At 69.6% G+C, this 54,863-nt stretch carries 66 protein-coding genes (2 of these 66 cut by a window edge); 50 read left to right on the forward strand and 16 right to left on the reverse strand.

From position 1 onward, the window contains the following. Nucleotides 1–836, reverse strand: the 5' end (the start) of a protein-coding gene (locus tag BIU95_RS01900) for a DEAD/DEAH box helicase (RefSeq protein WP_071250118.1). It extends 3,943 nt beyond the left edge of the window; the window shows 836 of its 4,779 coding nt (coding positions 1–836); its start codon is at nt 834–836; its stop codon lies beyond the left edge, outside the window. Between the two features lie 160 nt (nt 837–996). Here BIU95_RS01900 and BIU95_RS01905 point away from each other — a divergent pair, with 160 nt between their 5' ends. Further along, nucleotides 997–1,671 carry a PadR family transcriptional regulator gene (locus BIU95_RS01905; RefSeq protein WP_017885844.1) on the forward strand — a complete coding sequence of 225 codons (675 nt, stop codon included), beginning with the start codon at nt 997–999 and terminating at the stop codon, nt 1,669–1,671. 137 nt (nt 1,672–1,808) lie between these two features. Here the strand turns inward: BIU95_RS01905 and BIU95_RS01910 are convergent, their stop codons facing one another. Continuing rightward, nucleotides 1,809–2,429 carry an alpha/beta hydrolase gene (locus tag BIU95_RS01910; protein ID WP_083389177.1) on the reverse strand — a complete coding sequence of 207 codons (621 nt, stop codon included), beginning with the start codon at nt 2,427–2,429 and terminating at the stop codon, nt 1,809–1,811. A gap of 73 nt (nt 2,430–2,502) precedes the next feature. On the opposite strand from BIU95_RS01910, the gene BIU95_RS01915 reads away from it, so the two are divergent. After that, nucleotides 2,503–3,045, forward strand: a complete 543-nt coding sequence (locus BIU95_RS01915) for an NUDIX hydrolase family protein (protein ID WP_017885846.1) — start codon at nt 2,503–2,505, stop codon at nt 3,043–3,045. Nucleotides 3,046–3,152: 107 nt separating this feature from the next. Here BIU95_RS01915 and BIU95_RS01920 read toward each other — a convergent pair whose 3' ends face one another. Then, on the reverse strand, nt 3,153–3,356 hold the full coding sequence (locus tag BIU95_RS01920) for a CsbD family protein (RefSeq protein ID WP_017885847.1): 204 nt from the start codon (nt 3,354–3,356) through the stop codon (nt 3,153–3,155). Between the two features lie 251 nt (nt 3,357–3,607). Continuing rightward, entirely contained in the window at nt 3,608–5,218 is a 1,611-nt protein-coding gene (locus tag BIU95_RS01925) for a DEAD/DEAH box helicase (protein ID WP_017885848.1), read from the reverse strand. A 294-nt stretch (nt 5,219–5,512) separates the two neighbouring features. Between BIU95_RS01925 and BIU95_RS01930 the strand changes: the two genes are divergently transcribed. After that, nucleotides 5,513–6,340: an endo alpha-1,4 polygalactosaminidase gene (locus tag BIU95_RS01930; protein ID WP_240048657.1), complete on the forward strand. Its 828-nt coding sequence runs from the start codon at nt 5,513–5,515 to the stop codon at nt 6,338–6,340. Nucleotides 6,341–6,477: 137 nt separating this feature from the next. Here BIU95_RS01930 and BIU95_RS01935 read toward each other — a convergent pair whose 3' ends face one another. From BIU95_RS01935 to BIU95_RS01950, 4 genes are all read right to left on the reverse strand, one after another. Then, the gene (locus BIU95_RS01935) at nt 6,478–6,837 is read right to left on the reverse strand and encodes a GntR family transcriptional regulator (RefSeq protein WP_031259158.1); all 360 of its coding nucleotides are present in this window, start codon (nt 6,835–6,837) and stop codon (nt 6,478–6,480) included. A 10-nt stretch (nt 6,838–6,847) separates the two neighbouring features. Further along, nucleotides 6,848–7,420: a DUF1684 domain-containing protein gene (locus BIU95_RS01940; protein WP_051597091.1), complete on the reverse strand. Its 573-nt coding sequence runs from the start codon at nt 7,418–7,420 to the stop codon at nt 6,848–6,850. A 132-nt stretch (nt 7,421–7,552) separates the two neighbouring features. Beyond that, entirely contained in the window at nt 7,553–8,035 is a 483-nt protein-coding gene (locus BIU95_RS01945; RefSeq protein WP_071250127.1) for a hypothetical protein, read from the reverse strand. Between the two features lie 80 nt (nt 8,036–8,115). Beyond that, nucleotides 8,116–8,754, reverse strand: a complete 639-nt coding sequence (locus tag BIU95_RS01950) for a GNAT family N-acetyltransferase (RefSeq protein ID WP_071250129.1) — start codon at nt 8,752–8,754, stop codon at nt 8,116–8,118. A 91-nt stretch (nt 8,755–8,845) separates the two neighbouring features. Here BIU95_RS01950 and BIU95_RS01955 point away from each other — a divergent pair, with 91 nt between their 5' ends. Both BIU95_RS01955 and BIU95_RS01960 read left to right on the forward strand, forming a co-directional pair. Further along, on the forward strand, nt 8,846–9,451 hold the full coding sequence (locus tag BIU95_RS01955; protein WP_031259161.1) for a 2-phosphosulfolactate phosphatase: 606 nt from the start codon (nt 8,846–8,848) through the stop codon (nt 9,449–9,451). Between the two features lie 42 nt (nt 9,452–9,493). Further along, complete coding sequence (locus tag BIU95_RS01960) at nt 9,494–9,796, forward strand: DUF427 domain-containing protein (RefSeq protein WP_017885855.1); 303 nt, start codon at nt 9,494–9,496, stop codon at nt 9,794–9,796. A 27-nt stretch (nt 9,797–9,823) separates the two neighbouring features. Here BIU95_RS01960 and BIU95_RS01965 read toward each other — a convergent pair whose 3' ends face one another. The 6 genes from BIU95_RS01965 to BIU95_RS01990 form a co-directional block, all read right to left on the reverse strand. After that, nucleotides 9,824–11,083 (reverse strand): Nramp family divalent metal transporter, encoded by a 1,260-nt coding sequence (locus BIU95_RS01965; protein ID WP_017885856.1) that lies wholly within the window; start codon nt 11,081–11,083, stop codon nt 9,824–9,826. Nucleotides 11,084–11,798: 715 nt separating this feature from the next. Continuing rightward, entirely contained in the window at nt 11,799–12,494 is a 696-nt protein-coding gene (locus tag BIU95_RS01970; protein ID WP_056072072.1) for a CGNR zinc finger domain-containing protein, read from the reverse strand. A 47-nt stretch (nt 12,495–12,541) separates the two neighbouring features. Beyond that, nucleotides 12,542–13,033: a SprT-like domain-containing protein gene (locus BIU95_RS01975; RefSeq protein WP_071250131.1), complete on the reverse strand. Its 492-nt coding sequence runs from the start codon at nt 13,031–13,033 to the stop codon at nt 12,542–12,544. Continuing rightward, nucleotides 13,030–13,860 carry a hypothetical protein gene (locus BIU95_RS01980; protein WP_052481644.1) on the reverse strand — a complete coding sequence of 277 codons (831 nt, stop codon included), beginning with the start codon at nt 13,858–13,860 and terminating at the stop codon, nt 13,030–13,032. The genes BIU95_RS01975 and BIU95_RS01980 overlap by 4 nt, the downstream gene beginning before the upstream one ends. A 140-nt stretch (nt 13,861–14,000) precedes the next feature. Next, complete coding sequence (locus BIU95_RS01985; RefSeq protein WP_139179594.1) at nt 14,001–14,774, reverse strand: DUF308 domain-containing protein; 774 nt, start codon at nt 14,772–14,774, stop codon at nt 14,001–14,003. Nucleotides 14,775–14,882: 108 nt separating this feature from the next. Continuing rightward, on the reverse strand, nt 14,883–15,725 hold the full coding sequence (locus BIU95_RS01990; RefSeq protein WP_017885553.1) for a spermidine synthase: 843 nt from the start codon (nt 15,723–15,725) through the stop codon (nt 14,883–14,885). A 131-nt stretch (nt 15,726–15,856) separates the two neighbouring features. Between BIU95_RS01990 and BIU95_RS01995 the strand changes: the two genes are divergently transcribed. The 6 genes from BIU95_RS01995 (at nt 15,857) to rpoC (ending at nt 27,076) form a co-directional block, all read left to right on the forward strand. Further along, a complete protein-coding gene (locus BIU95_RS01995; RefSeq protein WP_071250133.1) occupies nt 15,857–16,378 on the forward strand; it encodes a hypothetical protein in 522 nt (173 codons plus the stop codon). After that, entirely contained in the window at nt 16,375–17,643 is a 1,269-nt protein-coding gene (locus BIU95_RS02000) for a sensor histidine kinase (RefSeq protein WP_017885551.1), read from the forward strand. Before BIU95_RS01995 ends, BIU95_RS02000 begins: the two co-directional genes overlap by 4 nt. After that, the gene (locus BIU95_RS02005) at nt 17,640–18,311 is read left to right on the forward strand and encodes a response regulator transcription factor (protein ID WP_071250135.1); all 672 of its coding nucleotides are present in this window, start codon (nt 17,640–17,642) and stop codon (nt 18,309–18,311) included. Before BIU95_RS02000 ends, BIU95_RS02005 begins: the two co-directional genes overlap by 4 nt. A 332-nt stretch (nt 18,312–18,643) precedes the next feature. Then, complete coding sequence (locus tag BIU95_RS02010) at nt 18,644–19,243, forward strand: hypothetical protein (RefSeq protein WP_071250138.1); 600 nt, start codon at nt 18,644–18,646, stop codon at nt 19,241–19,243. 418 nt (nt 19,244–19,661) lie between these two features. Next, on the forward strand, nt 19,662–23,150 hold the full coding sequence (rpoB, locus tag BIU95_RS02015) for a DNA-directed RNA polymerase subunit beta (RefSeq protein WP_071250140.1): 3,489 nt from the start codon (nt 19,662–19,664) through the stop codon (nt 23,148–23,150). Nucleotides 23,151–23,194: 44 nt separating this feature from the next. After that, nucleotides 23,195–27,076: a DNA-directed RNA polymerase subunit beta' gene (rpoC, locus tag BIU95_RS02020; RefSeq protein ID WP_017885547.1), complete on the forward strand. Its 3,882-nt coding sequence runs from the start codon at nt 23,195–23,197 to the stop codon at nt 27,074–27,076. 129 nt (nt 27,077–27,205) lie between these two features. On the opposite strand, the gene BIU95_RS02025 is transcribed toward rpoC, so the two are convergent. After that, nucleotides 27,206–27,601 carry a VOC family protein gene (locus BIU95_RS02025; RefSeq protein ID WP_017885546.1) on the reverse strand — a complete coding sequence of 132 codons (396 nt, stop codon included), beginning with the start codon at nt 27,599–27,601 and terminating at the stop codon, nt 27,206–27,208. Nucleotides 27,602–27,786: 185 nt separating this feature from the next. Here BIU95_RS02025 and BIU95_RS02030 point away from each other — a divergent pair, with 185 nt between their 5' ends. From BIU95_RS02030 to map, 34 genes are all read left to right on the forward strand, one after another. Further along, complete coding sequence (locus BIU95_RS02030; protein WP_240048643.1) at nt 27,787–28,704, forward strand: A24 family peptidase; 918 nt, start codon at nt 27,787–27,789, stop codon at nt 28,702–28,704. Nucleotides 28,705–28,765: 61 nt separating this feature from the next. Further along, nucleotides 28,766–29,014 carry a hypothetical protein gene (locus tag BIU95_RS02035; protein ID WP_017885544.1) on the forward strand — a complete coding sequence of 83 codons (249 nt, stop codon included), beginning with the start codon at nt 28,766–28,768 and terminating at the stop codon, nt 29,012–29,014. 161 nt (nt 29,015–29,175) lie between these two features. Beyond that, nucleotides 29,176–29,787, forward strand: a complete 612-nt coding sequence (locus BIU95_RS02040) for a hypothetical protein (protein WP_071250144.1) — start codon at nt 29,176–29,178, stop codon at nt 29,785–29,787. Nucleotides 29,788–29,814: 27 nt separating this feature from the next. Continuing rightward, on the forward strand, nt 29,815–30,342 hold the full coding sequence (locus BIU95_RS02045; protein WP_042537507.1) for a DUF6121 family protein: 528 nt from the start codon (nt 29,815–29,817) through the stop codon (nt 30,340–30,342). 37 nt (nt 30,343–30,379) lie between these two features. After that, nucleotides 30,380–31,588, forward strand: coding sequence for a hypothetical protein (locus BIU95_RS02050; RefSeq protein WP_071250146.1), 1,209 nt, complete (start codon nt 30,380–30,382; stop codon nt 31,586–31,588). 228 nt (nt 31,589–31,816) lie between these two features. Next, a complete protein-coding gene (gene rpsL, locus BIU95_RS02055) occupies nt 31,817–32,185 on the forward strand; it encodes a 30S ribosomal protein S12 (RefSeq protein WP_017885540.1) in 369 nt (122 codons plus the stop codon). A gap of 5 nt (nt 32,186–32,190) precedes the next feature. Then, complete coding sequence (gene rpsG / locus BIU95_RS02060) at nt 32,191–32,661, forward strand: 30S ribosomal protein S7 (RefSeq protein ID WP_017885539.1); 471 nt, start codon at nt 32,191–32,193, stop codon at nt 32,659–32,661. 87 nt (nt 32,662–32,748) lie between these two features. Further along, nucleotides 32,749–34,866 (forward strand): elongation factor G, encoded by a 2,118-nt coding sequence (gene fusA, locus BIU95_RS02065; protein WP_017885538.1) that lies wholly within the window; start codon nt 32,749–32,751, stop codon nt 34,864–34,866. A 147-nt stretch (nt 34,867–35,013) separates the two neighbouring features. After that, a complete protein-coding gene (gene tuf / locus BIU95_RS02070) occupies nt 35,014–36,201 on the forward strand; it encodes an elongation factor Tu (protein ID WP_017885537.1) in 1,188 nt (395 codons plus the stop codon). Nucleotides 36,202–36,386: 185 nt separating this feature from the next. Further along, nucleotides 36,387–37,364, forward strand: coding sequence for a DNA topoisomerase IB (locus BIU95_RS02075; protein WP_017885536.1), 978 nt, complete (start codon nt 36,387–36,389; stop codon nt 37,362–37,364). Nucleotides 37,365–37,443: 79 nt separating this feature from the next. Next, on the forward strand, nt 37,444–38,271 hold the full coding sequence (locus BIU95_RS02080; protein WP_052481641.1) for a DarT ssDNA thymidine ADP-ribosyltransferase family protein: 828 nt from the start codon (nt 37,444–37,446) through the stop codon (nt 38,269–38,271). 521 nt (nt 38,272–38,792) lie between these two features. Beyond that, entirely contained in the window at nt 38,793–39,101 is a 309-nt protein-coding gene (rpsJ, locus tag BIU95_RS02085; RefSeq protein ID WP_017885534.1) for a 30S ribosomal protein S10, read from the forward strand. Nucleotides 39,102–39,113: 12 nt separating this feature from the next. Continuing rightward, nucleotides 39,114–39,770, forward strand: coding sequence for a 50S ribosomal protein L3 (rplC, locus tag BIU95_RS02090; protein WP_017885533.1), 657 nt, complete (start codon nt 39,114–39,116; stop codon nt 39,768–39,770). Between the two features lie 2 nt (nt 39,771–39,772). Beyond that, a complete protein-coding gene (rplD, locus tag BIU95_RS02095; RefSeq protein WP_027466730.1) occupies nt 39,773–40,432 on the forward strand; it encodes a 50S ribosomal protein L4 in 660 nt (219 codons plus the stop codon). After that, nucleotides 40,429–40,728: a 50S ribosomal protein L23 gene (gene rplW, locus BIU95_RS02100; protein WP_017885531.1), complete on the forward strand. Its 300-nt coding sequence runs from the start codon at nt 40,429–40,431 to the stop codon at nt 40,726–40,728. The genes rplD and rplW overlap by 4 nt, the downstream gene beginning before the upstream one ends. An 18-nt stretch (nt 40,729–40,746) precedes the next feature. Continuing rightward, the gene (rplB, locus tag BIU95_RS02105) at nt 40,747–41,586 is read left to right on the forward strand and encodes a 50S ribosomal protein L2 (RefSeq protein WP_017885530.1); all 840 of its coding nucleotides are present in this window, start codon (nt 40,747–40,749) and stop codon (nt 41,584–41,586) included. Nucleotides 41,587–41,597: 11 nt separating this feature from the next. Beyond that, nucleotides 41,598–41,879, forward strand: coding sequence for a 30S ribosomal protein S19 (rpsS, locus tag BIU95_RS02110; RefSeq protein ID WP_017885529.1), 282 nt, complete (start codon nt 41,598–41,600; stop codon nt 41,877–41,879). A gap of 25 nt (nt 41,880–41,904) precedes the next feature. Then, the gene (gene rplV, locus BIU95_RS02115) at nt 41,905–42,297 is read left to right on the forward strand and encodes a 50S ribosomal protein L22 (RefSeq protein ID WP_017885528.1); all 393 of its coding nucleotides are present in this window, start codon (nt 41,905–41,907) and stop codon (nt 42,295–42,297) included. Continuing rightward, on the forward strand, nt 42,297–43,109 hold the full coding sequence (gene rpsC, locus BIU95_RS02120) for a 30S ribosomal protein S3 (RefSeq protein ID WP_017885527.1): 813 nt from the start codon (nt 42,297–42,299) through the stop codon (nt 43,107–43,109). The genes rplV and rpsC overlap by 1 nt, the downstream gene beginning before the upstream one ends. 2 nt (nt 43,110–43,111) lie before the next feature. Continuing rightward, the gene (gene rplP, locus BIU95_RS02125) at nt 43,112–43,531 is read left to right on the forward strand and encodes a 50S ribosomal protein L16 (protein ID WP_017885526.1); all 420 of its coding nucleotides are present in this window, start codon (nt 43,112–43,114) and stop codon (nt 43,529–43,531) included. Further along, nucleotides 43,531–43,851: a 50S ribosomal protein L29 gene (gene rpmC, locus BIU95_RS19150; RefSeq protein ID WP_017885525.1), complete on the forward strand. Its 321-nt coding sequence runs from the start codon at nt 43,531–43,533 to the stop codon at nt 43,849–43,851. Before rplP ends, rpmC begins: the two co-directional genes overlap by 1 nt. Beyond that, nucleotides 43,851–44,135 (forward strand): 30S ribosomal protein S17, encoded by a 285-nt coding sequence (rpsQ, locus tag BIU95_RS02135; protein WP_017885524.1) that lies wholly within the window; start codon nt 43,851–43,853, stop codon nt 44,133–44,135. Before rpmC ends, rpsQ begins: the two co-directional genes overlap by 1 nt. A gap of 31 nt (nt 44,136–44,166) precedes the next feature. Next, the gene (gene rplN / locus BIU95_RS02140) at nt 44,167–44,535 is read left to right on the forward strand and encodes a 50S ribosomal protein L14 (protein WP_017885523.1); all 369 of its coding nucleotides are present in this window, start codon (nt 44,167–44,169) and stop codon (nt 44,533–44,535) included. Between the two features lie 3 nt (nt 44,536–44,538). Beyond that, complete coding sequence (gene rplX / locus BIU95_RS02145) at nt 44,539–44,898, forward strand: 50S ribosomal protein L24 (RefSeq protein WP_017885522.1); 360 nt, start codon at nt 44,539–44,541, stop codon at nt 44,896–44,898. Further along, a complete protein-coding gene (gene rplE, locus BIU95_RS02150; RefSeq protein WP_042537502.1) occupies nt 44,898–45,488 on the forward strand; it encodes a 50S ribosomal protein L5 in 591 nt (196 codons plus the stop codon). Before rplX ends, rplE begins: the two co-directional genes overlap by 1 nt. Nucleotides 45,489–45,641: 153 nt before the next feature. After that, complete coding sequence (gene rpsH / locus BIU95_RS02155) at nt 45,642–46,040, forward strand: 30S ribosomal protein S8 (protein ID WP_017885519.1); 399 nt, start codon at nt 45,642–45,644, stop codon at nt 46,038–46,040. 6 nt (nt 46,041–46,046) lie between these two features. Next, complete coding sequence (gene rplF, locus BIU95_RS02160; RefSeq protein ID WP_017885518.1) at nt 46,047–46,583, forward strand: 50S ribosomal protein L6; 537 nt, start codon at nt 46,047–46,049, stop codon at nt 46,581–46,583. Nucleotides 46,584–46,585: 2 nt separating this feature from the next. Further along, complete coding sequence (rplR, locus tag BIU95_RS02165) at nt 46,586–46,960, forward strand: 50S ribosomal protein L18 (RefSeq protein WP_031259041.1); 375 nt, start codon at nt 46,586–46,588, stop codon at nt 46,958–46,960. Then, on the forward strand, nt 46,957–47,805 hold the full coding sequence (rpsE, locus tag BIU95_RS19020) for a 30S ribosomal protein S5 (protein ID WP_017885516.1): 849 nt from the start codon (nt 46,957–46,959) through the stop codon (nt 47,803–47,805). The genes rplR and rpsE overlap by 4 nt, the downstream gene beginning before the upstream one ends. Next, complete coding sequence (gene rpmD, locus BIU95_RS02175; RefSeq protein ID WP_017885515.1) at nt 47,805–47,990, forward strand: 50S ribosomal protein L30; 186 nt, start codon at nt 47,805–47,807, stop codon at nt 47,988–47,990. The genes rpsE and rpmD overlap by 1 nt, the downstream gene beginning before the upstream one ends. After that, entirely contained in the window at nt 47,987–48,451 is a 465-nt protein-coding gene (gene rplO / locus BIU95_RS02180) for a 50S ribosomal protein L15 (RefSeq protein WP_017885514.1), read from the forward strand. The genes rpmD and rplO overlap by 4 nt, the downstream gene beginning before the upstream one ends. A 147-nt stretch (nt 48,452–48,598) precedes the next feature. Then, complete coding sequence (gene secY / locus BIU95_RS02185) at nt 48,599–49,921, forward strand: preprotein translocase subunit SecY (protein ID WP_017885513.1); 1,323 nt, start codon at nt 48,599–48,601, stop codon at nt 49,919–49,921. After that, nucleotides 49,918–50,508 carry an adenylate kinase gene (locus BIU95_RS02190; protein WP_017885512.1) on the forward strand — a complete coding sequence of 197 codons (591 nt, stop codon included), beginning with the start codon at nt 49,918–49,920 and terminating at the stop codon, nt 50,506–50,508. The genes secY and BIU95_RS02190 overlap by 4 nt, the downstream gene beginning before the upstream one ends. Before the next feature lie 8 nt (nt 50,509–50,516). Continuing rightward, nucleotides 50,517–51,347, forward strand: a complete 831-nt coding sequence (map, locus tag BIU95_RS02195) for a type I methionyl aminopeptidase (protein WP_031259040.1) — start codon at nt 50,517–50,519, stop codon at nt 51,345–51,347. Nucleotides 51,348–51,489: 142 nt separating this feature from the next. On the opposite strand, the gene BIU95_RS02200 is transcribed toward map, so the two are convergent. Continuing rightward, entirely contained in the window at nt 51,490–52,788 is a 1,299-nt protein-coding gene (locus tag BIU95_RS02200) for an LCP family protein (protein WP_071250148.1), read from the reverse strand. Between the two features lie 296 nt (nt 52,789–53,084). Here BIU95_RS02200 and infA point away from each other — a divergent pair, with 296 nt between their 5' ends. From infA to BIU95_RS02220, 5 genes are all read left to right on the forward strand, one after another. Further along, nucleotides 53,085–53,306 (forward strand): translation initiation factor IF-1, encoded by a 222-nt coding sequence (gene infA / locus BIU95_RS02205; RefSeq protein ID WP_017885509.1) that lies wholly within the window; start codon nt 53,085–53,087, stop codon nt 53,304–53,306. Between the two features lie 70 nt (nt 53,307–53,376). After that, entirely contained in the window at nt 53,377–53,493 is a 117-nt protein-coding gene (rpmJ, locus tag BIU95_RS17665) for a 50S ribosomal protein L36 (protein ID WP_022903266.1), read from the forward strand. A gap of 186 nt (nt 53,494–53,679) precedes the next feature. Continuing rightward, a complete protein-coding gene (gene rpsM, locus BIU95_RS02210) occupies nt 53,680–54,054 on the forward strand; it encodes a 30S ribosomal protein S13 (protein WP_017885508.1) in 375 nt (124 codons plus the stop codon). Between the two features lie 9 nt (nt 54,055–54,063). Next, entirely contained in the window at nt 54,064–54,462 is a 399-nt protein-coding gene (gene rpsK, locus BIU95_RS02215; RefSeq protein ID WP_017885507.1) for a 30S ribosomal protein S11, read from the forward strand. A gap of 205 nt (nt 54,463–54,667) precedes the next feature. Continuing rightward, on the forward strand, nt 54,668–54,863 hold the 5' end (the start) of the coding sequence (locus tag BIU95_RS02220) for a DNA-directed RNA polymerase subunit alpha (protein WP_017885506.1). It continues 800 nt past the right edge of the window; only the first 196 of its 996 coding nucleotides appear in the window; it begins with the start codon at nt 54,668–54,670; the stop codon falls past the right edge of the window.

Below are 54,863 nucleotides of genomic sequence, written 5' to 3' on the forward strand. Positions count from 1 at the left end.
TCCTCGATCAGGTCGACGACGCGCTCTTCGACGTGCGGCCAGATCGACCCGTTCGTCGGCGACTCGGACGCGTCCGCACCGACCGGCGGCGCCCCGAGCTCGGTCATGTCGTCGACGGGCACGACGACCCGCAGGTCGAAGGTCTTCTGCGCCGGCGGCGCGATGATCGTCACCGGGGCGCGGCCGCCCAGGAACCGCGCGACCTCTTCCGGCGGACGGACGGTCGCGGACAACCCGATGCGCTGCACGGGCTTGTCGAGCAGGTCGTCGAGGCGTTCGAGCGACACGGCCAGGTGTGCGCCGCGCTTGCTCGAGGCAACCGCGTGGACCTCGTCCACGATGACGGTGTCGACGTTCACCAGGGTCTCGCGTGCCTGCGAGGTGAGCATCAGGTAGAGCGACTCGGGCGTGGTGATGAGGATGTCCGGCGGCTGGCGCAGGAGCTTCTGCCGGTCGGACGACGGGGTGTCACCGCTGCGCACACCCACCGTGACGTCCGGTGGTTCGGTACCGAGACGGCGTGCGGTCTGGGTGATGCCGACGAGCGGGCTCCGCAGGTTGCGCTCGACGTCGACGCCCAGGGCCTTGAGCGGCGAGACGTAGAGCACCCGCGTGCGCTGCTTCGCCGGCGGCCGGTCGGTCGCGCTGATGAGCCGGTCGATCGACCACAGGAACGAGGCCAGGGTCTTGCCGGAACCGGTCGGGGCGATCACGAGCGCGTGCTGCCCGGTCGAGATGGCGTCCCACGCCCCGGCCTGTGCGGGGGTCGGTGCGTCGAAGGCGCCGCGGAACCACTCGGTGGTGGCGGGGGAGAAGCGCTCGAAGACGTCCGTCATGGTCCGTCCCATCCTGCCCGTCGCCACCGACAGCAGGCCGAGCGGACGTCGCTCTTGACAGAGCGATAGTTAACGATCTATCGTAAACACATCGCGATACGACGAAGACGATCAGGTCAGACCGGTCGCGAGCCGACTCAGCACGACGAAAGGACTCCTCATGCGCCCCTCGTATGACGACAACAGCAACACGTCCCCCCGCGACCAGCGCGGGTTCGGCCCGCGCGGCCCCCGCTTCGGCGGCGCGCGGCAGCACCACGGCGCCGGCTTCCCCGGCCGCGACCGCGGTGACCACGACCACGGCGGCCGGGGCTTCGGTGGCCGCGGGTTCGGCCCCGGCTTCGGCCCGGGCATGGGCTTCGGTCCCGGATTCGGCGGCCCCGGCTTCGGCCGCGAACGCCGTCGCCGCGGCGACGTCCGACTCGCGATCCTCGGCCTGCTGGCCGAGGGCCCGCAGAACGGCTACGCCGTGATCAAGACCATCGCCGAGCGCACCGGCGGCGCCTGGAAGCCGAGCCCCGGCTCGGTCTACCCGACGCTCCAGCAGCTCGTCGACGAAGACCTCGTGGTCTCGTCCGGCGACGGTCGCAAGACGCTCTTCGAACTCACCGACGCCGGCAAGGCCGAGACCGAGGCCAAGGCCGACGAGATCGCCGCGGCACTCGACGGGGCCCCTGGCATCCCGGACGCCCAGCGCGAGTTCTTCGAGGCGCTCCGGAAGACCATGGGCGTCCTGCACATGTACCGCAGCACCGCGACCGAGGAACAGGCCAAGGCGGCCACGGCCAAGGTGGACCAGCTCCGCAAGGACCTGCTCCAGATCCTCGCCGACTGACGGACGTCACCCACGACGGACAGGAGGCCCGGTGCCAGCTGGCACCGGGCCTCCTGTCTGCCTGCACATCGTGAGCAGCTGTGGTCGGGTCCGCGCGTCGGACCCGACCATTCGTGCTCACGAAGCGCGCGCAGCGCCTACCCGGCGTCGACGAAGGCCGCCACGTCCGCGAGCTCCGCCGTCGACACCGCGTGCGGCAGGCCCGCGTAGGTCCGGTCGGTCACGTCGGTGTGCGCCGCGGCCCACGCCTGTGTCCGAACGGTGGCCTCGGGCGGGATCACCGGGTCGAGGTCGCCGTGCCCCAGGAAGACCCTCGGCCGCACAGCCGAGACGGCCTCGTCACGCGAATCCGTGACGCCCGGCACCACGAACCCCGACAGCGACACCGCGAACGCGAAGGCCGCGGGCCGTGCCCGCAGGAGCTGGAGCGCCATCGAGCCGCCCTGCGAGAACCCGAGCAGTCCGATCCGCGGGTGGTCTGCGGCGACGGAGTCGATCCAGTCGAGCACCTCGTCGACCGCGGCGTCGACCGCCTCGGGCGCGGGGGAGCCGGGGGTGCCGAGCGGGTACCAGCTGAAGCCGGGCCCCCACGGCATCGGTGCCCGGAGCGAGGCGACGGTCCACGCGGGCGGCAGCGCGGGGGCGAGTCCGAGCAGGTCGTGCTCGTTCGACCCCACCCCGTGCATCGCGACGAGCAGGGGTGTGCCCCGCCGGTCCGAGGCACTCCGTGTCCACTGCACCAGGTCCGCATCGATCATGTGGACAACGCTAACCATCCCCAACTCCCGCGCCTTCCGCCGAACTCGCTGCCGTCCCTGGTAGACACGGTGCATGTCCTCGCTGCGCACCCCCGACCCCGACTCCGGCTGGCTGTCCGACGAGGAGCTCGCGAACGTCCGCCGTCGTCTGCCGATCTGCTACGTCGAAGCGGTCCCCGTCCGCACCGACGGCCTCGGTGTCGTGACCGAGGTCGGGGTGCTGCTGCGGGTCTCCCCGAGCGGTTCGATCGCCCGCACCCTGGTGTCCGGTCGCGTGATGTTCGGCGAGTCGATCCGCACCGCACTGTTCCGCCACCTGGAGAAGGACCTCGGGCCGATGGCGTTCCCGCAGCTGCCCTCGAGCCCGGCGCCGTTCACCGTGGCCGAGTACTTCCCGCTGCCCGGCGCCTCGGTGTACACCGACGAGCGGCAGCACGCGATCTCGCTGGCCTACGTCGTCCCGGTCACGGGGACGTGCGAGCCCCGGCAGGACGCTCTCGAACTCACGTGGATGAGCCCGATGGAAGCCGCGTCCGACGCCGTCGCCGACGAGATGGAAGGCGGCCGCGGCGCCCTGCTCCGGGCCGGTCTCGCGTCGGTCGGCGCCCTGCACTAGCCCGACGGGGGCGGCCGTACCCAGCGCACGACGAAGCCCCGCGCGCACGACGAAGCCCCCGGATCCGATCGGATCCGGGGGCTTCGCAGCTCGGTCGCGAACCGGCTTCAGTGCTTGTCGTTCTTGAAGCTGTCGGCGACGCCGTGCGCGGCGTCCTTGACGTCGGTGACGCCCTGCTTCGCCGAGGCCTTGCCCTGGTCGGTCTGGCCTTCGGCCTTCAGGCGGTCGTTGTCGGTCGCGTTCCCGACGGCTTCCTTGACCTTGCCTGCCGCCTTCTCAGCGGCGTTCTTGATGTCATCGATGCCAGCCATAGGCACTCCTTCCAGAAGCGGACGTGTTCCCCGTCAGCCGCTTGCGCGGCATCCGGTGAAGCAGACCGTACGCCCGCCGGGGTACCCCACCCCCAGCCCCCGCCAAGGTTTCGCCCCCGCCTTCACGCAAAACACCGGTGTTCGCGGATCACACCCCGGGATGCGGGGGTGCGAAACGTGAACACCGGTGTCTTGCGGGCACCGACGGGCTCAGACCAACGGACTCAGACCGCGCGGGTCGAGCGGGTGGTTCAGTGGCGGTCCGCAGCGCCGGCCGGACGGGAGGCGCGGCGCGAGCCACCACGACGGTTGCCGCCCGACTCGTTGCCGGACCGACCCGCGGCGTAGCCGCCCTCGGACGACCAGACAGCCGACGAGCCGCCGCGCACGACGTCACCGCTGCCGGAGCGGCGGTTGCCGCCGCTGCGGCGACCACCGGTCGAACCGGCGGCCGCGGCGCCGGAGCGCCCGGCGCCCTCGGAACGCGCGCCACGGGCCGGACGGCCCTGACGGCCCCCGGCCGAACCGGCGGACTCGCCAGCGGAACCGGAGCGTGCGGGCTGCGCCGCGCCTCCCGACCGACCGCCGCGACCACGGCGACGACCGCCACCGTCACCGGCGGACTCGGCAGAGCGCTGCTTGGGCTGACGCTGCTGGGTGGGCTGCTCCTCGGCGACGTGGCGGATCGGGGCGACCTCGCCGACGAGCGCGGTGACCGCGGCGGAGGTCGAGGTGACGTGCTGCGGCGTGACCTTGATCGCGGCCGCACGCATCATCTGCGCGACGTCGCGACGCTCGGCGGGCATCGTCACCGTGACGACGTCACCGGACGAACCGGCGCGCGCCGTGCGACCCGAGCGGTGCAGGTACGCCTTGTGCTCGGTGGGCGGGTCGACGTGGACGACGAGCTCGACGTTGTCGACGTGCACGCCACGGGCGGCGACGTCGGTGGCGACGAGCACGAGGGCCTCACCGGAGGAGAACTTTGCGAGGTTGCGCTCACGGGCGCCCTGCGACAGGTTGCCCTGCAGGTCGACGGCCGGGATCCCCTGGCTGCTGAGCTGCTTGGCGAGGCGCTTGGCGTGGTGCTTCGTGCGCATGAAGAGGATGCGGCGACCGTTGCCCGAGGCGAGGGCGCTCACGAGGTGCTTCTTCGCGTCGGCGTCGGCGACCTCGAACAGGTGGTGGGTCATCGCCTCGACGGGGCTGTTCGCCTCGTCGACGGAGTGCATCACCGGGTTGTGCAGGAACTTCTTGACGAGCTTGTCCACACCGTTGTCGAGCGTGGCGGAGAACAGCAGACGCTGTCCCTTCTCGGGGGTCGCCTGCATGATCTTGGTGACACCGGGCAGGAAGCCCATGTCGGCCATGTGGTCGGCCTCGTCGAGCACGGTGACCTCGATGTCGCCCAGGTTCACGTGGCCCTGCTGCATGAGGTCGGCGAGGCGACCCGGGCAGGCGACCACGACGTCGACGCCGCCGCGCAGGGCGTCGACCTGACGACCCTGACCGACGCCACCGAAGATGGTCGTGGTGTTGAGGCCCATGGCCTTGGCGAGCGGGGCGAGCGCGACGTCGATCTGCGTCGCGAGCTCACGGGTCGGGGCGAGCACCAGCGCGCGGGGGCGACCGGCGCGGCGCTTGCGGCCACTGGCGGCGAGGCGGGCGACCAGCGGGATCGCGAACGCGATGGTCTTGCCGGAGCCGGTGCGGCCGCGGCCCAGGACGTCCTTGCCCTGCAGGGAGTCCGGGAGCGTGTCCGCCTGGATGGGGAACGCCATGTCCTTGCCCTGGTCGGCGAGGACGGAGACCATCGGCGCGGGGACGCCGAGGTCGGAGAAACGGATGTCTTCGGTGGTCATGGTGACCTTTCGAGCCGGAGCGAGCCGGCTGTGGGCGCACTTGCGAGGCAGCGCGCGGGCGGGATGCGCGCCAACGATGTGGCTGGCGCAGTCGCCGCAGCAGAGAAGCCTGGGCACCTTCGTGAGGTGCTCGATCATCGACCGGAGTCCGGAGACAGGTGGTCGGGAGTTCGGGGCGTCCGTACGACGCACGAGGCGATCGGCGCCTCGAGTACGACCAGCATAGCGTGCACATGCCCGGATCAGCGAGGGCCGGGTGGTTCTCCCCGCGCATGCGAGGATTCCGGGGTGCGCATGCGAACCGTCCTGTTGACCACCGCGATGGCCCTGGTGGCCGTCCTCGGCACCGCCGGCTGCGCCGAGGCCGCCACGACGAGCGCGGCCGCCAGCTACCGGAACCTGCCGACCTCGGGCCGTGTGGACTATCAGCTCGGCGGCGGCTACACCCCGCCGTCCGGCGTCACGATCGTCGAGCGGGACAGCACCGACCGCCCGGCGAAGGGCAAGTACAACATCTGCTACGTCAACGGGTTCCAGACGCAGCCCGAGGCCGCCCGCACCTGGAAGAAGTCCTACCCGTCGGCGATCCTCCGCGACCGCGCGGGCAAGCCGGTGGCGGACCCGGGGTGGCCCGACGAGATGCTCCTCGACACCCGGACGGCGGCCAAGCGTGCCCTGATCACGAAGGTGCTCGCGAAGACCGTTGCCCGCTGCGCTGACCGCGGGTTCGACGCGGTCGAGTTCGACAACCTCGACTCCTGGACCCGCAGTGGCAAGCGGCTCACCCGTTCCGGCAACCTGGCGCTCGCGAAGTCGCTCGTCGCCAAGGGACACCGGCACGGCCTGGCCGTCGGGCAGAAGAACACACCGCAGCTCGGGGCGTCCGGCCGGAAGCAGACCGGGTTCGACTTCGTCGTCGCCGAGGAGTGCGTGCAGTACCGGGAGTGCGCGGCGTACACGAAGGCCTACGGCGGGCGGGTCATCGACGTGGAGTACTCGGACACCCTCAAGCGCTCGTGGGGGTCGGTGTGCACGCTGAAGAGCCGTCCGGCCATGACCATCCTGCGCGACCGCGACCTGGTGACCCCGAAGGACGACGCGTACGTCTACAAGCGCTGCTGATCGCTCGGGCGTTCCTTCCCAGAACGCGTGATGCCTGGTCGAATCGGGCGGAGCGGGTCGGAACTCCCGACCGGGTACGCCCGGAACGACCGGGTACGCCCGGAAGCGCCAGCCAGCCGGGCCAGCCCCGCGCAGCCCTACGCTGGCCAGGCCTCGCGCAACGCGGTCGCGGCCTGGTCCGCCGACAGCCCCGCCGAGCGCGCCGCGCCGGCCAGGGCACGAGCGGCCTCGGCCACGGCGTCCGGGACCGCTGCCGGCCGCACCACCCGGGTGCCGGCGCCCCGTGCGGTGTGCACGAGCCCGGCTTCCTCGAGCAGCTGGTAGGCCTTCGCGACGGTGCCGGCGGCGAGGCCGAGCTCGTCCGCCAGCCCCCGCACGCTCGGCAGCCGTTCGCCGTCCACCAGGTACCCGGCGGCGATCTGCGCGGCGATCTGCGATCGGACCTGCTCGAACGGGGGCACGCGGCCGCCGACGTCGAGGGCGACGAGTCCTGTCATGCGTTCCACCCTAGAAGTCGTACTGCTCGCCGACGGGGATCGGGACCGGCACGGTGTTGCCCGGAGGGGCGAGCGGGCACGCCCACGCCGGGTCGTACGCGCACGACGGGTTGTAGGCGAAGTTGAAGTCGAGCACGAGCGACCCGAGGTCGTCGCCGCCCAGGTCCGAGCCCTTGATGGTGTCGAGCAGGTAGCGGCCGCCGCCGTAGGTGCCGCGGGCCTTGCCGGCGCTGGCGTCCTTGACGGGCACGAACACCCCGCCCGCGTAGCCGCCGTGCTTCCAGACGTCGAGGGTGCCGACACCGGGGACCCGCACCAGGCCGAGGCGGTCGAAGTGGACGACGCCGTCGGTGCCGGTCTCGAAGTCGAACTCGGCGGGCTCCGTGGCCTCGATGCGGACCTGGAAGCGCCAGGCGGGGTCGTAGTCCGGCACCGGCAGGGACTCGAAGTCGCGGGCGTCCTCGTCGAGCAGCGGCGACGCCGGGTGCTCCGCGAACATCGCGTCGCGGGTCTCCCGCCACAGCGCGTGCGCCGTCTGGGGGTCCGGCGTCGCGCGGACACGGCGGTACAGGTCGAACGTCATCCGCCGCCAATCCGTCGTCGCCAGCGTGCTGCGCACACGGTCGTCGGTCGTCGGCTCCTGGGGGCGCGTCTGGCTCACGTGGACGAGGCTACGCCCGCTGCGCGGTGGACGGGAGGCCCGACCCGCGTCGCGTCACGCGCCGTCGGTCCGCCAGGTGGGCGCGAGGGCACGCATCCGGAACGCCCGCCACTGCCAGATGACCCACATGCCGGGCCACAGGGCGAGGCCGAGGGCGGCCGGTCGCATGCGGTAGGTCAGGCGGTCGAGCAGCAGGGTCCGGCCGCCCGGCGCGGGGAGGACGGCCATCCGGTGCGACATCGTCATCCGGCCGAACAGCCCGGACGTGCCACCGCCGTTGTCGCGCTGCACGGGAACCCCCTGGATCTCGTACAGGTCGAGGTCGACGTGCGTGTCGCCGCTCGGCACCAGGCCGAAGGCGTCCGCGGTGATCGGGTGCGGGTGCCCCGGCTCCCAGCGCTCCGGGAACCCCTGCGGATCGCGGGAGCGGTACGCCAGGAAGGGCTTCGTCACCGCCACCATCACGGACGGGGACAGCAGGGCATCGCGCACGGCCTCGACCGGCGCGTCGAGGACGATCCGGAGGCCGACGTGCATGCCGGTGACGCTACGCCCGCGGGCTGGGCGCTGCTCCGTGCGTCGCCGATGCGGGCATCACGCCCGTCGCGGCGCGGGGATCAGGCGTGCCGGGCCGACCGGCGGCGGGACCCCTCGGCGCGGTCGTGCCGGCGGAGCCGCTCGGCCAGTCCGAGCCGGACGGCCGGCCACTCCGACGCGATGACCGAGAAGACCACGGTGTCCCGCAGGGTGCCGTCTCGGCCGATCGCGTGGTTCCGGAGCACGCCGTCCTGCTTGGCGCCGAGGCCCGCGATGGCCGCGCGCGACTGCAGGTTGTGCCAGTGGGTGCGGAACTCGACCGCGATGCACTGCCACGCCTCGAACGCGTGCGAGAGCATGAGCAGCTTCGACTCGGTGTTGATCCCCGAGCGCTGGGCGGACTTCGCCAGGAACGTGCTGCCGATCTCGACGTGACGGTTGCCCGTGTCGATGTTCATGAAGGTCGTCGCGCCCACCACCCGCCCGGTCGGGCGGTCCCGCACGGCGAAGGGCACCATGCGGCCGGCATGGTGCTCGGCGAGCCGCCGGTCGATCTCGGCCTCGACCTGTGCCGGAGCGGGCACCGAGGTGTACCAGGTGCGCCACAGATCGCCGTCCGCGACCGCCGCCCGCAGGTCTTCCGCGTGCTCCTGCCCGAGGGGCTCGAGGGTCACACGGTCGCCGGTCAGGGTGGGCACGGGGGCGATCTCCATGACCATGCATCCTACGGTCGCCGACCCTTGCGGAACCCGGCCGGACGGCGACCCTGTGGAGAGGGACAGCATCGCCCGGGCGGCTATCGTGACGGACGTGGCAGAACGCACCCAGGAGAAGTACCAGGTCCGGTTCGCGTGGGGTCCCGGAGGCGCGGCACGCATCGCCCACGGCACCCACCTGCTCGTCTGGGTCGACGCCCTGCCGCCGAGCCCCGACGCCGCCGCGCAGCGGCGCGCGCTCCGGAACGTGAGCGCCCAGCTGCCGGAGGGTCCGGAGGTCGTGCTCGGCCACCTCGGCAACGCGGCGGCGGTCGCGGAACGGGTGACGGGCCTCCAGGCCGCACGTGGTGACCGATGCGTCGTCGCGATCGTGGCCGCCGGGCTGCACCACACCGCGACCCTCGACGACGCGGCCGAGGCGGCGGGGGAGTCCGTCGACGTCGCCGACGCACCCGACTTCGCCGTCGAGGACCTGCTCGCCGCCGGAGCCGTCGTCGACGCACTCACCGAGGTCGGCATCGACCACACCTCGCCCGAGGCCGCTGCGGCCTGCGCGGCGTACACGGGGCTCCGCCGTGCCGTGCGGCACCTGGTCAGCGCGTCCGAGGGAGCCGCCGTCCTGAGCCGGGACGACGTGCACGCGGCGCTCGCCGCGGGCCCCGACCTGCCCGTCCTGCGGGAATCGGGGGAGCGCGCGTAGCGTTCGCCCCGTCACGGAACCAGCGAGCGAAGGAGCAACGCCATGAAGGCAGTCGTCGGCGACACGGTGATCGCGGAGGCCCCGGAAGAGGACCTCATCAAGATCGAGGGCAACTGGTACTTCCCGCCGTCGAGCGTGAAGACCGAGCTCTTCACCGAGAGCCCCACCCAGTACCACTGCCCGTGGAAGGGCGACACCCAGTACTTCACGGTGAACGTGGACGGCCAGGCGCTGCAGGACCGCGCGTGGTCGTACCCGACGCCGATCCCGTCGTCGTTCGAGCGTGTCGGCAAGGACTACTCGGGCTACGTCGCGTTCTGGAAGGACGTCCAGGTCGTCGCGTGACGACCGCCGCGCCCTGACCGGTGTGCCTCAGCCGGTCAGGGTGAGCACCACCAGCGCGATGTTGAGCGCCACGATGACCGCCGCGATCACCCACGCCACCACGCGGGTGATCGCGGCGTTCACGTCGGTGCCCATCACGCTCCGCCGTGACGTGTAGACCACGAGCGGCACGATCGCGAAGGCGATCCCGAAGCTCAGCACCACCTGGCTGACGACGAGCAGCATCGTCGCGTCGATGTGCAGCGCGAGCAGCACGATCGCGGGCACCAGGGTGATCGCCCGCCGGGCCACCAGCGGGATCCGCACGTGCAGCAGCCCCTGCATGATCTCCGCTCCGGCCATGCAGCCGACCGAGGTCGAGGCCAGTCCGGACGCCAGCAGTCCGACGGCGAAGAGCACCCCGACGACCGGGCCCACGTTCTCGGCGATGGCCCGCTGCGCCCCGGGGATCGAGTCGGTGCCCGCGACGCCCGGCAGGGTGGCCGCGGCGAGGACGAGCATCGCGATGTTCACCCCACCGGCGACGATCAGGGCGAGCCCGACGTCCCACCGGGTCGCGACGAGCACCCGGCGACGCTCCGGCCCGGCGGGGACGTCCCCGTGACGGTCCCGGGCGAGCGCCGAGTGCAGGTACACGGCGTGCGGCATCACGGTCGCGCCGAGCATCGAGGCCGCGAGCAGCACCGACCCGGCGCCCTCGAACCGCGGCACGAGCCCGGCGACCAGGTCGGCCGGTGTGACCCGGGCGAACAGCAGCCCGGCGCAGAAGCCCACCGTCAGGATCGCGAGCATCGCCGTCACCACGGTCTCGAACAGGCGCGTGCCCCGGCGGCTGTGCAGGGTCAGCAGCAGCATCGAGACGAGCCCGGTGATGATCCCGCCGACCACGAGCGGCAGGTCGAAGAGCAGGTAGAGGGCCAGCGCGCCGCCGATGACCTCGGCGATGTCGGTCGCTGCCGCCACGATCTCGGCCTGGCCCCAGAACAGCAGGCGCGGCGCGCGCCGCATCCGCAGGCCCAGGTGTTCGGGCAGCGACTTGCCCGTCACCACCCCGAGCTTGGCGGACAGGTACTGCACCACCACGGCGCTGGCGTTCGCTGCCACGAGCACCCAGAGCAGCAGGTAGCCGTACTCGGCCCCGGCGGTCAGGTTGGCGGCGACGTTGCCCGGGTCGACGTAGGCGATGGCTGCGACGAAGGCCGGTCCGAGCAGGGTGAGGCCGGCTGCACGACGACGCGGGGCGCCGGGTGGGCGCTCGTCGAGCCGGGTGCTGGCAGTGTCGGTCATGCACCGATCCTGCCAGAGGATTCGGTGTGCCGAATCTTTTTCTTCGCGGATGCTGCGTTCGGTGGCCACCACGCCCGTGAGCGTGCCTCGGGCGGTCGCGATCCGTCGGCTGCGAGGCCGTCGAGCGACGGTTGGTGACCACACGGCAGAGGCGAGCGGGGTGTCGTGAGCGCTCGCGGAAGGCGGACGGGAGGCCCGTGGCGGCGCTGCCACGCGCCTCCCGGCCGGTGGCTGGTCGCGACTCGTCGCTTGTGTTGCGTCGGCTGGTCACGACCGGTCGGCTGCGAGGCCGTCGGGCGACGGCTGGTGACCGCTCGGCAGAGGCGAGCGGGGCGTCGTGACCGCTCGCGGAGGGCCGGTGGCTGCTCGCGGAAGGCGGACGGGAGGCCCGTGGCGGCGCTGCCACGCGCCTCCTGGCCGGTGGCTGGTCGCGACTCGTCGCTTGCGTTGCGTCGAGTGGTCGCGATCCGTCGGCGGCGAGGCCGTCGGGCGACGGTTGGTGACCGCTCGGCAGAGATGAGCGGGGTGTCGTGACCGCTCGCGGAGGGCCGGTGGTTGGTCGCGGCTCGTCGCTTGCGTCGCGTCGGCTGGTCACAACCGGTCGGCTGCGAGGCCGTCGGGCGACGGTTGGTGACCGCTCGGCGGTCGTGAGCGGGGTGTCGTGACCGCTCGCCGAAGGCGGACGGGAAGCGGTCAGGCCGTGCTCAGTGCCTGCTCACTCCGCTGCCCGGCGGGCGCGGTGCGCCCGGACCTTCGCACGGTTGCCGCACCGCTGCATCGAGCACCAGCGCCGGGTCCCGCCGCGCGACGAGTCGTAGAACACCAGGCCGCAGTCCTCGGCCGAGCAGCGGCTCAGCCGGGTCGGGCGGCCGTCGGCCTCGACGTCGTCGAAGCCGACCTCGGTGAAGAGCGCGACGGCGTCGCGCGCGACGCTCGACAGGGCCTGGGCCAGGCGGACCCGGTTGGCTCCGGCGCGGCGTCGGCCACCGGGGAGGCTCGGGGGCACGTCCGGCAGGGCGGCGAACAGGTTGACGGTGTCGATGTCGTCGGGCGCGGGGCGCGTGCGGCCGGCTCCGGCGCGCAGGCCCGCCGCCACGGCGGTGCGCTCGGCGGCCGTGCTCGCCGGCGCGGGGGCGGCGGCGACGGCCAACCGGGCGATCGCGGCGCGCAGGGCGCGGGCGTCCTGCAGCTCGCGGCCGCTGGCGCCGACGTCGATCGGCTCGGTGTGCTCGCTGAGCCACTCGTCCAGGTCGGCCGGGCTCGCGAGCAGTTCGCCGAGCTGCGACCGCGGGCGTCGTCCGGCGGAGTCGTCGGCGAAGCCACCCGTGTGCGCGAAGTCGAGCGCGATCCGTCCGGCGTCGAAGAACCAGGAGGAACCGGCGTCCGTGCGGATGTGCTGCCCCGTGTGCATCCGTCCAGGCTAACGGGTTACCGGCGCGCCTCCGTGCGTCGGGCACCTCATGCGGTAGTCGACGCCATCGTGGCCGCGTCGTCGTCGGCGGTCCGGCGCCGCCAGGTGATGACGTTCCGGGCGTCGAACCGTCGGGAGCAGCGGGCACAGGCCAGGGGGCGTGTGGGGGTGCGGTACCGGAAGTGCTCGTGGCCCGCGGGGCAGCTGCCGATCCACGGTGCGAGCTCGCTGGCGATCGGCCCGTCGTGCAGGCGGGAGCCGGTGTACCCGATCGACGCGGCCGTGCGCTTCCACTTCGGTCCGTGTGCCGCCCGTGCGCCGGCGAGGGCGTGGGCGACCTCGTGCAGCAGGACCTGCTCGACGTCGTGGTCGGAGAACCGGGTGGCCAGGTGACGGCTCACGGTGATCCGCTTCCGCGCGAAGTCGCACTGGCCGGCACGGGTCTTCGCGTGGTCGAACCCGAACGCCCAGGTGCCGGCGCCGAGGTGTTCTGCGATCAGGGCCTCGGCGCGGAGCCGGACGGTCTCGAGCGCGGTCACTGCTCGGCGCGCGGGTCGGCCTGGCCCTTCTTCGCTGCCCGGGCCGCGATCCGACCCCAGATGTCGTCGGCCTCGGTCCGCGCGGCGTCGGGCGCACCGAGCACGCGACGGCGGATCGGCGGGACCTGCTTCACCGGCTCGGCGACGCGGGTGACGGGTTCGTCGTCCTCGGCGCGACGGGCGGCGACCTCGCGGGCCGTCCGGGGCTTGTCCGACGGTTCCGCCGGGTGCGTGATGGCGGCACGCATCGCGGCCTCGACCGCGGTGCGCAGGGCGTCGGTGCGCTCCGACGGCGCCCCCGCCTGGCGGAAGGCCTGGTAGGCCCGCGACAGGGCGGCGCGCGCCTCGTCGAAGCGGTCGTTCTCGAACAGCGACCAGCCCTCGATCTCGGCGGCGGCACCTTCGAGTTCCGGCCACTCCTCGGTGGCGGCGGTGTCGCGGGCCATGGCGGCTTCGTTGGCGGCGCGGTCGTGGCGCCCCAGGTCGTGCAGGACGTGCGCACGACGGATCCGTGCGGCGACCTTGTCCTGGCGCTCCCCGGTGAACATCGCGAGACGGAACACCTCTTCCGCGATGACGAGCGACTCGTCCAGACGACCGAGCAGACGGAGCAGCTCGGCCCGTTCGGCGAGTGCGTCGGTGCTGCGGCTCTGGCCGAGGTCGCGGAGCCGCTGGTGCACGGCGTCGACGTCGACCGCGGGTCGCAGGCTGATGGGCGCGAAGGTGCTGCCCGGGCTGACCCCGGCCGTCACGGGAGCCGCGTGGCGCGGTTCACGGGAACGGTCGGACGGGTCGGGCAGCTGGCGGTCGTCGGGCGGGAGGGACATCGGTTCGAGGGTAGCCGCGGTCTGCCGGGAGCCGTCGGTGCGACGCGCTCAGGTTGCGCGGGTGCGGCGGTCCGGGGTGCCCGGCGGAACGACCGACGGCCCGCCGTGCCGGAGCACGACGGGCCGTCCGGAGCGGTCGATCAGGAGTTGGCGGCCACCGCGGCGGCAGCGGCCACGCCGACGTAGGTGACCAGCGTCGCGATCGTGGCGACGACGGCCAGGACGATCGCGAAGATGCCCCAGCCGCGACCACGCTTGGTCACGGCGGCGATGATGCCCTGCACGAGCGCCCAGAGCCCGAGGATCGCGGCGACGCCGGCGATCACCGCACCGACACCGATCTGCGAGATGACGGCCGGGTCGTTCATGAGCTGACGCTGCAGCTCCTGCTGGTCCGGGGTGGCACCGCTGCTCGGGACGAGGTTGTTGATCGCGTCGCTGTTGGCGAGCGCCGACCCCATCACGTACCCACCGATGACGCCGATCACGAGCGCGGCGAGTCCGAGGACGAACGCCACCACACCGAGGGTCTTCTTCTTGGGCTTCGGCTCGTCGTAGCTCTGCCAGGCCGGGGCACCGGAGTGCGACGGCGCGGCGGCGTACGGCTGCTGGTCGTGGCCCTGCTCGTGCCGCTGCTGGTCGTTCCAGCTCGGCGTGCTCGACGGCTGGTCGTACTGCTGCTGTCCGTACTGCTGCTGCCCGTACTGACCCTGCTGCTCGCCGTTCGGCTGGCCGTACTGCTGCTGGCCCTGCCCGTACTGCTCGCCGTACTGCGGGGTCGAGGTCGGCGTCGGGTCCACCCGCTCGCCGTACCGCGGGGCGTCGGCGTCGGGCCGCTGCTGCGGGGCTTCGCCCCAGCTCGGCGCCTGGCCGTCGCCCGTCCGGTCCTGGTCGTTCCGGTCGTCGTTCGTCATCAGGGTTCCCATCGCTCGGTCGCGCACCTGCGCGGTCGTTCAGACCATCCTGACAGCCGGACCGGCCGAACGCCCGAAGTCCGTCCCCGGCGAGGCCCCGCGCGGGCGTCAGCCCCCGAACACGCTCCGGTTCGGCTCGGGGGACGCGACCGCCGTCTGGTCGGTGACGATCGGCGCTCCGGCGATGAACGAGCGGAGCTCCGCACCGTGCACGACCTTCGCCGGCATCGGGTCCGACGAGTACCGCCTGGGCATGTCCGCCACCGGCAGGTCGGTCGGCGAGCCGAGCAGCACGATGTTGCCGAACCGTCGGCCCTTGAGCATCCCGGTGTCCGCGACCGCGGCGACCGAGGGCAGCACCGACTGCAGGGTCGACGCCTGTCCGCGGGCGAAGGCCAGCCCGGCGCCGTCGGCCACGTTCACCGCGACGATGCCCGTCGGCGACAGGAACGCGGCGACCTCGCGGTAGAACTCGACGCTCGTCACGTGGGCGGGGATCTGCGAACCGCCGAACACGTCCACCACCGCCAGGTCCACCGTGCCGCGCAGGCCGGCGGGCAGCTTGCCGAGGACCTCGCGGGCGTCGCCGTACCGCACCCGGATCGAGGCGCCGCGGGGGAACGGCAGGGCCTCGCGCACGTGCTCGACCAGGTCGCGCTCGAGCTCGATGACCTGCTGCCGCGAACCCGGACGCGTCACGGCGACGTAGCGGGGCAGGGTCAGTGCCCCGGCGCCCAGGTGCAGCGCCGTGACCGGGCCGTCGGGCAGCAGGTCGATCGCGTGCCCGATCCGCCGGATGTACTCGAACGCCAGGTGGGTCGGGTCCTCGAGGTCCACGTGCGACTGGGGGGTGCCGTCCACCACCAGGGTGAAGGACCCCGGCCGGTGCCGGTCCGGCTCCACCACCGAGTACCCCGCACCGATCCGGAACCCGTCGAACGCATCAGCCATGCGGTCAATGGAACACCACCGCGATCACCACCCGCGTCCCCACCCCTGGTTGGTGTGCCCGGGGGACACCCGGAACGAGGCTGATCACACCGGTCGGGAAGGCCCCGCCGGACCACTTCGAAAGGCACACCATGTCGGTCCAGCTCCTCGCGAACGTGCTCATCGGCCTCGCCCTCGTCGGCCTCCTGGCGTACCGGCAGGCGACCTGGCGGTCCCTCGACCCGGCGCGCATCTGGCGGGGTCCGCTCGTCATGGCGATCGTCGGGGTGGTCGTCCTCGCGCAGACCACGACGACCGTCACCACCACCGACGTCGTGTTCCTCGGACTCGAGGCCCTGCTCACCGTCGCCGTCGGCCTGGCGATGGGGGCCATGACCCGCTTCCGTACCGTCACGACGCCGGACGCCAAGGGCCGGACCCTGCAGTCCCGCACCGGTTGGCTCGGCGCCGGCCTCTGGATCGTCCTCATCGCCGCCCGCATCGGCCTCGACGTCCTCGGTGGCCACCTCGGTGCGCACCTGCTCACCTCGACCGGCACGATCCTGCTCGTGCTCGCCCTGAACCGAGCCGCCCGCGCCCTGGTCGTCGACCAGCGCATCCCCCGCGGGACCGACCGCCCGGCGACCGCCGGCCGCGGCATGATGGTGCGGTGAGCCTGCCGACCGAACCGGAGCGGACCGACCCCGCCGGGGTCCGGTCCCGCTCCGGCGTCTCGTGGCTGCTCAACGGCGTGGGCATCGCCGTGGTCGCCTTCTGGTTCGTCCGGAACGGCGTCCTGCTCCACCACCCCGCGTGGGTCTGGGTCCTCGGGGCCGCTGCGCTCGCCGCCTGGGCCGTCCGTGAAGGGGCACGCACACCCCGGGTCCTCGTCGCCGCAGCCGGCGTGATGGTCGCCGCCGGATCGCTCACCGTGGTGCCGACCGACTCGCTGCTGGTCGTGCCGGTGATCGTCGGGCTCGTCGTCCTCGGTGCCGACCTCCGCCTGCCGGTCTGGACGGCCGCGGTCGCCGCGCTCGCCGCCGTCGTGGTGGTCGCCGTCACCGCGACGCTCGAGCAGACGTCCGTGCAGTTCGTCCTCGGCGTGAGTGGCGGGCTGCTGCTCGGCGTGCTCGTCGGGTTCAGCCGTCGGCAGGCGCGGCTCACGACGGCGCAGGCCCGCGAGACCGAGCGCCAGCAGCAGCGCGCACGGCTCCTCGCCGACCGGTCGCGGGCGTCCCGGGACATCCACGACGTCCTCGCCCACTCGCTCGGCGGCCTGGTGCTGCAGCTCGACGCGGTCGAGGCCCTGCTCGAGGCCGGCCGCGTCGACGAGGCCACCCGCCGTGCCGGTGACGCCCGCGCGCTCGCCGCCGACGGTCTGGCCGAGGCGCGGCGTGCGGTGCACGCGCTCCGCGACGAGCCGCACTCCGGACGACCAGTTCCCGACGAGCCCCGGACCCACCGACCGCAGCCCGACCAGCCGGAGCCGACCCGTGCCTCCAGTCCGTCCGCAGACCGCGGGGCGGGCCTGACGGCCCTCGTCGACGCGCACCGCTCGTTCGGCGGCGAGGCCGTGGTGCAGGGCGACGCGACCCTCGCGGTCCTCGACGACGCCCACCGTGCCGCCGTGGTCCAGGTCGTCCGGGAGGCCCTCAGCAACGCCCGCAGGCACGCCCCCGGCCGCCCCGTGTCCCTGTCCGTGATCCGGGACGGCGACGCCGTGGACGTCGTCGTGGCGAACCCGTTGCCCAGCGGCGGCCAGGGGCTGCTCGGGATGCGCGAGCGGTTCGCGGAACTCGGCAGCGAGGCCACGGTCGAGGCCGAGCGTTCCGACGACGAGTTCGTCGTCGCCATGCACCTGCCCGTCGACGGCACGCGCGAGGCGGACACTGCGGACGACGCGGACGCGGCGGTCGTCGCCGAGGACGACCGCTCGTGACCATCCGGGTGCTCGTGGTCGACGACCAGGCCATCGTCCGCGACGGCCTGGTGACGGTGCTGTCGCTCGTGCCCGACCTGCGGGTGGTCGGGCAGGCGGCCGACGGGGCCGAGGCGATCGCCGCCGTCGGCCGGGACACACCCGACGTCGTCCTGATGGACCTGCGGATGCCGGGCGTCGACGGGCCGACCGCCACCGCACGGATCGTCGCCGAGCACCCCGGGGTCGCGGTGCTGGTGCTGACGACGTACGCCGACGACGACTCCATCGTCACCGCGATGCGGGCCGGGGCGCGTGGCTACCTGACGAAGGACGCCGGGCGGGCGGAGATCGCGGCCGCGGTGCGTGCGGTGGCCGCGGGGCAGTCGACCTTCGACGCGACGGTGGGAGCGCGGCTCGTGGCACACCTCGTCGGTGGTGCCGGTGCCGGTGCCCCTGCTGCTGCGCCTGCGGAGCCCGATCCCGGCCCGGCGCTCGGTGCGCGGTTCCCGGACCTCACCCCGCGCGAAGTGGACGTCCTCGAGCGCATCGCCGACGGCCGGACGAACCCCGAGATCGCCGCCGAGCTGTTCCTGACGGTGCCCACCGTGAAGTCGTACGTGAACCAGGTCTTCGCGAAGCTCGGGGTCCGCACCCGCGCCGAGGCCGTCGCCCGCGTCCTGCGCTGACCGTCGGCAGCCCGACGTCGTCCCCGGGTGACGCACTCGGGACAGGTGGATGCGTGCACATCGACGGCCAGCGGACGCCAAGACTCGTCGCCTACCGTTGACGCCTGTCGTCACGACGCCCGAGCGTCGATGCGTGTGGGCCCCACACCCCACGCGTCCGCCCGGACACCGTGACCACGACGTGCCCGTGAGCGCCCCCACCGCTCGAGCGTGCGCGCCGTCGGCGTGCTGCTGCGCGCCACCCCTCCGGCCACCCGCGCGCGCTGGCCGTCGAACGCACCGCACCCGATGACGAGTGCACCACTGCTGATCCGCCGCAGGAGACCTCCGTCATGACCGCCGACACCATGAGCGTGCCCACCACACGCCGCACCACCCCGGACCCCCACCGGTCCGGCAGCCGACCCACCCGGGCGATCCGGGCCTCCAGGCCGTTCCACGCCGACCGCGAGGCGGCGCCGACCTGGATGCGCGTCGTCGGCACCGCGCTGTTCGTGGCCGGCGCCGGGCTGTCCGCCGCCGTGCTCGGCTGGCCGGGCGATGCACCCGAGGTCGCGCTCCTGGTGCCGGGACTGCTCGCCGTCGCCCTCGGACTGCTGCTCGTCCTCGCCCGTGCCGGGTTCACCGTCACCGCGCGGCACGTGACCCTGCACTTCCGCCCGCTCCCGCCGCGGCGCATCGCGCGCCGGCGGATCACCGACGTCCGTCTGGTGGAGGCGGACGCGGCCACCTACGGCGGGGTCGGCCTGCGGATCCGTCGCGGCGTGCGGGCGCTCATCCTCACGCCGGGGCTCGGGATCGAGCTCACTGACGACCGGGGGCGGGTCACGTTCGTCCGCACGCGGCGTCCCGAGGACGCGTTCCGTGCGCTGGCCGGACTGCCGGGCGGGCCGGGAGGCGCGGATCGCGTCGATCGCGAGCGTCTGGGCTGAGCAGGGGGCGCGTCCGGGCTGCACATCGGATGCGTCTCGGCTGCCTGCGCAGGGGAATGGAAGCGGCGTCCGGCGGCTTATACACGCCACTGCCGAATCCGGTCAAGCCGGGACTGGACAGCACGCCGCGGAGCGAACTATGATGACAGTTCGCGCTCCCTGGCATCCGTGTCGTCATATTTCGGTCGACGCAGAGTTCTGAGACAGAAACTCATCTCGCCCTGGTGCAGCCGGACCCGTATATGGCGGCGGGTACCGCTCACGGAGATCATCCCACACGTGCACCGACGTTCCGCGTCAGGCACGCGTCGGCGTGGTCGCAGGGCTTGCACTCTCAGGGTTCGCCGAGCGATCAATCCACTCACCTACACACTGCTCGTCAGTGTCGGCCCGACGGGGCCTACCGGAGGTCACACCCTTGGCTGCTGCGCCCAACGCATCCACCAACCCCAAGAACGGTCGCAACCACTCGCGACTCTCGTTCGCCAAGATCACGGACACCCTCACGGTTCCTGATCTGCTCGCACTCCAGACGGAGAGCTTCGACTGGCTCGTCGGCAACGACGTCTGGAAGGCCCGCCTCGCCGAAGGGCAGGAGCAGGGTCGCACCGACCTCGCGCTGCACTCGGGGCTCGAGGAGATCTTCGAGGAGATCTCCCCGATCGAGGACCTCGGCGAGACCATGCAGCTCTCGTTCACGGCTCCCGAGCTCGAGGACCCGAAGTACTCGATCGACGACTGCAAGGAGCGCGGCAAGACCTACGCCGCTCCGCTGTACGTCAACGCCGAGTTCATGAACCACATGACGGGTGAGATCAAGACGCAGACGGTCTTCATGGGCGACTTCCCGCTCATGACCGAGCGCGGCACGTTCATCATCAACGGCACCGAGCGCGTCGTCGTGTCGCAGCTCGTCCGTTCGCCCGGCGTGTACTTCGAGCGCCAGCAGGAGAAGACCTCCGACAAGGACATCTACTCGGCGCGGATCATCCCGTCGCGTGGTGCCTGGCTCGAGTTCGAGATCGACAAGCGCGACCAGGTGGGCGTGCGCATCGACCGCAAGCGCAAGCAGTCCGTGACCGTCTTCCTCAAGGCCCTCGGCCTGACGAGCGAAGAGATCATGGACGAGTTCCAGGGCTTCGCGTCGATCGAGTCGACCCTCGAGAAGGACGCCGTCCTCACGAAGGAAGAGGCGCTCAAGGACATCTACCGCAAGCTCCGCCCGGGCGAGCAGGTCGCTGCCGAGGCCGCGCGTGCGCTCCTCGACAACTTCTACTTCAACTCGAAGCGCTACGACCTGGCGAAGGTCGGCCGGTACAAGGTCAACCGCAAGCTCGGCATGGACGCCCCGCTGTCCGACTCGGTGCTCACCGTCAAGGACATCGTCGCGACGATCAAGTACCTGGTGTCGCTGCACGCCGAGCGCACCACGATCGACGGCACCCGTGACGGCGAGCCGGTGCAGCTGCGCCTCGACGTGGACGACATCGACCACTTCGGCAACCGTCGCATCCGCGCCGTCGGCGAGCTCATCCAGAACCAGGTCCGCACGGGTCTGTCCCGCATGGAGCGCGTCGTCCGCGAGCGCATGACCACGCAGGACATCGAGGCGATCACGCCCCAGACGCTCATCAACGTGCGTCCGGTCGTCGCCGCGATCAAGGAGTTCTTCGGGACCTCCCAGCTGTCGCAGTTCATGGACCAGAACAACCCGCTCGCGGGTCTGACGCACAAGCGTCGCCTGTCGGCCCTCGGCCCGGGTGGTCTGTCCCGTGAGCGTGCCGGCGTCGAGGTCCGCGACGTCCACCCGTCGCACTACGGCCGCATGTGCCCGATCGAGACCCCGGAAGGCCCGAACATCGGCCTGATCGGCTCGCTCGCGTCGTTCGGTCGGATCAACTCGTTCGGCTTCATCGAGACCCCGTACCGTCGCGTCGTCGACGGCGAGGTCACGAAGACCATCGACTACCTCACCGCTTCGGAAGAGGACGACTTCGTCGTCGCGCAGGCCAACGCCCCGCTGACGAACGACTTCCACTTCGCCGACGACAAGGTGCTCGTCCGCAAGAAGGGCGGCGAGGTCGAACTCGTCGCCAAGGGCGAGGTCGACTACATGGACGTCTCCCCGCGCCAGATGGTGTCGGTCGCGACGTCGCTCATCCCGTTCCTCGAGCACGACGACGCGAACCGCGCCCTCATGGGTGCGAACATGCAGCGTCAGGCCGTCCCGCTGCTCCGCTCCGAGTCGCCGCTCGTCGGTACCGGCATGGAGGGCTACACGGCCATCGACGCCGGCGACGTCGTCACCGCCGACAAGGCCGGTGTCGTCTCCGAGGTCTCGGCCGACGCCGTCACCCTGCAGCTCGACGAGGGCGGCACGCAGACCTACTACCTGCGCAAGTTCGACCGCTCCAACCAGGGCACGAGCTACAACCACCGCGTCATCGTCTCCGCAGGCGAGCGCGTCGAGCAGGGCGAGGTCATCGCCGACGGTCCCGCGACGGAGAACGGCGAGCTCGCGCTCGGCAAGAACCTCCTCGTCGCGTTCATGCCGTGGGAGGGCTACAACTACGAGGACGCGATGATCCTGTCGCAGAACCTCATCAAGGACGACACGCTCTCCTCGATCCACATCGAGGAGTACGAGGTCGACGCCCGCGACACCAAGCTCGGCAAGGAGGAGATCACCCGTGACCTCCCCAACGTCAGCCCGGACCTGCTGGCCGACCTCGACGAGCGCGGCATCATCCGCATCGGTGCCGAGGTCCGCCCCGGCGACATCCTCGTCGGCAAGGTCACGCCGAAGGGCGAGACCGAGCTGAGCGCCGAGGAGCGTCTGCTCCGTGCCATCTTCAACGAGAAGTCGCGCGAAGTCCGCGACACCTCGCTCAAGGTGCCCCACGGTGAAGAGGGCACGATCATCGGCGTCAAGGTGTTCGACTCGCAGGACGGTGACGACGAGCTCGGCTCGGGCGTCAACCAGCGCGTGGTCGTCTACATCGCCCAGAAGCGCAAGATCACCGCGGGTGACAAGCTCGCCGGTCGTCACGGCAACAAGGGCGTCATCTCGACCATCCTCCCGGTCGAGGACATGCCGTTCCTCGCCGACGGCACCCCCGTCGACATCGTCCTCAACCCGCTCGGCGTCCCCGGCCGCATGAACTTCGGTCAGGTGCTCGAGATCCACCTCGGGTGGCTCGCCAAGCAGGGCTGGAACGTCGAGGGCATCCAGGAGTGGGCCGAGAACCTGCCGGAGGCAGCGCACAGCGCCGAGCCCGGCACCAAGGTCGCCACCCCGGTGTTCGACGGTGCGTACGAGCGCGAGATCGAGGGCCTCCTCGACTCGACCCTCCCGAACCGCGACGGCGAGCGCCTGATCGGCTCGTCCGGCAAGGCGCAGCTCTTCGACGGCCGCTCCGGCGAGCCGTTCCCGGAGCCCGTCTCGGTCGGCTACATGTACATCCTCAAGCTGCACCACCTGGTCGACGACAAGATCCACGCGCGTTCGACCGGTCCGTACTCGATGATCACGCAGCAGCCGCTGGGTGGTAAGGCGCAGTTCGGTGGACAGCGATTCGGTGAGATGGAGGTGTGGGCGCTCGAAGCGTACGGCGCCGCCTACGCCCTCCAGGAGCTCCTGACGATCAAGTCCGACGACATCCTCGGCCGCGTGAAGGTCTACGAGGCGATCGTCAAGGGCGAGAACATCCAGGAGCCCGGTATCCCCGAGTCCTTCAAGGTCCTCATGAAGGAGATGCAGTCGCTCTGCCTGAACGTCGAGGTCCTCTCGGCCGACGGCCAGGCGGTCAGCCTGCGCGACAACGATGACGAGGTCTTCCGCGCTGCGGAGGAGCTGGGCATCAACATCTCCTCGCGGTTCGAGTCGTCCTCCGTCGACGACATCTGATCCCGCCCGTACATCGAAGCCTGAATCAGCAAGAGAGAAGAACATTGCTCGAAGCAACTTCCTTTGACGCCATTCGGATCGGCCTCGCAACCGCCGAGGACATCCGTCAGTGGTCGTACGGCGAGGTCAAGAAGCCGGAGACCATCAACTACCGCACCCTGAAGCCCGAGAAGGACGGTCTGTTCGGCGAGCAGATCTTCGGTCCTTCCCGCGACTGGGAGTGCGCCTGTGGCAAGTACAAGCGTGTCCGGTTCAAGGGCATCGTCTGCGAGCGCTGCGGCGTCGAGGTCACCAAGTCCTCGGTCCGTCGTGAGCGCATGGGCCACATCGAGCTCGCTGCCCCCGTCACGCACATCTGGTACTTCAAGGGCGTCCCGTCGCGCCTCGGGTACCTCCTCGACATGGCGCCGAAGGACCTCGAGAAGGTCATCTACTTCGCGGCGTACATGATCATCGACATCGATGAAGAGGGCCGTCACGCGGACATGCCGGGTCTCGAGAACGAGATGCGTCTCGAGATCAAGACCCTCGAGGGCCAGCGCGACTCGATCATCGCCGACCGCCTCAAGAAGCTCGAGGACGACCTCGCAGCCCTTGAGGAAGAGGGTGCGAAGGCCGACGTCAAGCGCCGCACCAAGGACACCGCCGAGAAGGAGATGTCCCAGGTCCGCAAGTCGTTCGACGAGGACATCACCCGTCTCGAGCGTGTGTGGGAGGACTTCCGCAACCTCAAGGTGGGCGACCTCAAGCCCGAGGACGCCGTCTTCCACGAGCTCCAGGACCGGTTCGGGATCTACTTCGACGCCTACATGGGCGCCGAGGCGATCAAGCTCCGGCTCGAGGCGTTCGACCTGGCCGCCGAGGCCGAGGCGCTGCGTCTGCAGATCGCCGAGGGCAAGGGCCAGAAGAAGATCCGTGCGATCAAGCGTCTGCGCGTCGTCAGCTCCTTCCTCGCCACCGGCAACTCGCCGGCGGCGATGGTGCTCGGCGTCGTGCCGGTCATCCCGCCGGAGCTGCGCCCGATGGTGCAGCTCGACGGTGGCCGGTTCGCCACGTCGGACCTCAACGACCTCTACCGTCGTGTGATCAACCGCAACAACCGTCTCCGCCGCCTGCTCGACCTCGGTGCTCCCGAGATCATCGTGAACAACGAGAAGCGCATGCTGCAGGAAGCCGTCGACGCGCTGTTCGACAACGGTCGTCGTGGACGTCCGGTCACGGGTACCGGCAACCGCGCCCTGAAGTCCCTGAGCGACATGCTCAAGGGCAAGCAGGGTCGTTTCCGCCAGAACCTGCTCGGCAAGCGTGTCGACTACTCGGGCCGTTCGGTCATCATCGTCGGCCCGCAGCTGAAGCTGCACCAGTGCGGTCTGCCCAAGCAGATGGCGCTCGAGCTCTTCAAGCCGTTCGTCATCAAGCGCCTGATCGACCTGTCGCACGCGCAGAACATCAAGTCGGCCAAGCGCATGGTCGAGCGTTCGCGTCCGCAGGTGTGGGACGTGCTCGAGGAGATCATCCGCGAGCGCCCCGTCCTGCTGAACCGTGCGCCGACGCTGCACCGTCTGGGCATCCAGGCGTTCGAGCCGCAGCTCGTCGAGGGCAAGGCCATCCAGCTCCACCCGCTCGTCTGTGCTGCGTTCAACGCGGACTTCGACGGTGACCAGATGGCCGTGCACCTGCCGCTGTCGGTCGAGGCCCAGGCCGAGGCACGCATCCTGATGCTCGCCTCGAACAACATCCTGAAGCCGTCCGACGGCCGCCCGGTGACCCTGCCCGCACAGGACATGATCATCGGTCTGCACCACCTCACGACCGTCCGCGAGGGCGCCGTGGGCGAGGGCCGTGCGTTCTCGTCGGTGGCCGAGGCGATCCTGGCGAACGACCAGCACACGCTGCACCTCAACGCGATGGTGAAGATCCGCATGACGGGTGTCCACTTCGCCGAGGGTGAAGCCCCCGAGGGCTACGAGCAGGGCGACACGCTGCTGCTCGAGACGACCCTGGGCCGTGCGCTCTTCAACGAGACCCTGCCGGCGAACTACCCGTTCGTCCAGAAGGTCACCGACAAGGGCGTGCTCTCCGCGATCGTCAACGACCTCGCCGAGCGCTACTCCAAGACCGAGACGGCCGCTGCGCTGGACCGGATCAAGGACGCCGGCTTCTACTGGGGCACCCGCTCCGGTGTGACCGTCGCCCTGTCGGACGTCGTGACGCCTCCTCGCAAGAAGGAGATCATCGCGGGCTACGAGATCCAGGCCGCCAAGGTGCAGGGCGAGTTCGACAAGGGTCTGATCACCGACTCCGAGCGTCGCGCCGACCTGATCAAGATCTGGACCGAGGCCACCAACGAGATCGCACAGGAGATGCGGGACAACTTCCCCGTCGACAACACGATCAACCGCATGGTGTCGTCCGGTGCTCGTGGTAACTGGCTGCAGGTCCGCAACATCGCCGGTATGCGTGGTCTGGTGAACAACCCGAAGGGCGAGATCATCGCCCGCCCGATCATCAACTCGTACCGCGAGGGCCTGACCGTGGCGGAGTACTTCATCGCCACGCACGGTGCTCGCAAGGGTCTGGCCGACACGGCGCTCCGTACGGCCGACTCCGGCTACCTGACCCGTCGTCTCGTCGACGTCTCCCAGGACGTCATCATCCGCGAGGACGACTGCGGTACGACGCGTGGCCTCGAGCTGCCGATCGCGACCGTGGACGCCGACGGCAAGCTCGTCCGCGACCCGCGCGTCGAGAACACCGTGTACTCCCGCACCCTGGCCACCGAGGCCGTGGACGCCAAGGGCACGGTCGTTGCAGAGGCCGGTGAGGACGTCGGTGACGTGCTCCTCGAGAAGCTGCTGGCAGCCGGTGTCGAGAGCATCAAGGTGCGCTCGGTCCTGACCTGCGAGTCGGCCGTCGGTGTCTGCGCGAAGTGCTACGGCCGTTCGCTCGCCACTGGCAACCTGGTCGACATCGGTGAGGCAGTCGGCATCATCGCCGCGCAGTCCATCGGTGAGCCCGGTACCCAGCTGACGATGCGTACCTTCCACACGGGTGGTTCGGCCTCGGCCGACGACATCACCCAGGGTCTGCCGCGTGTCACGGAGCTCTTCGAGGCCCGTACGCCCAAGGGTGCGTCCCCGATCGCCGAGGCCCCCGGCCGCGTCGTCGTCGAGGACACGGACAAGGGCCGTCGGATCATCCTGACGCCGGACAACGGCGACGAGCCGTTCATCTACCCGGTGCTCAAGCGTGCGACGCTCCTCATCGAGGACAACCAGCACGTCGAGCTCGGCGAGCAGTTCATCGCCGGCACCGTCGACCCGAAGGAAGTCCTCCGGGTCAAGGGTGTCCGAGAGGTCCAGAAGCACCTGGTCAACGGTGTGCAGGACGTCTACGGCTCGCAGGGTGTGCCGATCCACGACAAGCACATCGAGGTCATCGTCCGCCAGATGCTCCGCAAGGTCACCGTCGTCGACCACGGCGACACCGACCTGCTGCCGGGTGAGCTCGTCGACCGGTCGCGCTACAACGCGCTGAACCGTGCGGCGCTGCAGGAGGGTCGCAAGACCGCCTCGGCTCGCCAGGAGGTCATGGGCATCACGAAGGCGTCCCTCGCGACCGAGTCGTGGCTGTCCGCCGCTTCCTTCCAGGAGACCACCCGCGTGCTCACGCAGGCGGCCATGGAGGGCAAGCAGGACCACCTCGTCGGCCTCAAGGAGAACGTCATCATCGGTAAGCTCATCCCTGCCGGGACGGGCCTCAGCCGGTACCGTGACGTGGACGTGAACGCGACCGAAGAGGCGAAGGCGGAGCGGTACCCCAACCGCATCTTCGCTGACGACTCGTCGTTCTCGGACGCCGACCTGAGCTTCGTCGACTTCGACAGCTTCTCGTCGGACGACTTCACGCCGGGCACGTACAACTGAGCCTGATGTGATCCCACGAAGGCCCCGTCTCCGCAAGGAGGCGGGGCCTTCGTCGTGTCGTCACCACGTGACGGCCTGGAGGCACGGTGCCCGGCCGCCACGGGCCTCCCGTCCGCCGTGGGGTCGCGGCTAGAGCGCGCGGCCCGCGCCGTTGTCGCGGCCGGAGCCGCGACCGGTCTCGTCGACCAGCGAGAACAGGCTCAGCACGTTGCCGTCGGGGTCGCGGACGTCGAACCAGTCGACCGCGCCGTCGACGCACTCGACGGGGCCGATGTCGATGCCGAGCGCGCCGATGCGTGCGTGCTGCGCGGCGACGTCGTCGACGCCGAAGCGGACGCTGACCGGGTTCTCCTCGGCCTGTTCGTCGACGTAGAGCTGGATCCAGATGCCGCCGACCTCGTACTCGGCGACGCCGTCCTCGGGTTCGAGGTCCGGCTCGGTGCGCTCGAAGACCGCGCCGTACCAGAGGCAGGACGCCTCGATGTCGGTGACGGGCAGCCCCACGGTCACGCTCGTGATGTCCATGTCTCATCATGTGCCCGGGCGGGGGCGCGCGTCGAGAGGGATTCCGCTGCCTCGCGCTGTCCGGCCCGTGTCGACCTGGTGTCGTTCGTCGCGGTGTTCCTCCACAGGCGGCATCGCGCCGATGTCCTCCACCGACTGCCGGTCGGAGGCCACGGAGCGGTCCGCGGTCCGTGAGGCTGGTCGTCATGTGCACCCGAACGACCGCAGCGAGACCGCACCGACGGCACCCCGACGGGGAGGTGACCGGCACCGTGTCCACCTCGGCGCTGCCCCTCGTCACCGCGTTGGTCGGTCTGCTCGGTCTCGCGATCGGGTCGTTCCTGAACGTCGTCGTGCACCGCATCCCCGCCCGGCTGTCGGTCGTCGCCCCGGCCAGCTCCTGCCCCGGCTGCGGCCACGAGATCCGGGGGCGCGACAACGTGCCGGTGGTGTCCTGGCTCCTCCTGCGTGCCCGGTGCCGTGACTGCGACGCGCCCGTCTCGGCTCGGTACCCGCTCGTCGAGGCCGCCACGGGCCTCCTGTTCGTCGCGGTGACCGTGCTCTCGGTCCTCGCACCGTGGTCGACGTCGGCGGCACCGGACGGTGTTCCCGGAACGATCCACGCGGCGACCCTGCTCGTCGCGCTCCTGTACCTGATGGCGATCAGCATCTCGTTGACGCTCATCGACCTCGACACCCACACCCTGCCGAACCGGATCGTGCTGCCGGCGTACATCGTGTTGCCCGTGCTCCTGCTCGTGGCATCGGCGGTGTCCGGGGACTGGGGCGCCGCGGTCCGCGGGATCGTCGGTCTCGTCGTCCTCGGCGGTGTCTACCTCTTGCTCGCGCTGGCGGTCCTCGGCGGGATGGGACTCGGGGACGTGAAGCTCGCCGGCGTGCTCGGTCTCGTGCTGGCGTACCTCGGATGGGGACCCCTCGCAGTGGGTTCTTCCGCCGCGTTCCTGCTCGGCGGTACCTTCGCAGTCGTCCTCCTGGCCGTGCGCCGGGCGGGCCGCCGGAGCGGGATCCCGTTCGGCCCCTGGATGCTCGCGGGTGCCTGGCTCGGCATCGCCGTCGGTGCGCCCGCCTGGGATGGCTACCTGCGCCTCCTCGGACTCGCCTGACGCCTCGTCACGCGCTGCGCCACCAGACCGACCCGAAGACGGTCACGGGGAAGGACCGCCCATGTCGAAGAGCATCGTCGGCGTCGACATCGGCGCCGCCGCGATCCGCTCCGTCGAGGTGCAGGACGCGGACCGGGCGAGACCGACGATCCTGCGGTTCGCCGAGGTGCCGGTACCCGTCGGCGCGACGAAACAGGGCGAGGTGCTCGAACCGAACACCGTGGCGGTCGCACTCCGCCAGCTCTGGTCGATCGGACGCTTCCGCTCGAAGGACGTGACGACGGACGCAGGCGGCACCGCGGCGGGCTGATCCGACCCGCACGGACCGGTGTCGGCCGCGCCACGCCGACATCACTTCCGCGACGCCCGTCGCGGAGATTACGATGCTCACGGCGCCGTGTCCGCGGCTGCTCATCCCCTCTCGAACGGTCGGCTCGAATCGGCCGTTCCTCGTCGTGCCCGGAGTCGCGCGTGTTGGTCGGAATCGTGGAGTTCCTCGGTTGGTTCGGGGCAGTAACCGTCCTCGCTGGTTACATCTTGTTCTCCACGGGCAGGATCCCGAACGGTCCGCTCTACCAGTTGCTCAACCTGATCGGCGGCCTCGCGGTGGCCGTCAACGTCGCCGCCCACCACGCCGTCCCCTCGACGATCGTCAACGGCATCTGGGCGATCGTCGCCGTCGTCGTCCTGGTGAAGATGGTCCGTGCGCGTCGCGCGGCGAAGCGCGACGGGTCCGCTGCGGCCGAGCCGCCGGTCCTGCGCGCGGAGCCGCCGGCCACGACCGGGGTCCTGCCGGTCATCGGGCCGGCGCTGCGCGACCACGAGCCGGAGGGGGCCGGCGAGACGGACGCGACCACGGGCCTCCAGCGGGTCGACCTGGCGGACGCGACGGTCGCGACGGACCCGACCCGCCCGACGACGTCGGATCTCGTGCCCGCGACGGTGCCGGAGGCGCCCGCCCCGATGACGGAGACCGTCCCGATCATCACGGCGACCATCGCGCTCGCCCTGGTCGCCGCAGCGCAGGAGCAGTCCGACCGTGCGCACGCCGACGACACGGACCACGCCGAACCCGCTCGCTGACCAGCCGGTCGGCGATACGATCGGCCCATGTCCCGGTGGCTGATCGCGACGATGACGTCGATCCTCTTCATCGCGCTCGTGATCGCCGTCACGGGCTTCGAAGCGCTGCTCGCCGACGTCGAGGTCATCTCGCAGCCCGACGCCACCCCGTACCTCGGGCCCGCGATGGTGGTCGGCGGCGCGGTGGTCGTCTTCCTGGCGACCGCGGCGGGTGTCCGCGACGGTAACCCCGGGGTGACCGCCCTCGTCGCGGCGGCGACCGTCTACCTGGTCATGCTCGGCGTCGGAGCCGTGGGCTACGCACTCGTCCGCTCGGACGCGACCGAGCTCCTCGTCTTCCCCGCGGGGTACGCCCTCGGCCCGTTCGTGGTCGGTTCCGTCGTGGTGGCGCTCCTGTCGGTGCTCGGCGGGATCGCGACGGCTCGCCACCAGGCGCGGACCGCGGGCGGCTCGGTCGCGACCGACGGGACGCACGCGACCAGCGGCGCGGACGGGTCGGGCGGACTCTCCGGGCACAACCGGACGAACGCGGGCGAGGGACCCGCCGAGCGGTAGTCTTCGGACAGCACGACGCACACCAAACGGGGGAACGATGAGCGACCAGCACGCGCAGGATCCGGACCAGCAGGGCGGCTGGGGTGCCGTCCCGCCGGTGGCCTCGATCCGTGGCACCGACGGCACCTTCGCCGCAGCCGGCCAGACGGTCGGCCCTGGTCCTGCGCTCGGTCCCGGCGCCGGCTTCGCCGGAGCGCCCGGGCCGGTGCCGCAGCGTCCCCGCCGGAAGCTCCGCCGCGGGCAGCTCATCGGGATCATCTCGGGTGGCACCGCCGTCGTCCTGCTGCTCGTCGCCGGGGTCGTCGGGTACTCGGTCGGTTCCGCCTCGCACTCGGCCGACCGCCCCGTGCGGGCGTTCCTCGACGACCTGACGGCCGGACGCGTGGCCGACGCCCTCGACGACGCGGGCATCGAACGTGGGAAGTCCGACGTGCTGCTCGGTGACGCCGCCTACGCGAAGGCATCGGACAAGGTCACCGGGTACCGCGTCGCCGCGACGCGGACGGACGGCGACACCGCGACCGTCCGGGCGTACCTGCGCCAGGGTGGCCAGGACGTCGCCGCGACCTTCACGCTCGACAAGACCGGGACCGACTGGGGTGTGTTCCCGGTCTGGGAGCTCCAGGCCCCCGAGCTCGGCTCGGTCGACGTCGCCGTGCGCGGACCCTCCGGTGCGTCGGTCACGGTCGCAGGCCGGAACGTGCGGACCGCGAAGGACGGCACGGTGAGCCTCCGCGCGCTGCCCGGTACCTACGACGTCGCCTTCGACGGCGGCAAGTGGACCACGGCACGTGGTGGATCGGCGGACGTCAGCGGGTTCGGCCGGACGACGTCGACCCCGGTGCAGATGACGACCACCCTCACGACCGCGGGGCAGCAGGCCGCCAAGCGAGCGGTGGACGACTGGGTGGACGGCTGCATCGCCTCCACCGACGCCGCGCCGGCCGGCTGCAGCTTCTACGCGTACGGCCAGAACCCCGCGTACACCTACACGAACCAGAAGTGGACGCTCGAGACGCGGCCGACGGTCCGGGTCGGCAGCTGGACGACGAACGGCTGGTTGATCACGACGACCACGTTCGGGCGGGCGAAGTACACGGCGGACATCTCGGGTGCCGCCGGCACCGGAACGGCGTCCGCGGGGCCGCTCAACGTCAACGCGAGCGGGTACGTCACCGGCTTCTCGAGCGACGGTGCGACGTTCCGCTCGGCGGTGGGCAACGGCTCGTCCGACACCGGCTCATGACGGTGTCGGTTCCCGGGGTGACCCGGATTGATTTCGTCCCGTTCCGCGGGTAGTCTCTACCGGGTGTGCGCCCTCGGGCGCGCCCGAAAAGTCCGGCGAGCGGGATCGCCCAGCCGGACCACTCCGTCCCCCACTCGAACACCCGCCGTCCGGCGGTGATCAGCGTGGGACGAGGAAGCCGGCGGAACGCGCCGGCCAGAGAGCACGAGCGAAGAACCAGGAGAACAGTTGCCTACTATTCAGCAGCTGGTTCGCAAGGGTCGTACGCCGAAGGTCACCAAGACCAAGGCGCCCGCCCTGAAGGCGAACCCCCAGCAGCGTGGTGTGTGCACCCGCGTCTACACCACCACCCCCAAGAAGCCGAACTCGGCACTGCGCAAGGTCGCTCGTGTCAAGCTCTCGAACGGCACCGAGGTCACGGCCTACATCCCCGGTGAGGGCCACAACCTCCAGGAGCACTCGATGGTGCTCGTCCGCGGCGGTCGTGTGAAGGACCTCCCGGGTGTGCGGTACAAGATCATCCGTGGCGCCCTGGACACCCAGGCAGTCAAGAACCGTAAGCAGGCTCGCAGCCGCTACGGTGCGAAGAAGGGTTGAGTTAGATGCCTCGTAAGGGTCCCGCTCCCAAGCGTCCCGTCGTCGCCGACCCGGTCTACGGTGCGCCGATCGTCAGCCAGCTCGTCAACAAGATCCTGCTCGACGGCAAGAAGGGCCTCGCTGAGCGCATCGTCTACGGTGCACTCGAGGGCGTTTCCGCCAAGAACCAGCAGGACGCCGTCGTGACGCTGAAGAAGGCGCTCGACAACGTCCGTCCGACCCTCGAGGTCCGCAGCCGCCGTGTCGGTGGCTCGACCTACCAGGTCCCGGTCGAGGTCAAGCCGCACCGCGCGAACACCCTCGCGCTCCGTTGGCTCACCTCGTACGCCAAGGCCCGTCGCGAGAAGACGATGACCGAGCGTCTCATGAACGAGATCCTCGACGCGTCCAACGGCCTCGGTGCCGCGGTCAAGCGCCGCGAGGACACGCACAAGATGGCCGAGTCGAACAAGGCCTTCGCCCACTACCGCTGGTAGTCCCGGCACCGTCCGGGCGCCGGTGGTCAAGAACCCCGGCGCCCGGACGGCCGCCAACCTCTCCTACAACTCTTCCGGAGGAACCCTGTGGCACAGGACGTGCTCACCGACCTGAACAAGGTCCGCAACATCGGCATCATGGCGCACATCGATGCCGGCAAGACCACGACGACCGAGCGCATCCTGTTCTACACGGGCATCACGCACAAGATCGGTGAGGTCCACGACGGCGCTGCCACGATGGACTGGATGGCGCAGGAGCAGGAGCGCGGCATCACGATCACGTCGGCCGCGACGACCTGCTTCTGGGACAACAACCAGATCAACATCATCGACACCCCCGGTCACGTGGACTTCACGGTCGAGGTGGAGCGTTCGCTCCGCGTCCTCGACGGTGCCGTCGCCGTGTTCGACGGGAAAGAGGGCGTCGAGCCCCAGTCCGAGACCGTCTGGCGTCAGGCCGACAAGTACGAAGTCCCGCGCATCTGCTTCGTCAACAAGATGGACAAGCTGGGCGCCGACTTCTACTACACCGTCGACACCATCGTGAACCGCCTCGGCGCGGAGCCCCTCGTGCTCCAGCTGCCGATCGGTTCCGAGAGCTCGTTCGAAGGCGTCGTCGACCTCGTCCAGATGCGTGCACTCACCTGGCGCGGCGACGCCAAGGGTGACGTCGCGATGGGCGCGAAGTACGAAATCGAAGAGATCCCGGCCGACCTGCAGGACCGTGCCGCCGAGTACCGCGAGAAGCTCATCGAGCGCGTGGCCGAGGCGGACGACGTCCTCATGGAGCGCTACCTCGAGGGCGACACCGACTTCTCGGTCGCCGAGATCAAGGCAGCGATCCGTGCCCTCACGGTGAGCAGCACGCTCTACCCGGTCCTCTGCGGTTCCGCGTTCAAGAACCGTGGTGTCCAGCCGATGCTCGACGCCGTCATCGACTACCTCCCGTCCCCGCTCGACGTGCCGCCGATGATCGGCCACGACGTCAAGGACGAGGAGAAGGAGATCATCCGCAAGCCCGACGCGACCGAGCCGTTCTCGGCGCTCGCGTTCAAGGTCGCGGTGCACCCCTTCTTCGGTCGTCTGACCTACGTGCGCGTCTACTCCGGCTCGATCGAGTCCGGTGCCCAGGTCATCAACTCGACCAAGGGCAAGAAGGAGCGCATCGGCAAGATCTTCCAGATGCACTCCAACAAGGAGAACCCGGTCGCCAACGTGACCGCTGGCCACATCTACGCGGTCATCGGCCTCAAGGACACCACCACCGGTGACACCCTGTGCGACCCGACCAACCAGGTCGTCCTCGAGTCGATGACGTTCCCGGAGCCGGTCATCGAGGTCGCCATCGAGCCGAACACGAAGGCTGACCAGGAGAAGCTCTCCACGGCCATCCAGAAGCTCGCCGAAGAGGACCCGACGTTCCGCGTCGAGCTCAACGCCGAGACCGGTCAGACGACGATCAAGGGCATGGGCGAGCTCCACCTCGACATCCTCGTCGACCGCATGAAGCGCGAGTTCCACGTCGAGGCGAGCGTCGGCAAGCCCCAGGTGGCCTACCGCGAGACGCTCACCAAGATCGTCGAGCGCTACGACTACACCCACAAGAAGCAGACCGGTGGCTCCGGTCAGTTCGCGAAGGTGCAGATCGCGCTCGAGCCGATGGAGGTCACGAGCGAGAAGGTCTACGAGTTCGTCAACGCGACCTCCGGTGGCCGTGTCCCGCGTGAGTACATCCCGTCGGTCGACGCCGGTATCCAGGACGCCATGCAGGTCGGCATCCTCGCGGGCTACCCGACCGTCGGCGTGAAGGCCATCCTCAAGGACGGCGCGGCGCACGACGTCGACTCGTCCGAGATGGCGTTCAAGATCGCCGGCTCGATCGCCTACAAGGAAGCGGCTCGCAAGGCCGGTCCGGCGATCCTCGAGCCGATCATGGCCGTCGAGGTCCGTACTCCTGAGGAGTACATGGGCGACGTCATCGGTGACCTGAACTCCCGTCGTGGCCAGATCGCCTCGATGGAGGACGCCTCGGGCGTCAAGGTGGTCCGCGCGAGCGTGCCGCTGTCCGAGATGTTCGGCTACGTCGGCGACCTGCGGTCGAAGACCTCTGGTCGTGCGGTCTACTCGATGACCTTCGAGACCTACAGCCAGGTCCCGGCCAAGGTCGCCGAGGAGATCATCGCGAAGAACGCGGGGGAGTAGCGCTCAGCGCTTCTCCACAGGCGGGGGCGCCCGGCGACGGGCCCCTCGCCACCAAGTAAAGTACAGACACACACCGCGCACCTCCGGTTCCGAGCCCATCCAGGGCCGGCCGGGGGTGACGCTTCCGAGTCCTGAGGAGGACCCACAGTGGCCAAGGCCAAGTTCGAGCGCACCAAGCCGCACGTCAACATCGGAACCATCGGTCACGTCGACCACGGCAAGACCACGCTCACGGCGGCGATCACCAAGGTTCTGCACGACCAGTACCCGGACCTCAACGAGGCCCGCGACTTCGCGCAGATCGACAACGCTCCCGAGGAGCGCCAGCGCGGCATCACGATCAACATCTCGCACGTCGAGTACCAGACCGAGAAGCGTCACTACGCGCACGTCGACGCCCCCGGTCACGCCGACTACGTGAAGAACATGATCACGGGTGCGGCACAGATGGACGGCGCGATCCTCGTGGTCGCCGCCACCGACGGCCCGATGCCCCAGACGCGTGAGCACGTCCTGCTCGCCCGCCAGGTCGGCGTCCCCTACATCGTCGTCGCACTGAACAAGTCCGACATGGTGGACGACGAGGAGATCCTGGAGCTCGTCGAGCTCGAGGTCCGCGAGCTCCTCGGCTCGCAGCAGTTCGACGAGGACGCCCCCGTCGTGCAGGTCTCGGCGCTCAAGGCGCTCGAGGGCGACGAGAAGTGGGTCAAGTCGGTCCAGGACCTCATGGCCCAGGTCGACGAGCACGTGCCGGACCCGGTGCGCGCCACCGACCAGCCGTTCCTGATGCCGATCGAGGACGTCTTCACGATCACCGGTCGTGGCACCGTCGTCACCGGTCGCGTCGAGCGTGGCACGCTCAACCTGAACGCCGAGGTCGAGATCGTCGGCATCCGCGCGACGCAGAAGACCACGGTCACGGGCATCGAGATGTTCCGCAAGCTGCTCGACTCCGCGGTCGCCGGTGACAACACCGGTCTGCTCATCCGTGGCCTCAAGCGCGAGGACGTGGAGCGCGGCCAGGTCGTCGTGAAGCCGGGTTCGGTCACGCCGCACACCGAGTTCCAGGCGAACGCGTACATCCTGACCAAGGACGAGGGTGGGCGTCACAACCCGTTCTACGCGAACTACCGCCCGCAGTTCTACTTCCGCACCACGGACGTCACCGGCGTCATCACGCTGCCCGAGGGCACCGAGATGGTCATGCCCGGTGACACCGTCGCCATGACGGTCGAGCTGATCCAGCCGATCGCCATGGAAGAGGGCCTCCGCTTCGCCATCCGTGAGGGTGGTCGTACGGTCGGCGCCGGTACGGTCGAGAAGATCATCAAGTAACTCCGGTTCCTTGCGACAGCGGGGTCGGGCCTTCGGGTCCGGCCCCGCTTCGTCGTACCCGGCCGCTGGCGCGCCGTACAGGGCGCCGTACAGGGCGCCGGACAGGAGGAACGGGGCGGGGTCGGCCACGGGCCTCCTGTCCGCCCCGTGACCCGTCACAGGCTTCACGGAGTTGGCTCGGGCACGTGACCCGCCTCCGCAGATCCGCGACCTCCGGTCGCGGCTACCACCGCGTCCGTTCCGGACGCGGTTTCTCGTTCCGTGACCCCGACGGCAAGACCGTGACCGATCCGGACGAGCGCCGTCGGCTCGAGGAGTTCGTGATCCCGCCGGCGTGGGACGACGTCTGGATCTCGCCGTACCCGAACGGCCACATCCTGGCCACGGGCACGGACGGTGCTGGCCGTCGCCAGTACATGTACCACCCGTCGTGGCGTGAACGGATGGACCGGATCAAGTACGACCGCGCGCTCGCGCTGGCGGAGTCGTTGCCGGTCGCCCGTCGCGGTGTCACACAGGACCTCCGCCGGCCGGAACCGGACCGCCGGCGCGCGCTGGCCGCAGCCTTCCGGATGCTCGATCAGGGGTCGCTCCGGGTCGGGTCCGAGCGGTACGCCACCGAGCACGGCAGCCGCGGGCTGTCCACGCTGCTCTGCGCGCACGCCCACGTGTCCGGTGACGACATCGAACTCGACTTCCCCGGCAAGAGCGGGCAGGAGTGGTCGTCGTCGATCCACGACCACGACCTGGCGCGGGTCATCGCCGGCATGAAGCGTCGCGGACCCAATGCGCGTCTGCTGTCGTTCCGCGAGCGCCGTGGGGCGGAATGGGAGCCGCTCTCCGCCGAGGACATCAACGCCTACGTCAAGGAACGTGCCGGCGACGAGTTCACCGCGAAGGACTTCCGGACCCTGCACGGGACGGTCGCGGCGGCGGTCGACCTGGCGAAGACCGGGCCGCAGTCATCCCAGGCCAAGCGGAAGAAGGCCGTGTCGCACGCGGTGAAGGCCGCGAGCGACGAGCTCGGCAACACCCCGACGGTGTGCCGACAGAGCTACATCGACCCCCGTCTGCTCGATGCGTACGACCACGGGGAGACCATCGATCCGGACCGCCTGGCGTCCGCCGAGGCCGAGGTCCGGGCACTGCTCTACCGACAATGACCCGGGGGCCGTCCGGATGACGTAGCGTTGGTCGACGTGCCGGACCACCCCACACGGCACGGAAGGACCCACAACAGTCGTGACCGACGAGTGCATCCACGGTTTCCCCACCGAGCTCTGCGACATCTGCGCACCCCGGCAGCGCGAGGCGTCGGAGATCCCAGCCACCCCGGCACCACGCCGGACCCGCATCACCACCAACCTGCGCGTCGACCCGCCGGCCTCCGGGCCGAACACGTCGCTCCGGTCGCCGACGTCGCTCCGTTCGTCGTCCGCCGACCTGCCCGAGGCACGTGAGTTCGCAGCACTCCGTGCCCACCACGTCACCCACATCGACAACCTCGACGGCATCGTCGGCGCCGGCGCGATCCTGGCGGCCGACCAGGCCGAGCCTGTCGTGGACGTCAGCTCCGCCGACACCCGTGCCGCACGTGCCGAGGCCGAGGCACCGGACGGTTCCTCGATCGCCGGGCACGTGCCGTTCACGCTGTCGCCCGACGCGACGCGGTGGGACGAGCTCCGCACGGGCGCCGAGGGTGAGCGCTGGTCCGATGCCGCCCGTCGCACCCGCGCGATCGACTACGTGGTGCTCGTCGTGCCGGTCTCGGCGTTCGGCGCCTCGGTGATCGTCGCGGACCAGGACGCCGACGCCGACGACGTCCGGTTCGCCGTCGGCCCCGACGCCGGCACGAACCTGATCCGTCGCACCGACTTCACGGACCCGGAGATGCACGGCCTCGAGCTGCTCGCCGGTCCGAGCGTGCCGTTCACCTCGGTGGCCGTGATCGGTGTGCCGAACGACAAGGCCCGGCAGACCGTCCGCGCCGTGCTCGCCGACCACGGCGGACACGCTCCCCGCGTGGCCGTCTTCCCGCCGTGGTTCGTGCCCCCGGTGACCGCCGAGTGACGGTCTCCTGACCCGTCTCGACGCACCCTCCGGACCACGTCCGGAGGGTGCGTTGCGTTGCGGGGCCGAGCCGGGCCTCCAGACCGTCCGATCCCCGTGGATCCGGGCAAGCGAGCCGGCGGGACACGCCCGGTAATTCGCGACACGCCCGGGTTGCACGTGGGCCGGGGCTATGCGAGACTTGTCCGGTTCCGAATTCCCCGTGGGTGTACGCCCACAGGATCACTGCTCTGGCAGTGCACAACCCCCTTGTTCAGCAGGGCTGGGTTGGGCCGCAGGCAGCAGAACACGACTCCCCGAGATGTGACGGACGCGGTGCACCACTGCTGCGCCCGGAGCACGAGGCAGTCGATTGCCCACGCTGGACGGCCACGGTCGCCCGCGAGGTTGACAGGTGAACAGCGGTCATCCCCAGTGGATGCGGCCGGTTGGTTCAGGAAAACAGCACGGTCCGCAGGAATGCGGAACCGAGCGGCGTCAGGCGGCCAGAGGGTGCGCGGCGCAGAGAGGACAAGAGACACATGGCGGGACAGAAGATCCGCATCCGGCTCAAGTCGTATGACCACGAGGTCATCGACACGTCGGCCCGGAAGATCGTCGACACGGTGACCCGTGCCGGTGCAACCGTGGTCGGCCCGGTGCCGCTCCCCACCGAGAAGAACGTGATCGCAGTGATCCGTTCCCCTCACAAGTACAAGGACTCGCGCGAGCACTTCGAGAAGCGCACGCACAAGCGGGTCATCGACATCGTCGACCCGACGCCGAAGGCCGTGGACTCGCTCATGCGACTCGACCTGCCGGCCGACGTCAACATCGAGATCAAGCTGTAAGGGGGCTGACCAATGGCGAACTCAACCAAGACCGTCAAGGGCCTCCTCGGCAAGAAGCTCGGGATGACCCAGGTGTGGGACGAGAACAACAAGTTCATCCCCGTCACCGTGATCGAGGTCGGCCCGAACGTGGTCACCCAGATCCGCAACGCTGAGCGCGACGGCTACGAGGCGATCCAGATCGCCGCCGGTGCCATCGACCCGCGCAAGGTCAACAAGCCGGCCGCTGGCCACTTCGAGGCCGCTGGTGTGACCCCGCGTCGCACCCTCACCGAGATCCGTACCAACGACTCCGCTGAGTACACGCTCGGCCAGGAGCTCACCGTGGACAGCACGTTCACGGCGGGCCAGAAGGTCGACGTCGTCGGTACCTCCAAGGGCAAGGGCTTCGCCGGTGTCATGAAGCGCCACGGCTTCCACGGCGTCGGCGCCTCGCACGGTGCGCACCGCAACCACCGCAAGCCCGGCTCGATCGGTGCTTCCTCGACCCCGTCGCGTGTCTTCAAGGGCATGCGCATGGCCGGTCGTATGGGTGGCGACCGCGTGACCGTCCTCAACCTCACGGTGCACGCCGTCGACGCCGAGAAGGGTCTGCTGCTCGTCAAGGGCGCCGTCCCCGGTGCTCGTGGCCGCTCCGTCTTCGTCCGCACCGCCGTGAAGGGTAAGTGATCATGGCCACCACGACCGCAACCACGATCGACGTCCTCGACGCATCGGGTGCCAAGTCCGGCACCGTCGAGCTCCCCGCAGCTCTCTTCGACGTCGAGACCAACGTCCCGCTGATCCACCAGGTCGTCACCGCGCAGCTCGCAGCCGCGCGTCAGGGCACCCACAAGACCAAGAACCGCGGCGAAGTCCGCGGTGCCGGTCGCAAGCCGTTCAAGCAGAAGGGCACCGGCCGCGCCCGTCAGGGTTCCGTCCGTGCTCCGGAGCACACCGGCGGTGGCGTCGTCCACGGACCGACCCCGCGTGACTACTCGCAGCGCACCCCGAAGAAGATGATCGCCGCTGCTCTGCTCGGCTCGCTCTCGGACCGCGCCCGCGGTGGCCGCATCTCCGCTGTGGAGGGCTTCGTCGCGGCTGAACTGCCGTCGACCAAGACCGCCCGCACGCTCCTCGAGAAGGTCGCGCCCGTCAAGAACGTGCTCGTCGTGCTCGAGACGGACGACGAGCTGACGCTCAAGTCGATCCGCAACCTGTCGAACGTCCACGCGCTCTCGTACGGCCAGCTCAACGCCTACGACGTGCTGCGTTCGGACGCCGTCGTCTTCAGCAAGAGCGCCCTCGACGCCTTCATCGCGTCGAAGACCGCGAAGGAGATCACCGCATGAGCGGCTTCAACAAGGACCCGCGCGACGTCGTCATCTCGCCGGTCGTCTCGGAGAAGAGCTACGCGCTCATCGACCAGGGCAAGTACACGTTCATCGTGGACCCCCGCTCGAACAAGACCGAGATCAAGCTCGCCATCGAGAAGATCTTCAACGTCAAGGTCGCGAGCATCAACACGCTGAACCGCCCGGGCAAGACCCGTCGCACCAAGTTCGGTCTCGGCAAGCGCAAGGACACCAAGCGCGCCATCGTGACGCTCAAGTCCGGTTCGATCGACATCTTCACGGCTGTCGGCTGAGGACCAGAGGGATAAATCATGGCTATTCGTAACTACAAGCCGACGACCCCCGGTCGTCGCGGCTCGTCGGTCGCCGACTTCGCTGAGATCACCCGTTCGACTCCGGAGAAGTCACTGCTTCGTCCGCTGCCGAAGACCGGTGGTCGCAACAGCTCCGGCCGTATCACCACGCGTCACATCGGTGGTGGCCACAAGCGCCAGTACCGCGTGATCGACTTCCGTCGCTCCGACAAGGACGGCGTCGACGCCAAGGTCGCTCACATCGAGTACGACCCCAACCGCACTGCGCGCATCGCGCTCCTGCACTACGTGGACGGCACGAAGCGGTACATCATTGCGCCGAACAAGCTGAAGCAGGGCGACGTCGTCGAGCAGGGCCCCGGCGCCGACATCAAGCCCGGCAACAACCTGCCGCTGCGCAACATCCCCGTGGGTACCGTCGTGCACGCCATCGAGCTCCGCCCCGGTGGCGGCGCCAAAATGGCCCGCTCCGCCGGCGCCTCGGTGCGTCTCGTCGCCAAGGACGGCCCCTACGCGCAGCTCCGTCTGCCGTCGGGCGAGGTCCGCAACGTCGACGCACGCTGCCGCGCCACGATCGGCGAGGTCGGCAACGCCGAGCAGTCGAACATCAACTGGGGCAAGGCCGGCCGCATGCGCTGGAAGGGCGTCCGCCCGACCGTTCGTGGTGTCGCCATGAACCCGGTCGACCACCCGCACGGTGGTGGTGAGGGCAAGACGTCCGGTGGTCGTCACCCGGTCAGCCCCTGGGGCCAGTCCGAGGGCCGTACGCGCAAGCCGAACAAGCCGAGCGACAAGCTCATCGTCCGTCGCCGTAACGCCGGCAAGAAGCGCAAGTAGGAGTTCAGAAGATGCCACGCAGTCTGAAGAAGGGCCCCTTCGTCGACGAGCACCTGCTCCGCAAGGTCGTCACGCAGAACGAGGCCAACACCAAGAACGTGATCCGTACGTGGTCGCGTCGGTCGATGATCGTCCCGAACATGCTCGGGCACACGATCGCCGTCCACGACGGCCGCAAGCACATCCCGGTGTTCGTCACCGAGTCGATGGTCGGTCACAAGCTCGGCGAGTTCGCGCCGACCCGCACCTTCCGTGGTCACGTGAAGGACGACAAGAAGGGCCGTCGCCGCTGAGGCGGCGACGCAGAGGAGGAACGAAATGGTGGAGTCGATCGCACGCGTGCGACACATCCGCGTCACGCCTCAGAAGGCCCGTCGCGTCATCGAGCTGATCCGCGGCAAGCAGGCCCACGAGGCCCTCGCCATCCTGAAGTTCGCCCCCCAGGGCGCTTCGGAGCCCGTGTACAAGCTGGTCGCCTCGGCGATCGCGAACGCACGGGTCAAGGCGGACTCGACGAACAGCTTCCTCGACGAGCGCGACCTCTACGTGAGCCGCGTCTTCGTCGACGAGGGCACGACCCTGAAGCGGTTCCAGCCGCGCGCCCAGGGCCGCGCCTTCCGCATCAACAAGCGCACCAGCCACATCACGGTCGTCCTCGCGACGCCGGACGAGGTCGAGGCTGCCGCGACGAGCAAGAAGGCGAGCAACTAATGGGCCAGAAGGTCAACCCGTACGGTTTCCGTCTCGGGATCACGACGGACCACGTCTCGCACTGGTTCACCGACAGCAAGAAGGCCGGTCAGCGCTACGCCGACTACGTGGCCGAGGACATCAAGGTGCGCGAGTACCTGAAGAAGACCCTCGACCGCGCCGGTGTCGCACGCATCGAGCTCGAGCGCACCCGTGACCGTGTCCGCGTGGACATCCACACGGCTCGTCCGGGCATCGTCATCGGCCGCCGCGGCGCCGAGGCGGAGCGCGTTCGCGGTGAGCTCGAGAAGCTCACCAAGAAGCAGATCCAGCTGAACATCCTCGAGGTCAAGAACCCCGAGACCGAGGCCCAGCTCGTCGCGCAGGGCATCGCCGAGCAGCTCTCCGCTCGTGTCGCGTTCCGTCGCGCCATGCGCAAGGGCCTGCAGGGTGCACAGCGCGCCGGCGCCAAGGGTGTCCGCATCCAGGTGTCGGGTCGTCTCGGCGGCGCCGAGATGTCGCGTTCGGAGTTCTACCGCGAAGGCCGTGTGCCGCTGCACACGCTCCGCGCGAACATCGACTACGGCTTCTACGAGGCCCGGACCACGTTCGGCCGCATCGGCGTGAAGGTCTGGATCTACAAGGGCGACATCACGAACAAGGAGCTCGCTCGCGAGCAGGCGAACCAGCGTTCGTCGCGCCCCGAGCGTCGTGGCGGCCCGCGCGGTGAGCGTGGAGACCGTGGCGGCGACCGTCGTGGCGGCGACCGCGGTGACCGTCGCCCGCAGCAGGCCCCGCAGGACGCGCCGGCCGGCGCAGGAGTTGAGGCGTAATCATGCTTATTCCCCGTCGAGTCAAGCACCGCAAGCAGCACCACCCGAAGCGTTCGGGTCAGGCAACCGGTGGTACCAAGGTCAGCTTCGGCGACTACGGCATCCAGGCCCTCACCCCGGCGTACGTGACCAACCGTCAGATCGAGTCCGCTCGTATCGCCATGACGCGTCACATCAAGCGTGGTGGCAAGGTCTGGATCAACATCTACCCGGACCGTCCGCTGACCAAGAAGCCCGCCGAGACCCGCATGGGTTCCGGTAAGGGTTCGCCCGAGTGGTGGGTCGCGAACGTGAAGCCGGGCCGGGTGCTCTTCGAGCTCTCCGGCGTCAGCGAGGAGATCGCCCGCGAGGCGTTGACTCGTGCAATCCACAAGCTGCCCCTCAAGGCACGCATCATCAAGCGCGAGGAGGGCGACGCATAATGGCGATCGGTTCCAAGGAGCTCCGTCCGACGGAGCTCGACACGTTCGAGAACGAGCGTCTCGCTGACGAGCTGAAGAAGGCCAAGGAGGAGCTCTTCAACCTCCGCTTCCAGTCGGCCACCGGCCAGCTGGAGAGCCACGGTCGTCTCCGTGCCGTCAAGCGCGACATCGCCCGCATCTACACCGTCCTCCGCGAGCGCGAGCTCGGCATCCGTGCCACTCCCGCGCCCGTCGAGACCGCCCCCAAGGCCAAGAAGACGACGAAGAAGGCTGACAAGCCGGCCGAGTCGACCGAGGCCGAGACCGCCGAGGAGAAGTAATGGCGAACGAAGAGAAGAACTCCGCCGCCCTCACTCGCGGCTACCGCAAGACGCGTCGCGGCTACGTGACGAGCGACAAGATGGACAAGACCATCGTGGTCGAGGTCGAGGACCGCGTGAAGCACGCGCTCTACGGCAAGATCATCCGTCGTACGTCCAAGGTGAAGGCCCACGACGAGCTCGGCACCGCTGGTGTCGGCGACCTCGTCGTGATCAGCGAGACCCGTCCCCTCAGCGCGTCCAAGCGCTGGCGCCTGGTCGAGATCCTCGAGAAGGCCAAGTAGGCCTCGGCCTGCTTCGGAATAGGAGACAGCAGTGATTCAGCAGGAATCCCGCCTGAAGGTCGCCGACAACACGGGTGCCAAGGAGATCTTGACCATCCGCGTGCTCGGTGGCTCGGGTCGTCGCTACGCCGGCCTCGGTGACGTCATCGTCGCCACGGTGAAGGACGCCATCCCCGGCGGCAACGTGAAGAAGGGTGACGTCGTCAAGGCCGTCATCGTTCGCACCAAGAAGGAGACCCGTCGTCAGGACGGCTCCTACATCAAGTTCGACGAGAACGCGGCAGTGATCCTCAAGGCCGACGGCGACCCGCGCGGTACGCGCATCTTCGGTCCGGTCGGTCGCGAGCTCCGTGACAAGAAGTTCATGAAGATCATCTCGCTCGCGCCGGAGGTGCTGTAAGCCATGGCGAACATCAAGAAGGGTGACCTCGTCCAGGTCATCACGGGCGCGACGCAGGAGCGTGGCGGCGACCGTGGCAAGCAGGGCAAGGTCATCGAGGTCCTCAAGGACAAGAACCGCGTCGTCGTCGAGGGCGTGAACTTCGTCACGAAGCACGTCCGCGTCGGCCAGACGCAGCGTGGTTCGAAGACCGGTGGCATCGAGCAGCACGAAGCCTCGATCCACGTCTCGAACGTCGCGCTCGTCGACCCGAAGACGAAGAAGCCGACGCGTGTCGGTTTCCGCACCGAAGAGGTGGAGAAGGACGGCGTCAAGAAGACCGTCCGTGTCCGCTACGCGAAGAAGTCTGGTGAGAAGCTCTGATGACTGACACGACTGCTGCGCCCGCTGGCAAGATCCAGCCGCGCCTCAAGCAGAAGTACCTGGCCGAGATCAAGACGGCCCTCACCGAGCAGTTCGGTTACGCGAACGTCAACCAGGTCCCCGGCCTGGTCAAGGTCGTCGTGAACACCGGTGTCGGTGAGGCAGCTCGCGACTCGAAGATCATCGAGGGGGCCATCAAGGACCTCACGGCGATCACGGGTCAGAAGCCCCAGGTGAACATCGCCCGCAAGTCCATCGCACAGTTCAAGCTGCGCGAGGGTCAGGCCATCGGCGCGCACGTCACCCTCCGTGGTGACCGCGCGTGGGAGTTCCTCGACCGCCTGGTCACGCTCGCACTGCCCCGCATCCGCGACTTCCGCGGTCTCAGCGACAAGCAGTTCGACGGCAACGGCAACTACACGTTCGGTCTCACGGAGCAGTCCGTGTTCCACGAGATCGACCAGGACCGCATCGACCGTGTCCGCGGCTTCGACATCACTGTCGTGACCACCGCGAAGACGGACGACGAGGGACGCGCGCTGCTCCGGCAGCTCGGCTTCCCGTTCCGCTCCAACGAGCAGACGGTCTAAGCTACTTCGAGCAGTGCGGGCCGGAGGATTCACGTCCTCCGGCCCGCACGCACGAACACACCGATCTCGGGGAACCGCCCCGGGATCACTCGATCGCTCAGGTCGGCATTCGTGGAACGGGTGTCGAAACCAGGCGAGAAATGGACGAACATCATGACGATGACCGATCCGGTCGCAGACATGCTGACCAGATTGCGGAACGCGAACTCCGCGCACCACGACGCAGTCGCGCTCCCGAGCTCCAAGCTCAAGAAGAACATCGCCGACATCCTCAAGCGTGAGGGCTACATCAGCGAGTGGAAGGTGGAGGACGCCCGAGTCGGGCAGACCCTCACCATCGACCTGAAGTACGGCCCCGAGCGCGAGCGTTCGATCGCCGGCATCAAGCGCGTCTCGAAGCCGGGCCTCCGGGTCTACGCGAAGTCGACGGAGATCCCCCAGGTCCTCGGTGGCCTCGGTGTGGCGATCCTCTCGACCTCCTCCGGCCTCCTGACCGACCGCGAAGCCGAGCAGAAGGGCGTGGGTGGGGAAGTCCTCGCCTACGTGTGGTGATCGACAATGTCACGAATCGGACGTCTCCCCATCGACATCCCCGCCGGCGTCACCGTCTCCGTTGACGGTCAGAACGTGGCGGTCAAGGGCCCGAAGGGCGAGCTCGCGCTCGTCATCGCGGAGCCCATCCAGGCCAAGGTCGAGGAGAACCAGGTCCTCGTCACCCGTCCGGACGACGAGCGCGAGTCGCGTTCGCTCCACGGACTGACCCGGACCCTCATCGCCAACAACATCATCGGCGTGACCCAGGGCTACACCAAGGGCCTCGAGGTCGTCGGCACCGGTTACCGTGTCGCGGCCAAGGGCTCGAACCTCGAGTTCGCGCTCGGGTACTCCCACTCGATCACGGTCGAGCCGCCGGCGGGCATCAGCTTCGCGGTGGAGGGCAACAACAAGGTCACCGTCGCCGGTATCGACAAGCAGGCTGTCGGCGAGGTCGCCGCGAACATCCGGAAGCTCCGGAAGCCCGAGCCCTACAAGGGCAAGGGTGTCCGTTACGCCGGCGAGAACGTGCGCCGCAAGGCCGGAAAGTCAGGTAAGTGATCATGGGACTCCTCAAGACACGAGGCAAGAGCAAGGCGGCCGCCAAGGCGCGTCGTCACAACCGTCTCCGCAAGAAGATCACCGGCACCGAGGCTCGTCCCCGTCTCGCCGTCACCCGCTCGTCGCGTCACGTGTTCGTGCAGGTCATCGACGACGCGAAGGGTCACACCCTCGCCAGCGCCTCGACGATGGAGGCAGACCTCCGCTCGTTCGACGGCGACAAGACCGCCAAGGCCCGTCGCGTCGGTGAGCTCCTCGCCGAGCGCGCGAAGTCGGCTGGCGTCGAGGCCGTGGTCTTCGACCGCGGTGGCAGCAAGTACGCCGGTCGCGTCGCCGCGATCGCCGATGGTGCCCGTGAAGGAGGGCTGAACCTGTGAGCGACAACGCGAACACCAACGAAGACGCCAAGACCGAGGCCGTCGAGGCCACGGAGACCGAGGCAGTCGAGACCACGGAGGCCACCGAGGCGAGCACGGAGGCCACGGCCACCGATGCGACCGCCGAGGCACCTGCCGAGGGCGCCAAGACCGGCAAGGAGGCGGAGGCACCTGCCGTCGCCGAGCGTCCGGTCGAGACCGCCGCGGGTTCCGCGTCCAACAACCGCGACTCCGCTGACAACCGTGGCCGTCGTGGTGGCGGTCGTGACCGTCAGCAGGGCCGTGACCGCAACAACCGCGGTGGCGACAGCCAGTTCCTCGAGCGCGTGGTGACCATCAACCGCGTGTCGAAGGTCGTCAAGGGTGGTCGTCGCTTCAGCTTCACGGCGCTCGTCGTCGTCGGCGACGGCAACGGCCTCGTGGGCGTCGGCTACGGCAAGGCCAAGGAGGTCCCCACGGCGATCTCCAAGGGCGTCGAAGAGGCGAAGAAGAACTTCTTCCGCGTCCCCCGCGTCGGCAACACGATCCCGCACCCGGTGCAGGGTGAAGCCGCCGCTGGCGTCGTCCTCCTGCGTCCGGCAGGCCCCGGTACCGGTGTCATCGCCGGTGGTCCGGTCCGCGCCGTGCTCGAGTGCGCCGGCATCCACGACGTGCTGAGCAAGTCGCTCGGCTCGTCGAACACCATCAACATCGTGCACGCGACCGTCGAGGCTCTGAAGCAGCTCGAGGAGCCCCGCGCCGTCGCGAGCCGTCGTGGCCTCGACGTCGAGCGGGTCGTCCCGGCCCGTCTGCTCCAGGCCGAGGCCGCAGCCCTGCGTGCCGCGACCGAGAAGGCAGGTGCGTGATGGCGATGCTGAAGATCACGCAGATCAAGTCCGTTATCAGCGAGAAGCAGTACCAGCGCGACACCCTGCGCAGCCTGGGCCTCAAGCGCATCGGCCGTTCGGTCGAGCGTGAGGACAACTCCCAGAACCGCGGGTACATCGCGACGGTGGCGCACCTCGTGAAGGTCGAGGAGGTCGACGCATGAGCGACGAGAAGAACGAGCGCGTGCAGGTGCTGAAGCTGCACCACCTCCGTCCCGCAGAGGGCGCCAAGAAGGACCGCACCCGTGTGGGTCGCGGTGAGGGCTCGAAGGGCAAGACCGCTGGGCGTGGTACCAAGGGCACGAAGGCCCGTTACCAGGTCCGGGTCGGCTTCGAGGGTGGGCAGATGCCGCTGCACATGCGCACCCCGAAGCTCCGCGGGTTCAAGAACCCGTTCCGGGTCGAGTACCAGGTCGTGAACCTGGACAAGATCTCGGAGCTCTACCCCGATGGTGGCGACGTCACCGTTGCGGGCCTGGTCGCCAAGGGCGCCGTCCGCAAGAACGAGAAGGTCAAGGTTCTCGGTCAGGGTGACATCACCGTGAAGATCACGGTCGCGGTCGACAAGGTCTCGGCGTCCGCCGCCGAGAAGATCGTGGCTGCTGGCGGCACCGTCTCCCAGTAACCCCCGTCGGCGGCCCGTGCGTTTGCGCACGGGCCGCCGTTACGGTTTCCTTGACAGTGGCCGGCATCCGCCAGCCGGGTCGGCCCTGCCGACCGAAACCGGTCCGGCCGCGATCGACGGCCCCGGTCCCACAAGTTCGGAGTCATCGTGTTCAGAGCGGTCGCGCGCATCATGCGCACCCCTGATCTTCGCAAGAAGATCGGCTTCACCCTCGCGATCATCGCGCTGTTCCGTCTCGGGTCGTACATCCCGGCACCGTTCGTCGACTACACCGCTGTGCAGAGCTGTCTCGCCAGCGCGTCGTCCTCCGGCGGCCTCTACGACCTGATCAACCTCTTCTCCGGCGGCGCGCTGCTGAAGCTCTCGGTCTTCGCGCTCGGCATCATGCCGTACATCACGTCGTCGATCATCGTGCAGCTGCTGCGCGTGGTCATCCCGCACTTCGACACCCTCTACAAGGAGGGCCAGTCGGGCCAGGCGAAGCTGACGCAGTACACGCGGTACCTCACGATCGCGCTGGGCGTCCTGCAGTCCACGACCCTGATCACGGTCGCTCGTTCCGGCGCCCTGTTCGGCACCAACGCCTCCGCCTCCTGCACGTCGATCATCTCGAACGACAGCTGGTACGCCATCATGCTGATGGTCGTCACGCTGACCGCCGGCACCGGCATCATCATGTGGATGGGCGAGCTCGTCACCGAGCGCGGCATCGGCAACGGCATGTCGCTCCTGATCTTCACGTCGATCGCGGCGCAGTTCCCGTCGGCGCTCTGGGCGATCGAGCAGTCGCAGTCCTTCGAACTCTTCCTGTTCGTGATCCTCGTCGGACTCGTGATCATGATGGCCGTCGTGTTCGTGGAGCAGTCACAGCGCCGGATCCCCGTGCAGTACGCCAAGCGCATGGTCGGGCGGCGGACGTACGGCGGCAACAACACGTACATCCCGATCAAGGTGAACATGGCCGGCGTCGTGCCCGTCATCTTCGCCTCGTCGCTGCTGTACCTGCCGGCCCTGGTCGCGCAGTTCAACCAGCCCTCCGACGGCTCCGAGCCGGCCGCGTGGGTGACGTGGGTCCAGAACAACCTGACCTCGGGTGACAACTGGTTCTACATGGTCCTGTACTTCCTGCTCATCGTCGGGTTCACGTACTTCTACGTGGCGATCACCTTCAACCCCGAAGAGGTCGCCGACAACATGAAGAAGTACGGCGGGTTCATCCCCGGCATCCGTGCCGGGCGTCCGACCGCCGAGTACCTCGACTACGTCCTCACCCGGGTGACGCTGCCCGGCTCGCTCTACCTCGGTCTCATCGCGCTCATCCCGCTGGCAGCACTGGCGCTGTTCGGCGCGAACCAGAACTTCCCGTTCGGTGGCGCGAGCATCCTCATCATCGTGGGTGTCGGTCTCGAGACCGTGAAGCAGATCGACTCCCAGCTGCAGCAGCGTCACTACGAAGGGCTTCTCCGTTGAGCGCACGTCTCATCATCGTCGGACCTCCCGGAGCCGGGAAGGGCACCCAGGCCGGCCGCATCGCCGAGTCCTTCGGGATCCCCGCCATCTCGACCGGGGACATCTTCCGCAAGAACGTGGCAGAGGGCACGCCCCTCGGCGTCCAGGCGAAGGCGATCATGGACGCCGGCGACTACGTGCCGGACTCGCTCACGAACGAGCTCGTCAAGTCCCGTCTGCAGGAGCCGGACGCCGAGAACGGGTTCCTGCTCGACGGCTACCCCCGGACTGTCGGCCAGGTCGAGTACCTCGACGCACTGCTCGCTGAGCAGGGCACCGGGATCGACGCCGTCGTGCAGCTCGTCGCGGACCAGGACGAGCTCGTCGGTCGCCTGCTGAAGCGTGCTGAGGACCAGGGCCGCAGCGACGACAACGAGGAGACGATCCGTCGTCGTCAGCAGGTCTACGCCGAGCAGACGGCGCCCATCGTGGCGGCGTACGGCGAGCGTGGCCTGGTGGTCGACGTCGACGGCCTCGGCGGCATCGACGAGGTCGGCGACCGGATCCAGACCGCACTGTCGGGTCGCGGGCTCGCCGCGGCCGTCTGACCAGCGTGGTGCGGTTCCGGAAGCCCTCGATCTACAAGACCCCGGACGAGCTCCGGGCGATGGTCCGCCCGGGGCTGCTGACGGCTGAGGCGCTGGACGCCGTCCGTGCAGCGATCCGTCCCGGCGTCACCACCGGTGCGCTCGACGTGATCGCGGAGCGCACGATCCGCGACGGCGGCGGCATCCCGAACTTCCAGCTCGTCCCCGGCTACCGCCACACCTTGTGCGTCTCGGTGAACGACGAGATCGTGCACGGGATCCCCGGCGACCGCGTGCTCGCGCCCGGTGACATCGTGTCGGTCGACGCCGGTGCCGAGGTCGACGGTTGGAACGGCGACAGCGCCTTCACGACCGTCGTCCCCGGTGGCGACGAGACGGTCACGGTGGCTCGGCAGGCGCTCTGCGACACGACGGAGCGGTCGCTCTGGCACGGCATCGCAGCACTGGCCAGCGCCAAGAACCTGCACGAGGTCGGCTCGGCGGTCGAGGACGCGATCGACGAGACCGGTTCGTGGGGCATCGTCGAGGACTACACCGGCCACGGCATCGGCCGGTCGATGCACGAGGAACCACCCGTCTTCAACTACCGCGTCCGTGGCGCCGGTCCGGCCGTCAAGCCCGGCCTGGTGGTCGCCATCGAGCCCATGGTCACGGCCGGGTCGATCGACAGCTCGACGGACGACGACGACTGGACGGTCCGCACGCTGGACGGCAAGGACGCCGCCCACTGGGAGCACAGCGTCGCGGTGCACGCGTCCGGCATCTGGGTGCTCACCGCCGCCGACGGCGGCGCACGGGGCCTGGCCCCGCTGGGCGTGACGCCCGTCCCGATCCCGTAGGGCGGGCCTCCAGGGCTGGGCCTGATGGCCTGACGACCTGGAGGCGCGGCCCGGGTCCGCCCCGCCGGGTCCCCGTGTGTGCGGCGCGCGCTCAGGGCGCGTCAGGCGGACCGTGCGGGTGGGCGACCGACGGCGGCAGCCGTCAGTTGCCGACGGAGCAGGTCTGCTCCGAGGCGCTCTGCCCGGTGATCGACGAGGGCAGCGGTGTCGCCGACGCGGCCGGCGTCCGGGTGGCCGTTGCGCTCGACGAGGGTGCGGGGGTACCGGCAGGAGACGAACCGCCAGTCGACGTTCCCGACGATCCCGACGATCCCGACGACCCCGACGACCCGGTCGTGCCCGACGATCCGCCGCTCGACGTCGACTCCTCGGACGCCCGGCCGGTGCTCGAGTCGCTCAGCGAGGACCGGACGTCGTTCTGCAGCGCCACGTTGAGCGTGTGCGCGGTCTCCTGGTCGACGACCACGCGCGCGTTGTCGGCGGGGTCGTCGACGACGGGGTACTGCACGAAGAGCATGTTGGCCGTGCTCATCCCACGCAGGGCGGCGGCGAGCTTGACCAGTGTCCCGGTCTGCGCCAGCCCGTCGGAGAGCGTCATGTTGGACAGCGCGGCGCCGGCCAGCTTGTAGAGCGTGATGGGGTTCGAGAGGGTGCCGTCCGAGGTGACCTTGCGGAGCAGCGCCGAGAGGAACACCTGCTGCGAGCTGATCCGGGCCAGGTCGCTGCCGTCCCCGACACCGTGGCGACTGCGCAGGAAGGCCAGGGCGTCCGTGCCCTGGAGCGAGTGCGAGCCCTTCGTCAGGTGCAGGCCGGTGAACGTGTCGTCGATCGGCTGGGCGACGCAGACGTCGACGCCGCCCAGGGCGTTCGACATCTCGATGACACCGTCGAAGGTGATCAGGCCGGCGTAGGGGATGCTCAGGCCGGTCAGGTTCTCGACCGTGTCCACGACGCAGGAGACACCGCCGTTGCCGAGTGCGGTGTTGAACATCGCCGACGTCGCGGCGGGGTAGGTCGTGCCGGTCGCGGGGTTCGTGCACGCCGGGATCGGGACCATCAGGTCACGGGGGAAGCTGACCGCGGTGAGCTGCTGGTGGTCGGCCGAGATGTGGATGAGCATCGTGACGTCGTTGCGAGCGCCCTCGACGTCCTCGTCGGAGTCGAACTGGCCGACACGGGTGTCGCTGCCGATGAGCAGGATGTTCGCCCCGCCCTTGATCGCCGAGATGTCGGCGGTCTTCGCGGTGCTCTGGTCGTCGGTGCTGAGCGCGACGGTCCGGGGAGCGGAGGACAGCTGTGCGCCGGCGATCGCGGCGACGCTCGTGCCGCTGACGAGCAGGACGGCGACGGCGGACGCCACGACGGTGACGAGCGTGCCCCAACCCCGGCGACGGGCCTGCTTGCCGTGACTGGCGAAGGGGCGTCGTGTGGCGTCGGGCACGTGTTCTCCGTTCGGTGGTCCGTCGCGTTGGCTGCTGGTGCGGCGGACGTGGCTGCGGAGCAAAACTACGGTTCGCACGCATGAGCGCGCCCGGAGCGCGCCGTCAAACCACTGTGGAACGCTCAGACACTGCTCCGGAAGCCCCAGACGTGGGGTGTTCCGCGCCCCCACTTGGCAATTGCGGGTTTACCACATAAGATCGATCTTTGGTGTGTCATGCCCTCTCGGGTGTGGCGACCGACCCGCAGACCGGTTCGGGGATCACACCTGTTCCACAACCAAGCGACAGTGAGGCTATGGCCAAGAAAGACGGCGTCATCGAGATCGAAGGCTCGGTGCTCGAAGCTCTGCCCAACGCGATGTTCCGCGTTGAGCTGACGAACGGACACAAGGTCCTCGCGCACATCTCCGGGAAGATGCGCCAGCACTACATCCGCATCCTCCCCGAGGACCGCGTGATCGTGGAGCTGAGCCCGTACGACCTGACCCGCGGCCGGATCGTCTACCGCTACAAGTGATCCGCGAGCTGGAAAGGAACGGCACGGCAATCCTGCCGAGCACGAAGCCAGCGAGCACGAGGAAAGAACCATGAAGGTCAACCCCAGCGTCAAGCCCATCTGCGAACACTGCCGTGTGATTCGCCGCAAGGGCCGCGTCATGGTGATCTGCAAGAGCAACCCGCGTCACAAGCAGCGCCAGGGCTAGTCCCGGGCGCGTGACCGGCGCCGACGGTGTCCCTCGGACACCAGGCTGCTCGAGCACGACCCACAACTGAAGATCGACAACGCAGTACCAGAACCCGACCGCACGACGGCCGGGGGACACCTCGGGGCGGAGGCCCGAGCACCGGTACTGCGCCACACCTCCATCGACAACAGGAGCAGCCATCACATGGCACGTCTAGCAGGCGTCGACATCCCGCGCGAGAAGCGCGTGGAGATCGCACTCACGTACATCTACGGCGTCGGCCGTACCCGCGCCGTCCAGGCACTGACGGAGACCGGTATCTCCGGTGACATCCGCGTCAAGGACCTGACCGACGACCAGCTCGTCGCCCTCCGTGACTTCATCGAGGGCAACTTCAAGGTCGAGGGTGACCTCCGCCGTGAGGTCGCCGCCGACATCCGACGCAAGGTCGAGATCGGCAGCTACGAGGGTCTCCGCCACCGTCGTGGTCTCCCGGTGCGCGGTCAGCGCACCAAGACCAACGCTCGTACCCGCAAGGGACCGAAGCGCACCGTGGCAGGCAAGAAGAAGGCTCGATAGGAGACCCCGATGGCTACCCCCAAGACTGCCGCGCGCAAGCCGCGCCGCAAGGAGAAGAAGAACGTCGCTGTGGGCCAGGCCCACATCAAGAGCACGTTCAACAACACGATCGTCAGCATCACCGACCCGTCGGGTGCCGTCCTCAGCTGGGCGTCCTCGGGTGCCGTGGGCTTCAAGGGTTCGCGCAAGTCGACGCCGTTCGCGGCGCAGCTCGCTGCCGAGTCCGCTGCGCGTCAGGCGCAGGAGCACGGCGTCAAGAAGGTCGACGTCTTCGTGAAGGGCCCGGGTTCGGGTCGCGAGACCGCGATCCGTTCCCTCCAGGCCGCTGGCCTCGAGGTCGGCTCGATCAACGACGTCACGCCGCAGGCGCACAACGGGTGCCGCCCGCCCAAGCGCCGCCGCGTCTGACGCGAGGAGCAACCGGCCGCGCCCTGCTCGTCCCCTGACCGGATCCGTTCCGGCGAGGGCGGGCAGGGCCCGCGGCCATTCCTGGTCGTTCGATCGCGCACGTGTGTGCGCGTGATCACAACTCAACAGACCCGTCGGGGCCCATGCGGCCCCGTCGTACCGCCAAGTGTCATATAGCGGACACTTCGCCGAAAGGAATCCCACAGTGCTCATTGCACAGCGCCCCACCCTGACCGAGGAGCCGATCTCCGAGCACCGCTCGCGCTTCGTCATCGAGCCGCTCGAGCCCGGCTTCGGGTACACCCTCGGCAACTCGCTGCGCCGCACGCTCCTCTCCTCGATCCCCGGCGCGGCTGTCACCAGCATCCGCATCGACGGCGTCCTCCACGAGTTCAGCACCG

Source organism: Curtobacterium sp. MCBA15_007, from assembly GCF_001864905.1.
Classification (GTDB): domain Bacteria; phylum Actinomycetota; class Actinomycetes; order Actinomycetales; family Microbacteriaceae; genus Curtobacterium; species Curtobacterium poinsettiae.

Bases quoted from the DNA above. Each gene is read 5' to 3' on its own strand.
- BIU95_RS01920 (WP_017885847.1), bottom strand. From the start codon at position 3,356: ATGGCTGGCATCGATGACATCAAGAACGCCGCTGAGAAGGCGGCAGGC.
- BIU95_RS01950 (WP_071250129.1), bottom strand. From the start codon at position 8,754: ATGGTCATGGAGATCGCCCCCGTGCCCACCCTGACCGGCGACCGTGTG.
- BIU95_RS02025 (WP_017885546.1), bottom strand. From the start codon at position 27,601: ATGGACATCACGAGCGTGACCGTGGGGCTGCCCGTCACCGACATCGAG.
- BIU95_RS02030 (WP_240048643.1), top strand. From the start codon at position 27,787: ATGTGCACCCGAACGACCGCAGCGAGACCGCACCGACGGCACCCCGAC.
- BIU95_RS01915 (WP_017885846.1), top strand. From the start codon at position 2,503: ATGTCCTCGCTGCGCACCCCCGACCCCGACTCCGGCTGGCTGTCCGAC.
- rplF (WP_017885518.1), top strand. From the start codon at position 46,047: ATGTCACGAATCGGACGTCTCCCCATCGACATCCCCGCCGGCGTCACC.
- BIU95_RS01960 (WP_017885855.1), top strand. From the start codon at position 9,494: ATGAAGGCAGTCGTCGGCGACACGGTGATCGCGGAGGCCCCGGAAGAG.
- BIU95_RS02010 (WP_071250138.1), top strand. From the start codon at position 18,644: ATGACCGCCGACACCATGAGCGTGCCCACCACACGCCGCACCACCCCG.
- BIU95_RS01970 (WP_056072072.1), bottom strand. From the start codon at position 12,494: ATGCACACGGGGCAGCACATCCGCACGGACGCCGGTTCCTCCTGGTTC.
- BIU95_RS01945 (WP_071250127.1), bottom strand. From the start codon at position 8,035: ATGCACGTCGGCCTCCGGATCGTCCTCGACGCGCCGGTCGAGGCCGTG.
- rpsJ (WP_017885534.1), top strand. From the start codon at position 38,793: ATGGCGGGACAGAAGATCCGCATCCGGCTCAAGTCGTATGACCACGAG.
- BIU95_RS02035 (WP_017885544.1), top strand. From the start codon at position 28,766: ATGTCGAAGAGCATCGTCGGCGTCGACATCGGCGCCGCCGCGATCCGC.
- BIU95_RS01925 (WP_017885848.1), bottom strand. From the start codon at position 5,218: ATGACCACCGAAGACATCCGTTTCTCCGACCTCGGCGTCCCCGCGCCG.
- rpsG (WP_017885539.1), top strand. From the start codon at position 32,191: ATGCCTCGTAAGGGTCCCGCTCCCAAGCGTCCCGTCGTCGCCGACCCG.
- rplP (WP_017885526.1), top strand. From the start codon at position 43,112: ATGCTTATTCCCCGTCGAGTCAAGCACCGCAAGCAGCACCACCCGAAG.
- BIU95_RS02050 (WP_071250146.1), top strand. From the start codon at position 30,380: ATGAGCGACCAGCACGCGCAGGATCCGGACCAGCAGGGCGGCTGGGGT.
- BIU95_RS01935 (WP_031259158.1), bottom strand. From the start codon at position 6,837: ATGACAGGACTCGTCGCCCTCGACGTCGGCGGCCGCGTGCCCCCGTTC.
- rplE (WP_042537502.1), top strand. From the start codon at position 44,898: ATGACTGACACGACTGCTGCGCCCGCTGGCAAGATCCAGCCGCGCCTC.
- rplX (WP_017885522.1), top strand. From the start codon at position 44,539: ATGGCGAACATCAAGAAGGGTGACCTCGTCCAGGTCATCACGGGCGCG.
- rpsH (WP_017885519.1), top strand. From the start codon at position 45,642: ATGACGATGACCGATCCGGTCGCAGACATGCTGACCAGATTGCGGAAC.
- rplB (WP_017885530.1), top strand. From the start codon at position 40,747: ATGGCTATTCGTAACTACAAGCCGACGACCCCCGGTCGTCGCGGCTCG.
- rpmD (WP_017885515.1), top strand. From the start codon at position 47,805: ATGGCGATGCTGAAGATCACGCAGATCAAGTCCGTTATCAGCGAGAAG.
- rplR (WP_031259041.1), top strand. From the start codon at position 46,586: ATGGGACTCCTCAAGACACGAGGCAAGAGCAAGGCGGCCGCCAAGGCG.
- rpsS (WP_017885529.1), top strand. From the start codon at position 41,598: ATGCCACGCAGTCTGAAGAAGGGCCCCTTCGTCGACGAGCACCTGCTC.
- rplW (WP_017885531.1), top strand. From the start codon at position 40,429: ATGAGCGGCTTCAACAAGGACCCGCGCGACGTCGTCATCTCGCCGGTC.
- infA (WP_017885509.1), top strand. From the start codon at position 53,085: ATGGCCAAGAAAGACGGCGTCATCGAGATCGAAGGCTCGGTGCTCGAA.
- rplO (WP_017885514.1), top strand. From the start codon at position 47,987: ATGAGCGACGAGAAGAACGAGCGCGTGCAGGTGCTGAAGCTGCACCAC.
- BIU95_RS02045 (WP_042537507.1), top strand. From the start codon at position 29,815: ATGTCCCGGTGGCTGATCGCGACGATGACGTCGATCCTCTTCATCGCG.
- rpsC (WP_017885527.1), top strand. From the start codon at position 42,297: ATGGGCCAGAAGGTCAACCCGTACGGTTTCCGTCTCGGGATCACGACG.
- rplV (WP_017885528.1), top strand. From the start codon at position 41,905: ATGGTGGAGTCGATCGCACGCGTGCGACACATCCGCGTCACGCCTCAG.
- BIU95_RS01995 (WP_071250133.1), top strand. From the start codon at position 15,857: ATGTCGGTCCAGCTCCTCGCGAACGTGCTCATCGGCCTCGCCCTCGTC.
- BIU95_RS01910 (WP_083389177.1), bottom strand. From the start codon at position 2,429: ATGATCGATGCGGACCTGGTGCAGTGGACACGGAGTGCCTCGGACCGG.
- BIU95_RS01990 (WP_017885553.1), bottom strand. From the start codon at position 15,725: ATGGCTGATGCGTTCGACGGGTTCCGGATCGGTGCGGGGTACTCGGTG.
- rpsQ (WP_017885524.1), top strand. From the start codon at position 43,851: ATGGCGAACGAAGAGAAGAACTCCGCCGCCCTCACTCGCGGCTACCGC.
- rpmC (WP_017885525.1), top strand. From the start codon at position 43,531: ATGGCGATCGGTTCCAAGGAGCTCCGTCCGACGGAGCTCGACACGTTC.
- BIU95_RS01965 (WP_017885856.1), bottom strand. From the start codon at position 11,083: ATGACCGACACTGCCAGCACCCGGCTCGACGAGCGCCCACCCGGCGCC.
- BIU95_RS01930 (WP_240048657.1), top strand. From the start codon at position 5,513: ATGCGAACCGTCCTGTTGACCACCGCGATGGCCCTGGTGGCCGTCCTC.
- BIU95_RS01905 (WP_017885844.1), top strand. From the start codon at position 997: ATGCGCCCCTCGTATGACGACAACAGCAACACGTCCCCCCGCGACCAG.
- rpsK (WP_017885507.1), top strand. From the start codon at position 54,064: ATGGCTACCCCCAAGACTGCCGCGCGCAAGCCGCGCCGCAAGGAGAAG.
- rplD (WP_027466730.1), top strand. From the start codon at position 39,773: ATGGCCACCACGACCGCAACCACGATCGACGTCCTCGACGCATCGGGT.
- BIU95_RS01980 (WP_052481644.1), bottom strand. From the start codon at position 13,860: ATGTCCCTCCCGCCCGACGACCGCCAGCTGCCCGACCCGTCCGACCGT.
- rpsM (WP_017885508.1), top strand. From the start codon at position 53,680: ATGGCACGTCTAGCAGGCGTCGACATCCCGCGCGAGAAGCGCGTGGAG.
- BIU95_RS01985 (WP_139179594.1), bottom strand. From the start codon at position 14,774: ATGACGAACGACGACCGGAACGACCAGGACCGGACGGGCGACGGCCAG.
- BIU95_RS01940 (WP_051597091.1), bottom strand. From the start codon at position 7,420: ATGACGTTCGACCTGTACCGCCGTGTCCGCGCGACGCCGGACCCCCAG.
- rpmJ (WP_022903266.1), top strand. From the start codon at position 53,377: ATGAAGGTCAACCCCAGCGTCAAGCCCATCTGCGAACACTGCCGTGTG.
- rplC (WP_017885533.1), top strand. From the start codon at position 39,114: ATGGCGAACTCAACCAAGACCGTCAAGGGCCTCCTCGGCAAGAAGCTC.